Source organism: Planococcus beijingensis (assembly GCF_016820615.1).
Classification (GTDB): Bacteria; Bacillota; Bacilli; order Bacillales_A; family Planococcaceae; genus Planococcus; species Planococcus notacanthi.
Window position 1 is genome coordinate 975,905 of sequence record NZ_JADHDZ010000001.1, and the last position, 57,671, is coordinate 1,033,575.

60 protein-coding genes and 1 riboswitch (1 of these 61 cut by a window edge) are annotated in these 57,671 nt (G+C 44.7%); of the genes, 57 read left to right on the forward strand and 3 right to left on the reverse strand.

Features of this window, described 5'->3' with window-relative positions:
• Positions 1-300: 300 nt before the first annotated feature.
• The 11 genes from IRE19_RS04585 (at position 301) to IRE19_RS04635 (ending at position 13,261) form a co-directional block, all read left to right on the forward strand.
• Positions 301-3,975 carry a nitrate reductase subunit alpha gene (locus IRE19_RS04585; RefSeq protein WP_203339463.1) on the forward strand — a complete coding sequence of 1,225 codons (3,675 nt, stop codon included), beginning with the start codon at positions 301-303 and terminating at the stop codon, positions 3,973-3,975.
• Positions 3,965-5,551: a nitrate reductase subunit beta gene (gene narH / locus IRE19_RS04590; RefSeq protein ID WP_191714188.1), complete on the forward strand. Its 1,587-nt coding sequence runs from the start codon at positions 3,965-3,967 to the stop codon at positions 5,549-5,551. The genes IRE19_RS04585 and narH overlap by 11 nt, the downstream gene beginning before the upstream one ends.
• On the forward strand, positions 5,544-6,119 hold the full coding sequence (narJ, locus tag IRE19_RS04595; RefSeq protein ID WP_203339464.1) for a nitrate reductase molybdenum cofactor assembly chaperone: 576 nt from the start codon (positions 5,544-5,546) through the stop codon (positions 6,117-6,119). The genes narH and narJ overlap by 8 nt, the downstream gene beginning before the upstream one ends.
• On the forward strand, positions 6,106-6,795 hold the full coding sequence (gene narI, locus IRE19_RS04600; RefSeq protein ID WP_191714190.1) for a respiratory nitrate reductase subunit gamma: 690 nt from the start codon (positions 6,106-6,108) through the stop codon (positions 6,793-6,795). The genes narJ and narI overlap by 14 nt, the downstream gene beginning before the upstream one ends.
• A gap of 38 nt (positions 6,796-6,833) precedes the next feature.
• A complete protein-coding gene (locus IRE19_RS04605; protein ID WP_191714191.1) occupies positions 6,834-7,292 on the forward strand; it encodes a GAF domain-containing protein in 459 nt (152 codons plus the stop codon).
• A gap of 32 nt (positions 7,293-7,324) precedes the next feature.
• The gene (locus tag IRE19_RS04610) at positions 7,325-8,359 is read left to right on the forward strand and encodes a sensor histidine kinase (protein WP_191714508.1); all 1,035 of its coding nucleotides are present in this window, start codon (positions 7,325-7,327) and stop codon (positions 8,357-8,359) included.
• On the forward strand, positions 8,356-9,003 hold the full coding sequence (locus IRE19_RS04615; protein ID WP_191714192.1) for a response regulator transcription factor: 648 nt from the start codon (positions 8,356-8,358) through the stop codon (positions 9,001-9,003). Before IRE19_RS04610 ends, IRE19_RS04615 begins: the two co-directional genes overlap by 4 nt.
• Positions 9,004-9,028: 25 nt before the next feature.
• Positions 9,029-9,556, forward strand: a complete 528-nt coding sequence (locus IRE19_RS04620; protein ID WP_191714193.1) for a hemerythrin domain-containing protein — start codon at positions 9,029-9,031, stop codon at positions 9,554-9,556.
• 346 nt (positions 9,557-9,902) lie between these two features.
• Complete coding sequence (locus IRE19_RS04625; protein ID WP_203339465.1) at positions 9,903-11,432, forward strand: nitrate/nitrite transporter; 1,530 nt, start codon at positions 9,903-9,905, stop codon at positions 11,430-11,432.
• A 57-nt stretch (positions 11,433-11,489) separates the two neighbouring features.
• Positions 11,490-12,503 carry a GTP 3',8-cyclase MoaA gene (gene moaA, locus IRE19_RS04630; protein WP_203339466.1) on the forward strand — a complete coding sequence of 338 codons (1,014 nt, stop codon included), beginning with the start codon at positions 11,490-11,492 and terminating at the stop codon, positions 12,501-12,503.
• Between the two features lie 59 nt (positions 12,504-12,562).
• A complete protein-coding gene (locus IRE19_RS04635) occupies positions 12,563-13,261 on the forward strand; it encodes a Crp/Fnr family transcriptional regulator (RefSeq protein ID WP_203339467.1) in 699 nt (232 codons plus the stop codon).
• 64 nt (positions 13,262-13,325) lie between these two features.
• Here IRE19_RS04635 and IRE19_RS04640 read toward each other — a convergent pair whose 3' ends face one another.
• The gene (locus IRE19_RS04640; protein ID WP_203339468.1) at positions 13,326-14,228 is read right to left on the reverse strand and encodes an aldo/keto reductase; all 903 of its coding nucleotides are present in this window, start codon (positions 14,226-14,228) and stop codon (positions 13,326-13,328) included.
• 79 nt (positions 14,229-14,307) lie between these two features.
• On the opposite strand from IRE19_RS04640, the gene IRE19_RS04645 reads away from it, so the two are divergent.
• From IRE19_RS04645 to IRE19_RS04675, 7 genes are all read left to right on the forward strand, one after another.
• The gene (locus tag IRE19_RS04645; RefSeq protein WP_203339469.1) at positions 14,308-14,859 is read left to right on the forward strand and encodes an NUDIX domain-containing protein; all 552 of its coding nucleotides are present in this window, start codon (positions 14,308-14,310) and stop codon (positions 14,857-14,859) included.
• A gap of 104 nt (positions 14,860-14,963) precedes the next feature.
• Positions 14,964-15,425 carry a ferric iron uptake transcriptional regulator gene (gene fur / locus IRE19_RS04650; RefSeq protein ID WP_008430965.1) on the forward strand — a complete coding sequence of 154 codons (462 nt, stop codon included), beginning with the start codon at positions 14,964-14,966 and terminating at the stop codon, positions 15,423-15,425.
• A gap of 112 nt (positions 15,426-15,537) precedes the next feature.
• Positions 15,538-16,440 carry a site-specific tyrosine recombinase XerD gene (xerD, locus tag IRE19_RS04655; RefSeq protein WP_203339470.1) on the forward strand — a complete coding sequence of 301 codons (903 nt, stop codon included), beginning with the start codon at positions 15,538-15,540 and terminating at the stop codon, positions 16,438-16,440.
• A 67-nt stretch (positions 16,441-16,507) separates the two neighbouring features.
• Positions 16,508-17,695, forward strand: a complete 1,188-nt coding sequence (gene deoB, locus IRE19_RS04660) for a phosphopentomutase (RefSeq protein WP_203339471.1) — start codon at positions 16,508-16,510, stop codon at positions 17,693-17,695.
• Positions 17,696-17,751: 56 nt separating this feature from the next.
• Entirely contained in the window at positions 17,752-19,056 is a 1,305-nt protein-coding gene (locus IRE19_RS04665) for a pyrimidine-nucleoside phosphorylase (protein WP_191714201.1), read from the forward strand.
• Between the two features lie 68 nt (positions 19,057-19,124).
• On the forward strand, positions 19,125-20,447 hold the full coding sequence (gene lysA, locus IRE19_RS04670) for a diaminopimelate decarboxylase (protein WP_191714202.1): 1,323 nt from the start codon (positions 19,125-19,127) through the stop codon (positions 20,445-20,447).
• 180 nt (positions 20,448-20,627) lie between these two features.
• A complete protein-coding gene (locus IRE19_RS04675; RefSeq protein WP_191714203.1) occupies positions 20,628-20,987 on the forward strand; it encodes a GNAT family N-acetyltransferase in 360 nt (119 codons plus the stop codon).
• 1 nt (position 20,988) lies between these two features.
• Here the strand turns inward: IRE19_RS04675 and IRE19_RS04680 are convergent, their stop codons facing one another.
• Positions 20,989-21,489, reverse strand: coding sequence for a DUF309 domain-containing protein (locus IRE19_RS04680; RefSeq protein WP_203339472.1), 501 nt, complete (start codon positions 21,487-21,489; stop codon positions 20,989-20,991).
• Between the two features lie 83 nt (positions 21,490-21,572).
• Here IRE19_RS04680 and IRE19_RS04685 point away from each other — a divergent pair, with 83 nt between their 5' ends.
• The 11 genes from IRE19_RS04685 to IRE19_RS04735 all read left to right on the forward strand — a co-directional run bounded on the left by IRE19_RS04685 (position 21,573) and on the right by IRE19_RS04735 (position 32,754).
• On the forward strand, positions 21,573-22,346 hold the full coding sequence (locus IRE19_RS04685; protein ID WP_191714205.1) for a segregation/condensation protein A: 774 nt from the start codon (positions 21,573-21,575) through the stop codon (positions 22,344-22,346).
• Positions 22,324-22,914, forward strand: coding sequence for an SMC-Scp complex subunit ScpB (gene scpB, locus IRE19_RS04690; protein WP_191714206.1), 591 nt, complete (start codon positions 22,324-22,326; stop codon positions 22,912-22,914). Before IRE19_RS04685 ends, scpB begins: the two co-directional genes overlap by 23 nt.
• Before the next feature lie 262 nt (positions 22,915-23,176).
• Positions 23,177-23,908: a pseudouridine synthase gene (locus tag IRE19_RS04695; RefSeq protein ID WP_191714207.1), complete on the forward strand. Its 732-nt coding sequence runs from the start codon at positions 23,177-23,179 to the stop codon at positions 23,906-23,908.
• A gap of 91 nt (positions 23,909-23,999) precedes the next feature.
• Positions 24,000-24,560, forward strand: coding sequence for a thiol-disulfide oxidoreductase ResA (resA, locus tag IRE19_RS04700; RefSeq protein ID WP_191714208.1), 561 nt, complete (start codon positions 24,000-24,002; stop codon positions 24,558-24,560).
• A 13-nt stretch (positions 24,561-24,573) separates the two neighbouring features.
• Complete coding sequence (locus tag IRE19_RS04705; protein WP_203339473.1) at positions 24,574-26,232, forward strand: cytochrome c biogenesis ResB family protein; 1,659 nt, start codon at positions 24,574-24,576, stop codon at positions 26,230-26,232.
• Positions 26,229-27,413 (forward strand): c-type cytochrome biogenesis protein CcsB, encoded by a 1,185-nt coding sequence (gene ccsB / locus IRE19_RS04710; protein ID WP_203339474.1) that lies wholly within the window; start codon positions 26,229-26,231, stop codon positions 27,411-27,413. Before IRE19_RS04705 ends, ccsB begins: the two co-directional genes overlap by 4 nt.
• A gap of 160 nt (positions 27,414-27,573) precedes the next feature.
• Entirely contained in the window at positions 27,574-28,290 is a 717-nt protein-coding gene (locus IRE19_RS04715; protein WP_191714211.1) for a response regulator transcription factor, read from the forward strand.
• Positions 28,283-30,064, forward strand: coding sequence for an ATP-binding protein (locus IRE19_RS04720; protein ID WP_203339475.1), 1,782 nt, complete (start codon positions 28,283-28,285; stop codon positions 30,062-30,064). Before IRE19_RS04715 ends, IRE19_RS04720 begins: the two co-directional genes overlap by 8 nt.
• Positions 30,065-30,110: 46 nt before the next feature.
• Entirely contained in the window at positions 30,111-30,644 is a 534-nt protein-coding gene (gene sigX / locus IRE19_RS04725) for an RNA polymerase sigma factor SigX (RefSeq protein WP_191714213.1), read from the forward strand.
• Complete coding sequence (locus IRE19_RS04730; protein WP_203339476.1) at positions 30,634-31,818, forward strand: GerMN domain-containing protein; 1,185 nt, start codon at positions 30,634-30,636, stop codon at positions 31,816-31,818. Before sigX ends, IRE19_RS04730 begins: the two co-directional genes overlap by 11 nt.
• A gap of 76 nt (positions 31,819-31,894) precedes the next feature.
• Positions 31,895-32,027, forward strand: a riboswitch (FMN riboswitch).
• Between the two features lie 145 nt (positions 32,028-32,172).
• Positions 32,173-32,754, forward strand: coding sequence for an ECF transporter S component (locus tag IRE19_RS04735; RefSeq protein WP_191714215.1), 582 nt, complete (start codon positions 32,173-32,175; stop codon positions 32,752-32,754).
• A gap of 206 nt (positions 32,755-32,960) precedes the next feature.
• Here IRE19_RS04735 and IRE19_RS04740 read toward each other — a convergent pair whose 3' ends face one another.
• Entirely contained in the window at positions 32,961-33,212 is a 252-nt protein-coding gene (locus IRE19_RS04740) for a ferredoxin (protein ID WP_142826477.1), read from the reverse strand.
• Between the two features lie 106 nt (positions 33,213-33,318).
• Here IRE19_RS04740 and IRE19_RS04745 point away from each other — a divergent pair, with 106 nt between their 5' ends.
• From IRE19_RS04745 to aroA, 28 genes are all read left to right on the forward strand, one after another.
• Entirely contained in the window at positions 33,319-34,344 is a 1,026-nt protein-coding gene (locus tag IRE19_RS04745; RefSeq protein ID WP_191714216.1) for a YpbB family protein, read from the forward strand.
• On the forward strand, positions 34,341-35,768 hold the full coding sequence (locus tag IRE19_RS04750; protein WP_203339477.1) for a RecQ family ATP-dependent DNA helicase: 1,428 nt from the start codon (positions 34,341-34,343) through the stop codon (positions 35,766-35,768). The genes IRE19_RS04745 and IRE19_RS04750 overlap by 4 nt, the downstream gene beginning before the upstream one ends.
• Positions 35,769-35,847: 79 nt before the next feature.
• Positions 35,848-36,672: a LysM peptidoglycan-binding domain-containing protein gene (locus tag IRE19_RS04755; protein WP_203339478.1), complete on the forward strand. Its 825-nt coding sequence runs from the start codon at positions 35,848-35,850 to the stop codon at positions 36,670-36,672.
• Between the two features lie 72 nt (positions 36,673-36,744).
• On the forward strand, positions 36,745-37,374 hold the full coding sequence (locus IRE19_RS04760; RefSeq protein WP_191714219.1) for a CBS domain-containing protein: 630 nt from the start codon (positions 36,745-36,747) through the stop codon (positions 37,372-37,374).
• Between the two features lie 71 nt (positions 37,375-37,445).
• Positions 37,446-38,198, forward strand: a complete 753-nt coding sequence (locus IRE19_RS04765; protein ID WP_203339479.1) for a metallophosphoesterase — start codon at positions 37,446-37,448, stop codon at positions 38,196-38,198.
• A 66-nt stretch (positions 38,199-38,264) separates the two neighbouring features.
• On the forward strand, positions 38,265-39,242 hold the full coding sequence (locus IRE19_RS04770; RefSeq protein WP_203339480.1) for a YpdA family putative bacillithiol disulfide reductase: 978 nt from the start codon (positions 38,265-38,267) through the stop codon (positions 39,240-39,242).
• Between the two features lie 66 nt (positions 39,243-39,308).
• Positions 39,309-40,277, forward strand: coding sequence for an asparaginase (locus tag IRE19_RS04775; RefSeq protein ID WP_203339481.1), 969 nt, complete (start codon positions 39,309-39,311; stop codon positions 40,275-40,277).
• An 88-nt stretch (positions 40,278-40,365) separates the two neighbouring features.
• A complete protein-coding gene (gene prsW / locus IRE19_RS04780; protein WP_203339482.1) occupies positions 40,366-41,061 on the forward strand; it encodes a glutamic-type intramembrane protease PrsW in 696 nt (231 codons plus the stop codon).
• Between the two features lie 154 nt (positions 41,062-41,215).
• Positions 41,216-41,890 (forward strand): (d)CMP kinase, encoded by a 675-nt coding sequence (gene cmk, locus IRE19_RS04785; RefSeq protein WP_203339483.1) that lies wholly within the window; start codon positions 41,216-41,218, stop codon positions 41,888-41,890.
• Between the two features lies 1 nt (position 41,891).
• Positions 41,892-42,482, forward strand: a complete 591-nt coding sequence (locus IRE19_RS04790) for a lysophospholipid acyltransferase family protein (RefSeq protein ID WP_191714225.1) — start codon at positions 41,892-41,894, stop codon at positions 42,480-42,482.
• 68 nt (positions 42,483-42,550) lie between these two features.
• On the forward strand, positions 42,551-43,696 hold the full coding sequence (gene rpsA / locus IRE19_RS04795; RefSeq protein WP_203339484.1) for a 30S ribosomal protein S1: 1,146 nt from the start codon (positions 42,551-42,553) through the stop codon (positions 43,694-43,696).
• A 22-nt stretch (positions 43,697-43,718) separates the two neighbouring features.
• Positions 43,719-44,753 carry a type 2 isopentenyl-diphosphate Delta-isomerase gene (gene fni, locus IRE19_RS04800; RefSeq protein ID WP_284700302.1) on the forward strand — a complete coding sequence of 345 codons (1,035 nt, stop codon included), beginning with the start codon at positions 43,719-43,721 and terminating at the stop codon, positions 44,751-44,753.
• Positions 44,754-44,846: 93 nt separating this feature from the next.
• Positions 44,847-46,157 carry a ribosome biogenesis GTPase Der gene (gene der, locus IRE19_RS04805; RefSeq protein WP_191714228.1) on the forward strand — a complete coding sequence of 437 codons (1,311 nt, stop codon included), beginning with the start codon at positions 44,847-44,849 and terminating at the stop codon, positions 46,155-46,157.
• Positions 46,158-46,179: 22 nt separating this feature from the next.
• A complete protein-coding gene (locus IRE19_RS04810) occupies positions 46,180-47,199 on the forward strand; it encodes an NAD(P)H-dependent glycerol-3-phosphate dehydrogenase (RefSeq protein ID WP_203339486.1) in 1,020 nt (339 codons plus the stop codon).
• Between the two features lie 87 nt (positions 47,200-47,286).
• Positions 47,287-47,490, forward strand: a complete 204-nt coding sequence (locus IRE19_RS04815; protein WP_191714230.1) for a DUF2768 domain-containing protein — start codon at positions 47,287-47,289, stop codon at positions 47,488-47,490.
• 10 nt (positions 47,491-47,500) lie between these two features.
• Positions 47,501-48,211 carry a YphF family lipoprotein gene (locus IRE19_RS04820; RefSeq protein WP_203339487.1) on the forward strand — a complete coding sequence of 237 codons (711 nt, stop codon included), beginning with the start codon at positions 47,501-47,503 and terminating at the stop codon, positions 48,209-48,211.
• 173 nt (positions 48,212-48,384) lie between these two features.
• A complete protein-coding gene (locus IRE19_RS04825) occupies positions 48,385-48,657 on the forward strand; it encodes an HU family DNA-binding protein (RefSeq protein ID WP_006829858.1) in 273 nt (90 codons plus the stop codon).
• A gap of 568 nt (positions 48,658-49,225) precedes the next feature.
• Positions 49,226-49,810 (forward strand): GTP cyclohydrolase I FolE, encoded by a 585-nt coding sequence (folE, locus tag IRE19_RS04830; RefSeq protein WP_191714232.1) that lies wholly within the window; start codon positions 49,226-49,228, stop codon positions 49,808-49,810.
• Between the two features lie 21 nt (positions 49,811-49,831).
• Positions 49,832-50,053 (forward strand): trp RNA-binding attenuation protein MtrB, encoded by a 222-nt coding sequence (gene mtrB / locus IRE19_RS04835; protein WP_142826459.1) that lies wholly within the window; start codon positions 49,832-49,834, stop codon positions 50,051-50,053.
• Between the two features lie 77 nt (positions 50,054-50,130).
• Positions 50,131-50,907 carry a heptaprenyl diphosphate synthase component 1 gene (locus IRE19_RS04840; protein WP_203339488.1) on the forward strand — a complete coding sequence of 259 codons (777 nt, stop codon included), beginning with the start codon at positions 50,131-50,133 and terminating at the stop codon, positions 50,905-50,907.
• A gap of 5 nt (positions 50,908-50,912) precedes the next feature.
• Positions 50,913-51,611: a demethylmenaquinone methyltransferase gene (locus IRE19_RS04845; protein WP_191714234.1), complete on the forward strand. Its 699-nt coding sequence runs from the start codon at positions 50,913-50,915 to the stop codon at positions 51,609-51,611.
• A 21-nt stretch (positions 51,612-51,632) separates the two neighbouring features.
• The gene (gene hepT / locus IRE19_RS04850) at positions 51,633-52,607 is read left to right on the forward strand and encodes a heptaprenyl diphosphate synthase component II (protein WP_191714235.1); all 975 of its coding nucleotides are present in this window, start codon (positions 51,633-51,635) and stop codon (positions 52,605-52,607) included.
• An 85-nt stretch (positions 52,608-52,692) separates the two neighbouring features.
• Positions 52,693-53,139 (forward strand): nucleoside-diphosphate kinase, encoded by a 447-nt coding sequence (gene ndk / locus IRE19_RS04855; protein ID WP_191714236.1) that lies wholly within the window; start codon positions 52,693-52,695, stop codon positions 53,137-53,139.
• Between the two features lie 228 nt (positions 53,140-53,367).
• On the forward strand, positions 53,368-54,540 hold the full coding sequence (gene aroC / locus IRE19_RS04860; RefSeq protein WP_191714237.1) for a chorismate synthase: 1,173 nt from the start codon (positions 53,368-53,370) through the stop codon (positions 54,538-54,540).
• Between the two features lie 2 nt (positions 54,541-54,542).
• A complete protein-coding gene (gene aroB / locus IRE19_RS04865) occupies positions 54,543-55,616 on the forward strand; it encodes a 3-dehydroquinate synthase (RefSeq protein ID WP_203339489.1) in 1,074 nt (357 codons plus the stop codon).
• On the forward strand, positions 55,616-55,999 hold the full coding sequence (gene aroH / locus IRE19_RS04870) for a chorismate mutase (RefSeq protein ID WP_203339490.1): 384 nt from the start codon (positions 55,616-55,618) through the stop codon (positions 55,997-55,999). Before aroB ends, aroH begins: the two co-directional genes overlap by 1 nt.
• Positions 55,996-57,084: a prephenate dehydrogenase gene (locus tag IRE19_RS04875; RefSeq protein ID WP_203339491.1), complete on the forward strand. Its 1,089-nt coding sequence runs from the start codon at positions 55,996-55,998 to the stop codon at positions 57,082-57,084. The genes aroH and IRE19_RS04875 overlap by 4 nt, the downstream gene beginning before the upstream one ends.
• Before the next feature lie 16 nt (positions 57,085-57,100).
• Positions 57,101-57,671, forward strand: the start of a protein-coding gene (aroA, locus tag IRE19_RS04880) for a 3-phosphoshikimate 1-carboxyvinyltransferase (protein WP_203339492.1). Its footprint extends 713 nt past the window's final position; only the first 571 of its 1,284 coding nucleotides appear in the window; its start codon is at positions 57,101-57,103; its stop codon lies off the right edge, out of view.

Sequence of the window (57,671 nt, forward strand, 5' to 3'; positions counted from 1 at the left end):
TTTTTCATTGGAGAAAATAAGAATCTGCTGGAATTCACTGTCTTGAGGCATATCTCAATGAAAAACAACCTGATTTTATTGGACAGCTTATCGGAAACCCTCGATAAATAATGGAATATGGAAATTTTGGGCTAAACAGTATTTTTGCAGTTTTCAATGAACAAGGGAATTCCAGTGCTTCTGTAGGACATTCCCTAATGGGAACTTGTATGGGGGACTAACATAATAAAAGCATACGAATGAATTTGTAATTGATTCCCTTCAATAGTTTTCATTCATGAGAAGGAGTGGGTATACGCGATGAAGAAAAAATTTGGATTGAATTTCTTTAAACCAGTCGAAAGTTATTCGGGCAGTTGGTCCATCCTGGAGGAAAAAAGCCGGGATTGGGAAAATATGTACCGCCAAAGATGGTCGCACGATAAAGTAGTCCGCACCACACACGGAGTAAACTGTACAGGATCATGCAGTTGGAAAGTATTCGTGAAGAATGGAATCATCACGTGGGAAAATCAGCAGATCGATTATCCTTCCTGCGGACCTGATATGCCTGAATTTGAACCGCGCGGCTGTCCAAGGGGTGCTACATTTTCCTGGTATGAATACAGTCCGCTGCGAGTGAAATACCCTTATATGCGCGGTAAACTTTGGCGTCTTTGGAAAGTGGCGCGAGCCAGCCACCCGAACCCGGTGGATGCATGGGCAAGTATTGTAGAAGATCCTGAGAAAGCGATGTTCTATAAATCTGCCCGTGGAAAAGGCGGACACATCCGCGTCAATTGGGAAGATGCTTTGGAATTGATCGCAGCACAATTGATCTACACCATACAGAAATACGGACCAGACCGCGTGGCTGGCTTTACGCCAATTCCAGCGATGTCGATGGTCAGCTACGCTTCAGGAGCAAGATTTATTTCACTTCTTGGTGGTGAAATGCTTAGTTTTTATGATTGGTATGCGGATCTCCCACCTGCATCTCCACAAATATGGGGAGAACAGACAGATGTACCGGAGTCATCGGATTGGTATAACGCCGGGTATTTGATGATGTGGGGATCGAATGTTCCAATGACCAGAACACCGGATGCGCATTTCATGACAGAAGTCCGCTATAAAGGAACAAAAGTGGTATCGGTAGCTCCTGATTATGCAGAGAATGTTAAATTCGCCGATAATTGGCTGGCTCCTCACCCTGGAACGGATGCAGCACTAGCTCAAGCCATGACGCACGTTATTCTGGATGAATTCTATCAAAAGCGCCAAGAGCCGATGTTCATCAATTATGCGAAACAATATACGGATATGCCATTTATGATTTTATTGGATCCGCATGAAGATACATTAAAAGGTGGACGATTCTTGCGCGCCAGCGATTTGGGAGATACATCAGAGCATGCAGAATGGAAACCGGTCATTTTCGACGAAGCTGCGGATAAATTGATGGTGCCGAATGGCACGATGGGGCAGCGGTGGGAAGAAGAGAAAAAATGGAACCTGATTCTCGAAAATGAAGATGGCTCCAAAGTGGACCCGGCTATGAGTGTTGTTGGCCACCAGGAAGAATGGAAGGAAATCGTCTTCCCGTATTTCGATAATCAGGGAAATGGCGTCTTCAAGCGGGTTATTCCTGCAAGAAAAGTAATATTGGCAGATGGTACAGAACGCTACGCGGCAACTGTTTATGATCTGATGATGAGCCAATACGGAATTATTCGTACGGAAAGTGAATATAATGCAAAAGGCTACGACGATGAAACCTCATTTTATACTCCTGCATGGCAGGAAAAAGTGACATCCGTCAAAGCATCAATCGTTACGCAGATTGCACGTGAATTTGCACAAAACTCGATCGATACAGGCGGACGCTCGATGATCATCATGGGCGCTGGCATCAACCATTGGTTTAACAGCGACACGATTTACCGCGCAATTTTGAACCTGGTCATTCTGACAGCTTCCCAGGGCGTCAATGGTGGTGGATGGGCGCATTATGTCGGACAGGAAAAATGCCGTCCGATTGAAGGATGGTCGACTGTGGCTTTCGCGAAAGATTGGCAAGGCCCTGCAAGACTGCAGAATGCAACTTCCTTCTTCTATTTTGCAACAGAACAATGGAGATATGAGGAAAGTGGCGTAGATGTGTTGACGTCCCCTCTGGCAGAAGATGTCGCCTATCAGCACCCGGCTGACTATAATGTGCTGGCAGCACGATTAGGATGGCTTCCTTCATATCCACAATTCAATAAAAATAGCTTGCTGTTTGCAGAAGAAGCTGCTGAAAAAGGTGCAAAGACCAATAAAGAGATTATCGATTACGCAGTGGAAGAAGTTATTTCCCGTAAAACGAAATTTGCGGTGGAAGATCCAGGTGCACCGGAGAACTTTCCGAGAACACTGTTCATCTGGCGTTCCAACTTAATTTCGAGTTCTGCTAAAGGCCAGGAATACTTTATGAAGCATCTGTTAGGTGCCAAAGATGGCTTGTTGGCTGAACCGAACGTCGATGAAAAACCAGAAGAAATCGTTTGGAGGGAAGATGTTGAAGGCAAACTGGATCTTATGGTTGCACTTGATTTCCGGATGACTTCGACTCCTCTATACGCAGATATTGTCTTGCCTGCAGCGACTTGGTACGAAAAGACCGATCTGTCTTCAACTGATATGCATCCTTTTGTACATCCATTTAATCCGGCAGTCAACCCCCTGTGGGAATCCCGTTCTGATTGGGATATCTACGCTAAATTAGCTGAAAGATTCTCAGAGATGGCGAAAACACATTTGCCTGGCGTCTATAAAGATGTGGTCATCACCCCTCTTGCACATGATACAAAAAGTGAAATTTCACAGCCGATGGGTGTCGTTAAAGATTGGACTAAAGGGGAAATCGAAGCAATTCCTGGCAAAACAATGCCGAATTTCAGTATTGTAGAGCGGGATTACACCAAAATACATGACAAATACATTACCTTGGGACCTAATTTAGCTGTCGGCAAAACCGGTGCGCATGGTGTCAGCTTCTCTGTAGCGGATGAGTATGAGGAATTGAAGCACATCAACGGTACGTTCTTTGATGAAACCATCAAAAATGGTTTGCCAAAAATCCAAACGGCTCGACAAGTGGCGGATGCCATGCTGAACCTTTCATCGGCAACAAACGGACGTGTTTCACAAAAAGCATATATTGAAGCAGAAAAAGATACAGGCGTAGAGTTGAAGGATATTTCAGCAGACCGCGCAGCAGAAAAAATCACGTTCCAAAGTATCACTGTCCAACCGCGTGAAGTTATTCCGACGCCGGTGTTCAGTGGATCCAATAAAATGGGGCGACGGTATTCTCCATTCACAACAAATATTGAGCGTTTAGTGCCATTCCGGACATTGACAGGCCGACAGCATTTCTATATCGACCATGAAATTTTCCAGCAGTTCGGCGAAGCTTTGCCAATCTATAAACCGACATTACCGCCGATGGTATTCGGCAAGAATGATAAAAAGATAAGAGGCGGCGTTGATTCGCTGGTGCTGCGTTATTTGACGCCTCACGGCAAATGGAATATCCACTCCACCTATCAGGATAATCAGCATATGCTGACGCTATTCCGCGGCGGTCCGACTGTCTGGATCAACAACGAAGATGCAAAAGCACACGATATCGACGATAATGCATGGCTCGAAGTGTATAACCGAAACGGCGTTGTCACAGCGCGCGCTGTCGTCAGCCACCGGATGCCGAGGGGTACGATGTTCATGTACCACGCTCAAGACAAACACATTCAAGTGCCTGGTTCTGAAATTACGGATACCCGTGGCGGCAGCCATAACGCGCCGACCCGCATTCACCTCAAACCGACTCAAATGGTCGGCGGATATGCTCAGCTCAGTTACGGCTTCAATTACTACGGCCCTATCGGTAATCAGCGCGATGAATACGTGGCAGTTCGGAAAATGAAGGAGGTTGACTGGCTTGAAGATTAAAGCGCAAGTAGCGATGGTGATGAATTTGGATAAATGTATCGGTTGCCATACCTGCAGTGTCACGTGTAAGACCACGTGGACCAACCGTAAAGGTGCAGAGTATATGTGGTTCAACAACGTGGAAACAAAACCTGGCATCGGGTATCCGAAGCGCTGGGAAGATCAGGAACTTTATAAAGGCGGCTGGCAGCTCCGCAAAGGGAAACTGGAATTGAAGTCAGGGAATAAATTATCAAAAGTCGCGTTGGGGAAAATCTTTTACAACCCGGATATGCCGGAAATGAAGGATTATTATGAGCCTTGGACATATAATTATGAGCATTTGACCAACGCTGGAGAATTGGAACACTCACCGGTTGCACGTGCACATTCAGCCATCACTGGGAAGAAGATGGACCTTGAATGGGGTCCGAACTGGGAAGATGATCTGGCAGGAGCGCATATTACGGGACCGTTGGATCCGAATATCCAAAAAATCGAAGAAGAAATCAAATTCAATTTCGATAAAGCGTTTATGGTGTATTTACCAAGACTTTGTGAACACTGCCTGAATCCGAGCTGTGTAGCATCATGTCCCTCTGGCGCGATTTACAAACGCGAAGAAGATGGTATCGTCCTGGTCGACCAGGAAGCTTGCCGAGGCTGGCGCTATTGTATGACAGGCTGCCCTTACAAAAAAGTTTACTTTAACTGGCAAACCAATAAAGCCGAGAAATGCACATTCTGCTTTCCGCGGATCGAAGCGGGGCTGCCAACCGTTTGCTCAGAAACCTGTACGGGCCGCATCCGTTATTTAGGGGTGCTTTTGTATGATGCAGATCGCGTGCTGGAAGTGGCTTCCACACCAGACGAAAAAGATTTATACAAAGCGCAATGTGACTTATTTATTGACCCGTTTGATCCTGAAATGATTGCGATGGCCAGAAAAGATGGCATATCAGAAGACTGGATAGAAGCAGCGCAGAACTCGCCGGTTTACAAACTGGCGATTGAACATCAACTCGCTTTCCCGTTACATCCGGAGTACCGGACTTTGCCGATGGTTTGGTATGTGCCGCCGCTTAGTCCAATCATGAACTATTTTGAAGGCAAAGATTCTATTAAAAATCCGGATATGATTTTCCCGGCAATCGAAGAAATGCGGACCCCGATTCAGTATTTGGCGAATATGCTGACGGCCGGCGATACGGAAACAGTTAAGAAATCGCTGCAGCGCATGGCAATGATGCGCTCGTATATGCGTGCCAAGACAACTGGCAAGGAATTCGATGAAAGCCGCCTGGAACGGATCGGCATGACAGCCCATCAGACTGAGAAAATGTACCGCCTTCTGGCAATCGCCAAATATGAGGATCGTTTCGTCATTCCAAGTACGCATAGAGAAGGACGTGTCAATCCGTACCGTGCGCAGGGGATGGAAGGGTTTGATACAGAAGGCATGGGAGGATGGGGAACTGACTCCGGTGGATCCTGTGACAGTTGTGGCCCGGCAACGCCAAGCCCAACTGGAACAGCTACGAAAACCGGTAAAGAAATTTATGAAGAAAACTTCTACGGAGGTATATGGCGTGATTAATTTAGAGAAACTATATCGTTATAAATCGTCATTCGGTTTTTTTGCCCATCACTTGACCTATCCGCAGAAGCTTGATTTTCATCCATCGTTGATTGAGGAATCATTCGATGCGGATCATCCGGCGTATAAGTATGTTCAGCAATATTGGGAACTGATGCATGAATTGAGCTTGGATGAAATCCAGGAAATGTATACCGATATTTTTGATTTTGACAAAGACAGCACGCTGTTCATGACGTATTTCAAGTTTGAAGATGCCAAAGAACGGGGCCAGATGCTTGCTAAACTGAAAGTCTCGTATGAAATGTTCGGTCTTGAAATGCCGGATTCGGAATTATCCGATTTCCTGCCACTCATTTGCGAATTTCTTTATGCAGCTGAGTGGCTGGGGGATCCACGGGCGCCTCAGAGTTTCCAGATGCTGATTGCCGTTTTGGAGGATGGAACCTATCATCTGTTGAAATCACTTGAGAAAAAAGACAGCCCCTATTTCCATCTTGTCAAAGGATTGCGTGAAACGTTTAAAGTCTGTATCGAGCAGGAGGTGCCTGTCGATGGAAACGCTTGATAGATTAATTTGGGTGGTCTTTCCTTACCTCTGCATGGCCATCTTCGTTTTTGGGCACATCTATCGCTACCGAGTTGATAAATTTCATTGGACAGCCAAATCCAGTGAATTTATTGAAAAAAAACAATTAATGATTGGCAGCTTGATGTTTCACCTTGGCATTATTCCTGTCATTTTTGGCCATATCGGAGGGTTGGCAATTCCGATTGCCTGGATGAATGCTATTGGCGTCAATGATCATTTGTATCATATCGGTGCTATCTATATCGGTGGGATTTTTGGTTTCATGACGTTGATCGGCATGATTATTCTCACTTTTCGACGCTTTTCGCTGTCCAGTGTCCGCAAATTAAGTTCTTTTTCTGATCTTGCAGTAAACTCACTGCTTTTGTTCATTGTGTTCGTCGGAATGTATGCCACGTTGGTCACGAATGTAGTGCAGCCCGACTTCGATTATCGCATGACGATTTCAGTCTGGTTCAGGGATTTGTTCTTGTTTAGAGCAAATCCGGCTATCATGGCAGACGTGCCTTGGTCGTTTAAAATTCATGTTTTAACAGGCTTTGCCATATTTGCTTTTTGGCCGTTTACCCGTCTTGTGCATGTTTGGAGTGTACCGTTGAATTATGTAGGCAGAAGTTATATCCTGTACAGGAGACATAAACCAACAAATTAAAGAGATGTTCTCTTTTTAGTTTAATAGGAGACAAAAGCATGGATTATACAGAAGAATATCAATTGCAAATTGAAAAAATCCGGGAAGCTCTTGGTTGTGATATTATTGCGCTTGCTTTAGTCGAACCGGCGGAAAACTTGCATGTATTAAAATGGCAATACATTTCAGGCAACATAAGTGAACGCATAAAAAAAGTAGTGCTGCAATCAGGCAAAGGAATAGCGGGAGGCGTTTTTAAGAATGGCAAACCTATTCTGGTGGCTGATGTGGAAAAATTTGCAGCAAAGGAAGATTTATTCAACTATCCTATTTTAAAACTTGAAAACCTAAAGAGTATTGGCGCTGCTCCGTTATGGCATAGCGGAAGAGTGGTAGGGGTGCTGTTGGGCGGCTTTAGAGAACCCCATTTGATGACACCGGAAAGATTGCAGATGCTGATCAGCATGTCTAAATCCGACATAGGAACGCTGGACGGGAAGGAATTGATGTGGAATTGATTTCGGGGAAAAAAGATCAATTGATTGATCTCATGCTGAAGATGTACGAAAACAGCACAGAAGCAATTTTCTTTTTTACGAGCGAAGGCAGTACCATTTCAATGAACCCGGCAGCAGAAAATATAATGGATGACCATGTGCTGGAACAGCTGAAAAAAGGAGCCGAAAACGCCTTATGCAATGTCTGCAGAGGGTATACCAGCGAAAGCGATCTGACAACCTGCAAAGACTGTTATTTCACAAGTTCCAATCATGAGGACTTCACCTCTTTTCAGGTTTTTTTGGAAACAGTCGGAAAAGGCATTGTTCCGTACGCAGCAACCTTCCATGTTATCGATGCGGAAAAAGGCACGAGGGTCTTCATCTTAAGGGATTTGTCGATGCAATTTGAAACGCAAAACAAACTGCAGCAAAACAAAATGATGAAAAATGTCATTAAAGCCCAGGAAAATGAACGCAAGCGGATTTCAAGAGAGCTGCATGACAGCGTTGCGCAAGAACTTTTAAGTGCGGTCGTGGATTTGCGTGCACTTAAATACATGACAGATGACACAGAAGTCTTGAAGAAAACCAATGAAAGTACGTCAACATTAATCCGGTTGATGGACGATATCCGTAATCTGTCTGTAGAACTGCGTCCCTCAGCGCTTGATGACTTTGGGCTGGAGGCGGCTTTCCGTTCCCACTTTAAACGGGTGGAGGAAAGTTTCGGTTTAACCATTGATTTTAAGTCGACAGTCAAAAAGACCCGTTATGAAAATGAAGTCGAAACCGTATTGTATCGGATCTGCCAGGAAGCTGTTTTGAATGCGATAAAATATGCGCAAGTGGAGACTATCCAAGTTCATTTATTCGAAGAAGGGGATAGCTTGCAGTTGAGCGTAAAAGACAAAGGTGCAGGTTTTATCGTTGGAGACCATCCGATGGGCACAGGGCTTGGCCTTTATGGCATGAACGAACGAGCTGAATTGGTATCGGGAAATGTAACCATCGATTCTGAAGTCGGTAAAGGAACGACCGTGCATTTGCGTGTGCCTTTAGACGAAAAGCGGGAGGTGGCGAAATGAAGATAGTCATAGCGGATGACCACGCGATTGTGCGCAGTGGGTTTTCAATGATCCTCAATTTCCAAGAGGATATGGAAGTGATCGCCATGGCAGCTGATGGAATTGAAGCTTACCAGATGGTAGCCAAGCATCAGCCGGATGTGCTGCTGCTGGATTTGAGCATGCCGCCTGGCGAGAGCGGATTAGTGGCGACAGGGAAGATCAAGGAAGATTTTCCTGAAACCAAGATTCTTGTGCTGACGATGCATGATGATGAAGAGTATTTGTTTCATGTATTAAAAAATGGCGCTTCGGGTTATATGTTGAAAAGTGCGCCGGATGAAGAATTGCTTCAGGCCATTCGCGTCATCTACAATGGTGGAACCTACATCCATCCCAAAATGGCTACTTCATTGGTACGCGAATTAGTCAATAAAGACCACAAAGTAAAAGAATCGGATCCTTTTGAATTATTGTCCAAAAGGGAGATCGAAGTTCTGCCATTGGTTGCGAAGGGTTATGGCAATAAGGAAATTGCCCAAAAGCTCTTCATTTCTGTAAAAACGGTCGAAGCCCATAAAGCAAAAATTATGGAAAAGCTCCAGTTGAAGAGCAGGCCTGAATTAGTGGAATACGTATTAAAGAAAAAACTATTGAATTTTTGACGAAAAGCTGGGAGTTGGTCTTTTGATGACAGAAAAATCAGAGCTTCGTTTTAAGGAACCTGGTATGAGGCTATTGGAAAATGAACATGCTTATTTAACGTTCTTAATGAATGAATGGCATGCGCTGGTCCTGTCTTTTGAAGATGAAGGGCTTAGCCTGGAAGCTGGCCGTGAAAACATGAAGATTTTACGCCAAAAACTTTTTGAGTTTATTGAGCCTTTTAAAAATCATACGGACAAAGAAGAAGAATTCTTTTTTCCCGCATTAGGAAATTATATCGGATTCGAGCAGGGCCCGCTCGTCGGTATTCAAGACGAGCATCAGGAGATCGATGCGTATATCGGTCATTTCTTTCACCATACCCGTGACAATATCGACTTATTGACATTGGAACAGATGAAGACAGTCGCTCAGGATGCGGCAGAGGCATTTGAAGTCTTGACGGTCCATTTCATGAAAGAGGAAACCGTGCTGTTTCCGATGGCTGAAAAAGCCATGAAAGCAGCCGATCAGGATGAATTATACAAAAAACTGAATACCCTTATCACCTGAAAAGCTTGAGGGGCTGTCCCAAAATCATAAAAAATGATTTTGGGACAGCCTTTTTTTATTGGTCAAGAGATTAGGCGCTTGCGCTTTTCTTATTTTTTCAGACTCCAGCGCCCAGTCCCTCGAGTCGCTTCGGCAATACCGACAATGGCAAGAAACGCCATTACCGGCATTTCCTCCAGCGCTGGTCGGGACTAAACGGGCGCTTGCGCTTTTCTTAATTTAAGGGTTTCCCCTCCCAGTAGAAGGGCTCTCCCTTATTAAAATGCAGGTACTCTCGGGATACAATGAAGGCAGGGAATCAATATGAAAAAATCGTACAGAAAATTCAGTGGAAAAGGTGATTTTGATGATCAAGAAACTGCAATTGCCCCTTCAAACAATGAATCTCGTGGTCGGTTTTATGGTGTGGGTGATTATATCTTCCCTGATTCCATTTATCAGCGAAGATATAACCATAGCTCCAGAAAGACTGGCTATCGTAACGGCTGTGCCGGTTGTTCTGGGCTCAATTCTGCGGATTCCACTTGGCTATTACGCCAATGTCTTTGGAGCGCGAATTATTTTTCTAGTAAGTTTTATCCTGCTTTTGTTTCCGGTCTTTTACTTAAGTGAAGCCTCCAGTTTTACAGACCTCATCATCAGTGGATTATTCCTGGGAATCGGCGGAGCAGTCTTTTCAGTAGGGGTAACCTCGCTTCCGAAATACTATCCGAAGGAGAAACACGGACTCGTCAACGGAATTTATGGTGCCGGTAACATCGGTACAGCCGTCACTACATTTTCTGCTCCACTGATTGCCACACAGATTGGCTGGTCAAACACTGTCAAGATCTACCTGATCCTGTTGCTGATTTTTGCAGCATTGAATTTCTTCTTTGGTGACCGCCATGAACCGAAAGTGAAAACCCCTATTATTGAGCAGATTAAGGGTGTTTATAAAAATGAAAAAATTTGGTTCTTTTCCTTGTTCTATTTCATCACATTCGGCTCTTTTGTAGCATTTACGATTTATCTGCCCAACTTCCTTGTCAGCAATTTCGGACTGGAAAAAGTGGACGCGGGCATGCGGACTGCCGGCTTTATCGCACTTGCGACTTTTCTTCGGCCGGTAGGCGGATGGCTTGCCGATAAACTGCAGCCTTTGCTGCTGTTGATGGGGACGTTCTTCATCTATACCATCGCTGCGATCGTGTTGGCTTTTTCTCCAACAATCGGAATTTACACAGTCGGTACGCTGGCTATTGCAGTAAGTGCGGGTATTGGCAACGGCGTAATCTTTAAACTAGTGCCGTTTTACTTCAATAAGCAGGCCGGTATTGCAAACGGAATCGTATCCATGATGGGTGGCCTCGGTGGATTTTTCCCACCGATTATGCTGTCGATTATCTTTTCAGTTACGGGCCAATATTCAATCGGATTCATGCTCCTCTCCCAAGTAGCATTGGCGAGTCTCGTGCTGGTTGTCTGGATGTACTACCAGGACCGTCTGCAGCTGGCGGCCGAAGTTTTCAAGTCAACCGGACAAGGCATTTTGGTGACAGACATTTCCGGAAAAATAAAAACGGTGAATCCGGCTTTCACTAAATTGACCGGCTTTGAAGAATCGGATGTCATCGGCCAAAACCCAAACATCATGAAATCCGACAGACAGCCAAAAGACTTCTATAAAGAAATGTGGCAGGAAATTGAGCAGAAGGGAATGTGGCAAGGCGAAATTTGGAACCGCCGCAAAAATGGCGAGGAGTACCTTCAATGGTTGAATATCAGTGCAGTAAAGGATGATACGGGTGAAGTCGTCCGATATGTCGGTACATTCACTGATATCACTTCTGAATACAAGAAAAAAACCGGCACCATTCCAGTGATGACTACATGAACAAGAGACCAAAAAATCTCTTTTATACGAATGAAGTGTTTAAGAAAGGTGGATAAGATGATGGAACCATTGACCGATCAACTGGGGCGTCCAATGAGGGATTTGCGCATTTCTGTTACAGACCGCTGCAACTTCCGGTGTTCTTACTGCATGCCAAAAGAGGTGTTCGGTGACGACTATGCATTTTTGCCTAAACAGGAATTGCTGACTTTTGAGGAAATCCAAAGGCTTACCAGATTATTTGTGTCGATGGGGGTTAAAAAAATCCGATTAACGGGCGGAGAACCTTTATTGCGCAGGGGGTTGCCGGAATTGATCAAAATGATCTTTTCAGTTGAAGGAGTAGAAGATGTCGGATTGACCACTAATGGCTTGCTGCTTAAACGGCATGGCCAGGCTTTGTACGATGCGGGACTCAGAAGGCTGAACATCAGCCTCGACGCACTGGATCCGGAATTATTCGGAAGCTTGAACGGTCGAGGGGTCAGCTCAGAAAATATTTTGGAACAAATAGACTACGCAAAAGCTCTTGGATTTGAAATCAAAGTGAATATGGTGGTCCAAAAAAATGTCAATGATTCTGAAATCCTTCCTATGGCGGCATATTTCAAGGAACGGGAAATCACATTGCGTTTTATTGAGTTTATGGATGTCGGAAATGACAATAATTGGAGCTTTGAAAAAGTCGTAACCAAACAGGAAATCCTCCGGAAGCTCGAATCGGTTTATACATTAACGGCTGTCGACGAAGATTATTTTGGGGAAGTGGCTAAACGGTACCGTTATGAAGGCAGCGAAGCCCAAGTTGGTTTTATTACTTCCGTTTCAGAATCGTTCTGTTCTTCGTGTACAAGGTCCAGATTATCGTCAGATGGTAAATTCTACACGTGCCTTTTCGCTACGGAAGGATTCGATATCCGCAAACTTCTACGGGATGATTGGGATGATCTACAGCTACTTGATGCAATCGGTGCAGTTTGGAGCGGGAGAAGAGATCGTTATTCCGATGAACGGACTGAAGAAAGTGCCAAAAGCCGGAAGAAAATCGGCATGTCTTATATAGGCGGTTGATCTTTCGGGTATAGTTAAAGGAGAGATTTAAATATATGGATCAATACAGGAGGGAAAGTATGGAGAGCAATGGGTTAAAGCAACCATCTTCGCCACATGAGCATCTATGTGTATCCATCGTTCCAATTTTTAACCATCTTGAACAAGCCGAACTGAAAGAAGTCGCTGCTACGACCAAAGGGCGAAAGTTGCCAAAAGGCGAAATTCTCTACAGGGCTGGCGAAAAATCCAATTCCTTGTACATTATCCATAAAGGAAAATTGAAAGTATACCGTTTGACTGAAAGTGGCAAAGAACAGGTGATCCGGATTTTGCAGCCGGGTGATTTCACAGGAGAACTAGCTCTTTTTACAGACAATGTCCACGATTCTTATGCAGAAGCGATGGAAGCTACAGAATTGTGTATGATCAGCAGTGGAGACATAAACGACTTGTTTTTGAAATATCCGCAAATATCTTTGAAAATCATCAAGGAATTTTCATTGAGACTGGATCAGGCAGAACATCAAGTGATCAGTTTTACAACAGAAGATACGGAGACGAGAGTTGCGTTGTATTTGATCCAGCAAGCTGAATCCAGCCAAAGCAAAGAGATCCGATTGCCGATGTCGCGAAAAGATCTTGCTTCTTATCTCGGAACTACGCCGGAAACGATCAGCCGGAAATTGGCCAAGTTTGAAGATGAAGGATGGATCCAGCAATTCGACCAACGGGCCATCCGGATCGTGGATATGGAAAACTTGTCGCTTTATAAATAGAAAACCAGCAGCAATCCCGTCGGTTAACAACGGATTGCTGCTGGTTTTTTTTGTTAGGTTTAGCTTATTCTCGATGATCCTGATAGAGATCTTGGCGAGTCAGTGTTTTAGCCTCTGTGATTTGCTCGGTGGAAACCGGTGTTTTGTATGCTTGGATAGTCGTTTTGAGCTGATCGGCTGAACTGGCTCCAGCGACGACAGAACTGACCGTGTCGTGCTGCAATACGCTCTGTAATGCCAAGGCATGCAGGTTGTCATGGACTGCCGATAATTTCTGAAGAGTGGTTTTCAATTCCTCTGCCGCATACCCCATATAGCTGCCCATTTTTTCTGCACGCTGAAGTCCTTCACCAGTCAATAGACCTTTCGCAAGCGACCCGCGTGTAACGACTGATTTTCCAGCTTGTCCAATGCTGTCGAGAAGTTCTTCCGGCCGGCGGTCCAGTAGGCTGTATTGCATCATGATTGAAGAAATATTACTTTTTTCGAGAAAGCGTTTGATGACGTTAGGCCGGATGGAGGAAATGCCATACGCACGAATGAGCCCTTCTTCTTTTAATTCTTCAAAAGCCTCAATGGTTTCTTCGGAATCATCCGTGATCATGCCGCCATGCAATTGATACAAGTCGATGTAATCTGTCTGCAGGCGTTTTAAACTCGCGTGAATCTGTTCTTTGATATACGCTTTTGTCGGATTCCACTTGACCTCATCAGAATGCGTATTCCATTGGTTGCCCACTTTAGTGGCTAGGACAATATCTTTTCGGTGGCGCTTTAAAGATTGCCCAACTACCTCCTCATTGATGCCTTTGTTATACAAATCCGCCGTGTCGAAATAATTGATGCCATGGGCAATTGCGGCATCTACAATGATGCCTGCTTCTTTTTTTTCTGTTGGCAGGGACATGCAGCCCAAGCCGATTTCACTTACCTCAATTCCGCTATTTCCCAAAAAACGTTTCTTCATTTCTGCACCTCATTTAGTCTGTCGTATCTTATATGGTATACTTTTCCTCAGAGAAACAACAAATGAAAAGAGGATTCCAATGAAAAAGTTTGAAGAAAAGACGATCTCTTCCAATCGTATATATGAAGGGAAAATTATTAACTTGAAAGTTGACGATGTGTCTCTTCCGAATGGCCATACGTCAAAACGTGAATTGATTGAGCATCCTGGAGCGGTCGCAATCATCGTTATTACGCCCGAAAACAAAATTGTTTTAGTGGAACAATACCGTAAAGCGCTTGAACGGTCCTTGGTGGAAATTCCTGCAGGAAAGCTGGAGCCGGGAGAGGCACCTGAATATACGGCAATGCGTGAATTGGAAGAAGAAACAGGGTACACAGCAGAGAAATTGGTTAAAATACAAACTTTTGCCACATCTCCCGGATTTGCGGACGAAGTGGTTCATTTGTTTGCGGCAGAAGGTTTAAGCAAAGCAACAAACGGCGCTGTGTTGGACGAAGATGAATTTGTGGAATTAATGGAAGTAACGATTGAAGAAGCAGAACAAATGGTTTTGGACGAACGAATTTATGATGCCAAAACAGCATTTGCGGTCCTGTGGGCAAAGCAACGATTATCAATTGAGAATTGAAACAATTATCACTTTGTAACGATTCTAATTAAACTACAGATAGTATGGTTGTAATTGAGAACTCCCTTTTGATATAATAGAGGCAGTTTAAGGGAGGGCGTCGCATGGAAACCAGAATCGATCGGATTAAAAAGCAATTACACGCTGCGAGTTACAAATTGACGCCACAGCGTGAAGCGACAGTTCGAGTTTTGCTAGACCATGAAGAAGACCATCTGAGTGCTGAAGACGTCTATCTTTTAGTGAAAGACATTGCACCGGAGATTGGATTGGCAACTGTTTACCGAACGTTGGAGCTTTTAACGGAATTAAAAATTGTCGACAAAATAAATTTTGGTGACGGCGTGTCGCGTTATGATTTGCGTCAGGAAGGCGCAGCACATTTTCATCATCACCTTGTCTGCTTGGAATGTGGAGCAGTCGATGAAATACAGGAAGATCTATTGGAAGATGTCGAGAATATAGTAGAGAAACGCTGGAATTTTCAAATTAAAGACCACCGTCTTACTTTTCATGGCATCTGCTGGCGCTGCAATGACAGCAATTCTCAAAATCCATCAGAATAACTGATGCCAAAAGGACGGCCCATACTGGCCGTCCTTTTTGAATGGGAAAACTGTGAGATGTCTACGAAGACTAGGATTTACCTACCGGGCAATAGATAAAGGAGGCAGACAGATGAACTTTGGCAAAGATGCACTCGACGATTATGTGCATTTTCTCCGTGTTGAAAGACAGCTTGCCGACAACACATTATCGTCTTACGAACGCGATTTAAAAGCTTATTTACAGTATTTAAAAGAAGTGGAGCAGCTGGAATCCTTGAGCAAGGTCGAACGGGTACATATCTTAAATCATTTGCTCCATTTGAAAGAATCGACCAAAACTCCGCGGACAGTCGCACGCCATATATCGTCCATTCGGTCATTCCATCAATTTCTGATTCGGGAACGGATCGTTGAAACGGATCCGACCGTCCATCTTGAGATGCCTCAAATGGACAAAAAGCTGCCGAACATCCTGTCAATTGAAGAAGTGGACGCTTTAATTCTGGCGCCCGCCACCAACAAAGCAAATGGGTTGCGGGATCAGGCAATGCTGGAATTATTATATGCCAGTGGAATGCGTGTCAGTGAATGCATCAATTTGGATATAGAAGACATCCATCTAACAATGGGATTTGTCCGATGTACTGGTAAAGGCGGAAAAGAACGAATCATTCCCTTAGGCAAATCCGCATTGAAATCATGCCAGACATATTTAGAGGTGGGACGCATGGAGTTGCTTAAGAGTGGAGAAAAAACAGACGCCATGTTCATCAATCAACGCGGCAAACGGCTGACGCGCCAAGGCTTCTGGAAACTGCTGAAGCAGCATGCCCAAAAAGCGGGAATCCAAAAAGAATTGACGCCGCATACGCTGCGTCATTCTTTTGCGACGCATTTATTGGAAAACGGAGCAGACATTCGTGCCGTCCAAGAAATGCTTGGACATGCAGATATCTCGACTACACAAATTTATACACACGTCAGCAAAACCCGTTTAAAGGATGTCTATTCTCAATTTCATCCTCGTGCTTAAAAGAGGTCTGACTTCCGACGAGAGACGGATGTGTGGTAAAATTAAATGAAAATAAGGAGGAACATATATGACAATCAAACCATTTAAACGCGTTCATTTAGTAGTGCTGGATTCAGTGGGCATCGGCGAAGCGCCAGACGCTGAAGCTTTTGGAGATACAGGTTCAGATACATTAGGCCATATTGCGGAAGCGGTAGGCGGACTTAATATGCCGAACATGGAGAAGCTGGGTCTTGCAAACATCGTTCCCGTGAAAGGGCTTGCATCTTCGGACTCACCGGCAGCTTATTATGGTAAATTGCAGGAAGCTTCTGTCGGCAAAGATACCATGACTGGCCACTGGGAAATCATGGGTTTGAACATTGATACACCTTTTAAAGTATATCCGGATGGTTTTCCTGAAGAATTGATCCAACAACTGGAAGAAAAAACAGGCCGGAAAGTTCTCGGCAACAAGCCGGCGAGCGGAACCGAAATACTGGACGAGCTTGGCCAACAGCATATGGAAACAGGCGCAATCATTGTTTATACATCTGCTGATCCGGTCTTGCAGATTGCAGCTCATGAAGAAATCATTCCACTCGAAGAGCTTTATCGCATCTGTGAAATTGCACGCGAACTGACGTTGGAACCTGAATACCTGGTTGGCCGCGTCATTGCACGCCCATTCTTGGGACAGCCTGGAGCTTTCAAACGGACATCGAATCGTCATGACTATGCGTTGGCGCCTTTTGAACGCAGTGTAATGAACGAATTGAAAGATGGCGGCAAAGACGTGATCGCTATCGGAAAAATAGATGATATTTATAACGGAGCAGGCGTCACGAAAGCTTTGCGTACGAAAGACAATATGGACGGCATGGATAAACTTGTGCAAGTCGTAGGTGAAGAATTTAATGGATTGAGCTTCCTGAACTTAGTAGATTTCGATGCGCTTTACGGCCATCGCAGAGATCCGCAAGGTTATGGCGATGCGCTTGAGGCATTTGATGCCCGCTTACCGGAAGTGCTGGAAAAAATGCAGCAGGACGACTTATTGATTATTACAGCCGACCACGGCAACGATCCAACCTTCCCAGGGACAGATCATACGCGTGAATATGTTCCGTTATTGGCTTATTCTCCGCGCTTCACAGGCGGCGAACAGCTGGAAACCGGCAAAACATTTTCGGATATCGGCGCGACGATCGCTGAAAACTTTTCAGTGGCAATGCCGAAATTTGGCAAAAGCTTTTTGGCCCGGTTAAACGGATAGTCCAATAAACGTTGATTCACCTGATTTAAAACAAAACCAAGAAGGTGGTAAAATTCATGAGAATGGTAGATTTGATTGAAAAGAAAAGAGACGGCCACGAGCTGTCGACTGAAGAAATTAAGTTCGTTATCACGGGCTATACAAGTGGCGACATCGCAGATTATCAAATGAGTGCTTTTCTGATGGCTGTTTATTTCCAAAACATGACTGAGCGCGAACGGGCTGACCTGACATTGGCGATGGCTGAATCAGGCGACCAGATCGATCTTTCTGCAATTGACGGAATCAAAGTCGACAAGCATTCCACGGGCGGTGTCGGCGATACAACGACTCTTGTTCTGGGTCCATTAGTGGCAGCTTGCGGCGTTCCTGTTGCAAAAATGAGCGGACGCGGCCTTGGCCATACCGGCGGTACAATCGATAAATTAGAGGCGATTGATGGATTCCACGTTGAATTGTCAACAGAGGATTTCATCAAACAAGTGAACGACCATAAATTGGCGGTTATCGGACAAAGCGGCAACTTGACTCCTGCCGATAAAAAAATGTATGCATTGCGTGATGTAACTGGAACTGTCAACAGCATCCCGTTGATTGCGAGCTCCATCATGAGCAAAAAAATCGCTGCAGGAGCCGACGCCATTGTCTTGGACGTGAAAACAGGTGAAGGAGCGTTTATGAAGACGCCTGAAGATGCTAAGGAATTGGCTCATGCCATGGTCGGAATCGGCAACGCGACCGGCAGAAAAACAATGGCCATCATTTCTGATATGAGCCAACCGCTTGGCTTTGCAATCGGCAACGCTTTGGAAGTCAAAGAAGCAATTGAAACCCTGCAAGGAAAAGGTCCGGAAGATTTGACGGAATTATGCATGGTCCTCGGCAGTCAGATGGTTGTAGTCGGCGGAAAAGCGGAAACTTTGGAGGAAGCCCGCACCATGTTGGAACAAGTGATTGAAAATGGACAAGCGTTGGAAGTTTTCAAGCAGTTTATAAAAGACCAAGGCGGAAATCCAGCAGTAGTGGATGATGTCACATTATTGCCACAAGCTGAATTCGTTACAGAAGTTCATTCTAAAGAAGAAGGTTACATTTCCTTCATGGAAGCGGATGAAATCGGTACAGCAGCTATGGTGCTGGGTGCAGGCAGAGCAACAAAAGAATCAGAAATCGATTTGGCTGTCGGCATCGTCCTCCACAAGAAAGTGGGAGACTTCGTTAAGGCCGGAGAATCGATTGCAACTATTTATTCCAATGCAAAAGAAGTCGCAGAATGTTCTAAAATGATATATAATAGTATCGAATATACAAGTGAACCGGTTGATAAAATCAAGCTGATCTCAGCTTTGATCACCGATTGACAAAAATCTTGCTGGGTAGTTGCTCAGCAAGATTTTTCGCATATAGACATAATCAGGAGGGGCTTTTATTGCATTTATACGGCACACAAACGATTAATGAGCAGGGCCATTTGACGATTGGCGGAACCGATTCAGTTGAATTGGCGAACACCTACGGCACACCACTTTACGTCTACGACATCCAATTGTTCCGGGACCGGGCAAGAGCATTCCAGCAAACTTTCGAAGAGGCAGGAATCGGCTATCAGGTTGCATATGCCAGTAAGGCATTTTCAACGATCGCCATTTATCAAGTGGCTGCAGAAGAGAGCCTATCGTTGGACGTGGTTTCTGCAGGTGAATTGTACACCGCCATCAAAGCCGGATACCCGGTTGAAAAAATTCACTTCCATGGCAACAACAAAAGTCTGGAAGAACTCCAAATGGCTTTCGAGGCAGGGATTGGCTGCATCGTTGTGGATAATTTTCACGAAATCGATTTATTGAAGAAACTTTCAGAACAATTGAAACGACCAATGAATATTCTATTGCGTGTAACACCGGGAATTGAAGCCCATACACACGATTACATCACGACAGGACAAGAAGATTCGAAATTCGGTTTTGACTTGAAAAATGGACAGGCTGACAAAGCATTCCAGCAAACCTATGATCATGGCTATCTAAAACTGATGGGCCTTCACTGCCATATCGGATCGCAAATTTTCGATACAGCGGCATTCCAGCTGGCTTCAGAAAAACTGCTCCAGAAAATGGCTGCGTGGAAAGAAGAGACGGGCTATACGTGTCCGGTCTTAAACCTTGGCGGAGGATTCGGCATTCGTTATACAGAAGAAGACCAGCCGTTGGAACCGGCTGTCTATGTAAAACAAATGATTGAAACCGTCAAACAGACTTCCGAAGCATCGGGTTATCCAATTCCGGAAATTTGGATTGAGCCGGGCCGTTCTTTGATCGGTGATGCGGGGACGACACTGTACACCATCGGCTCGATGAAGGAAGTACCGGGCACCCGCAAGTATGCGGCAGTAGACGGCGGCATGTCGGACAATATCCGTCCGGCACTGTATGGAGCGAAATACAGTTCTCTATTGGCCAATAAAGCAAATGCTGTATTGGACGAAACCTATACCATTGCAGGGAAATGCTGCGAGTCGGGGGATAAGCTGATTGAAGAGGCTAAATTGCCGGCAGCCGAACCTGGTGATATTTTAAGTGTTTTCTGTACGGGAGCTTATGGCTATTCGATGGCCAGCAATTACAACCGTATTGCAAGACCGGCAGTTGTTTTCGCAGAAAACGGCAATCATCAGCTGGTAGTAAAACGCGAAACGAATGAGGACCTGATTAAACAAGATCTCTCGTATTCGCAGCAGGCATTGAAGAAATGAGAAAAGGAAACGTAGTTTTATTGCTTTTCATCTTGGCAATGGCAGTGGCTTGGGGAATTGTTTATTGGATCTTTTTTGCAGAAAATGTCATAACCGGCTAAGCGATGCTCTCTTGAGTTATCGGAAGATCTATAGTAGTATGGTAAAAGCCGCTTATAGACGAAAATGAGGGATTTGACTATGCTGTACAGATATAAGAAATCATTCGAGAAAATCGCTATGGGCCTGTTGTCGTTTATGCCGAAAGAGCGAGAGTTGAAAAAACTTCAGCAAACCATGCACATCTATGAAGAGAATCCCGATTGGCAATTATTCCTTTGGAAAAAAGGGGATGATTTTGTCGGGTTATTAGGAGTGGAAGTCGGCGAAGAAACTTATACGATTCACCATTTATCGGTAAATCCATCGCATCGCGGATATGGAATCGGCCATGAAATGGTGGACAAGATCCAAGATATCATGCAGAATCGTAGAATGCTTGCAACAGAAGAAACCGAAGCATTTCTAAAAAAATGCCCAGTAAAAAAAGGCGGCCTTTAAGTTAAAGGTTCCGTCTTTTTTTTTGTTCCCGCAAACTTATGATGGACGTGCGGTCACGAAGTCTGTGTTTGTGCATCAGAAAGTAGGGATCCTGCTGTGCAAGCGGATGTTCTGAATGATAGGCATCCACTGCTTTTTTCAGCTCTTCTGAAACAATCGGGATTTCCTGCACAAAAAATGGGCGGCGGTCAGTGACAGCTTCAATCGAATCGGTTAAAATGCTGATCAGCTTTTCGTGGTCGAAACCCTCGACCCAAACGCCTCCTGCAGCCAATTTTACTTTGGCGCGGATGAACGAGCGCAAAGCACCCGGGTAATTGCTTCTTCTCCAATGATACATGCCGACCGCCAGTTGGATCCAGCCGGTAAGCGGGTGCATTTTGTCTTTAGGGGCCACGGCTTTCCAGTATTCTTCGCCAACTTCGTGGCATTCGAAAAAGTCTTTCTCTTCATTGAAATTGATGATGTATTGAATAAACAGCGGATGTTGAAGTGGATGCATTTTGATCCCCTTTCTACTATAATAAAGGTTAACTGCCCATTAATTGGGATGGATGAGTATTTTAACAGTCAGGTGGTAAAGTCATGTCGTACGAAGTAAAAGTGGAGGCTTTTGAAGGCCCTCTAGATTTATTATTGCATTTAATCCACCGTTTGGAAATTGATATTTACGATATTCCTGTTTCACAGATTACTTCACAGTATATGGAACACATACGGGCGATGCAAGTCCTGGAATTGAACGAGGCAAGTGAATACCTTGTGATGGCCGCTACTTTATTGGCAATCAAAAGCAAAACGCTGCTGCCGGTCCATGAAGGAGAACTGGATGAAATTGAATTTGAATTCGATGAACAGGACCCCCGGGAAGAGTTGGTATCACGGCTGGTCGAATATCGGAAATTCAAGGAAGCTTCTGAAAATCTAAAGGACTTGGAAAGCCAGCGCTCCTTTATATACACGAAAGCACCGATGGATCTATCGGAAATACAAGCAGCCATTCCTCACGATCAAGTTGATCTTGAAGTGAACGCATACGATATGCTAGGCGCGTTTCAGAAAATGCTTCGGCGCAAACAGTTAAAAGCGCCATTATCGGCGCGTGTTGCCAGACAGGAAATTTCCATCAAGCATCAGATGACTGCCATCGTTGACCAATTAAAGATATCGAAAGGACGCACGACTTTCAGCAGTTTGTTCCCTTCAGATGATAAATCCGTACTGGTTGTGTCTTTCCTTTCGATTTTGGAATTGATGAAACGCCAAGTGGTTGCGGTAGAGCAGGAAATGAATTTCACCGATCTGATGGTGGAACTCAGAAAGGAAACGTGGGAATATGAAGACGAATCTTACGAGTAAAATAGAAGCTTTGCTTTTCGTTGCCGGAGATGATGGATTGACGCTCAAGCAGCTTCAATTTTTAACGGAAGCAGATAAAGAAGAAGTGCTGGAAGCTTTGAAAGAGCTGGAGACACGTTATCTAAACACAACCAGTGGCATTTGTTTAAAAGAATTGGCAGGCGTTTTTCAGCTTGTGACCAAACAAGAAGTGGCTGAGACGATTCAGAAACTGGTGGAAAACCCTACTGTTCAAGCACTTTCGCAGGCATCTCTGGAAGTATTGGCGATTATTGCATACAAACAGCCGATCACGCGTGTGGAAGTTGAGGATTTGCGCGGAGTAAAAAGTGAAAAAGCGCTGCATACATTAGCTGCAAAAGGCTTGGTTCAGGAAGCGGGCCGTGTTGAAGGGACAGGAAGAGCCATTTTATATGGAACGACCAAAGAATTTTTGAATTATTTTGGCTTGAAGAATTTGGATGAGCTTCCGCCATTGCCTGAAGAAGCGGCAAATGACCTTGACGAGGATGCCGATTTGTTCATGACCAATTTTCAAGAAACCTTTAAAGAAGAAGTGAAAGTATAAACGTGTTTCCGGAAGACTGAGCAATTGACAGTCTTCTTTTCTTTTGAGCTAAGCACTTTCGCTTTTCGGGGAAATGTGACATAATTCCGAGAGGAACGAACGGCATATCGAGTTATTGTAAAAAATTTGCAGTACTTGGCTAGGCAAGGCCGAAAGTGGGTTCTTGCACTTTTCGGCTTGTCTGGCTTCAGCCTCCTTCATTCTTTTGAATGGGAAGGTGCGTACGCTTTTCGAAAAAAATACTAATGAGGTGAACTTATTTATGGAAAGATTACAGAAAGTACTTGCACATGCAGGCGTGGCATCACGACGTAAGTCGGAACAATTGATTTTGGACGGCAAAGTGAGGGTCAACGGAAAAACGGTGAAAGAATTAGGGGTGAAAGTTTCCAGTTCAGATAAGATTGAAGTGGAAGGCGTTCAGCTTGAAAAAGAGCAGAAAGTCTATTATTTATTGTATAAACCACGGGGCGTTATTTCTGCGGTTTCTGATGACAAAAACCGCAAAGTCGTTACCGATTTCTTTGGCGATATTGAAAAACGGATTTATCCGGTCGGACGATTGGATTATGATACATCTGGCTTGCTGATAATGACCAATGATGGGGAATTTGCCAACATGCTGACTCATCCGAAGTTTGAAATCGAGAAAACCTATGTAGCCCGTTTAAAAGGGATTCCCGAAAGAGAAGACCTGAAGAAATTGGAGCGCGGCATCAAGCTGGAAGACGGCATGACGGCCCCTGCTAAAGTGAAGTTTCTGTCAGGCGATAAAAAGACGGGCAAAGCCATTGTCCAGATCACCATACACGAAGGAAGAAACCGTCAGGTCAGAAGAATGTTTGAAGCGATCGGCTATCCTGTCCAGAAATTGAGCCGGGAACAATTTGCATTCCTGACATTGCACGGACTGAATGCAGGCGAATCACGCGAGCTGTCTGCCCATGAGGTGAAGTTGCTGCGTGTTATGGCTGAAACAGGCAAGCGCATCTAACGTTCACAAACCCTTCAAAAGTCGTGATTTTTGACAGTTTAAACTTTGCTATAATTGAGTTTGCATAATATCCCTCGAAGGAGGATCATGTATGGGCGAACAAGTAAAACAGAAGAAGAAGAACAAGAAACAAAAAAGAGCTGTGATGAGAACGGTCATCCTGGCGGTTTTAGTAGCCGCTATCGGTTACACCATCTACAATAGCGCTACAGCTAAAGATGTCACGCTGCTGGAAGTCGGAGATAAAGCACCCGACTTTGCCTTAGTGGATCTTGAAGGCAATGACCATAAATTATCGGATTATGAAGGCCAAGGAGTCTTTTTGAATTTCTGGGGTACATGGTGCAAGCCGTGTGCAAAAGAGATGCCAGCTATGGACCGGCAATACGAAGCTTTCTCTAATGACGGCGTTCAAGTGCTTGCAGTAAACATTGCTCAATCAGATTTTGAAGTCCAATCTTTCGCTGATCAATATGGTTTGTCTTTTCCAGTAGTGATTGACAAAACGAAAAGTGTGATGACGGCCTACAACATCAGGCCATTACCAACTACCGTGCTTGTGAATCCGGAAGGGAACATCGAGCGCATCATTACGGGTGAAATGACGGAACAGGATATTGCAGGGTTTATGGAAGAAATCAAACCTGAATAAGGAGATTTTTTGGATGGAAAATTTACAATGTCAATGTGGTCATACGAATCCGCCTGGTACGAAGCTTTGTGAGTCGTGCGGGCGGTCTTTGACTGAAAAAGAGCAAAACAGCAAACTTGTCGATATGCGTTACGAAGGAACGGCCAGAAGGTCACAAACTTACAATAAATCCATCATCGACAAAATTTGGAATTTCTTTTCAAGCGTAAAAGTAGGCGTCAGCATTATCGTTATCTTGCTTGTAGCTGCAGCAATCGGTACGATTCTTCCTCAACAGGCCTTTGTGCCAGCTAGCACAGAAGCGACAATCAAGGATTACTATGCCGACACATATGGCAGTGTAGGGCGTGTCTACCATTTCCTCGGATTTCATGACTTATACAGTTCTTACTGGTTTATCGCGTTGGTCGGGATGCTTGCTATCTCGCTCGTCATTGCCAGTCTAGACCGTTTTGTGCCTCTTTATAAATCATTGAAAAACCAACGTGTTCTACGCCATCCGAGCTTTATGGACAAGCAGCGGATTTACGCTGAAGGTCCGGGAGCGGAAGATACGCTGTTAAAAGCGGAAGCTAAATTAAAGGAATTGAAATACAATGTCCGCACAGACAAGAATGGATTGCTGGCTGAAAAAGGCCGCTTTTCCAGATGGGGCCCGTATGTGAATCATATCGGCTTGATCATCTTCCTTTTCGGCGTGATGTTGCGTATGGTTCCTGGTTTCTATATTGATGAAAGCCTATGGCTGCGTGAAGGCGAAACAAGAGCGATTCCTGAAGTGCCAGGCTATTATCTGGAAAGCAAAAACTTTGAGCTTGAGAACTACACGGGTGAAGGCGGAGAAGAAGTGTTCGGCGAAGCTCTTGATCGTGTTGGTACTGTAGCGAAAAACTACCAGACAGACGTCGTGCTGTATCAGAAAGCAGAAGATGCACTGCCTGGGGCCGCTGACAGCCAGGAAGTCGTTAAAGAATATCCGATCCGCGTCAATCAGCCATTGAAGTTTGATGGCTATGCCGTCTACCAGATGGATTACCGATTGGACGAGCTGAAAGCGATGAAATTTGCTTTCACCAACAAAGAAACGGAAGAATCCTTGGGCGAATTGACCATCGATTTGATCGACCCGGAAAAAACGTATGAACTTGAAAGTGGTGCAAAAGTTGAATTGCTTGGGTATTATCCGGACTTTTCAGGATTTGAAGGCGGAGAACCCCAAACGGCAACACCGCTGCCAAATAATCCGGGCTTTCTTGTAAAACTGACTACTCCTGAAACGCCTGAAGGAGAGACCAGTTTTATCACCATTCAAAATACGGTTGAGCCTTTAGGGGAAAATGATTACAAATTAACTTTCCAAAGCGTAGAAACACGTGATGTTTCGGGGCTAACCGTACGGAAAGACAGCACTTTGCCGATTCTTGGACTTGGCGGTTTAATCTTCATGATCGGTGTAGCGCAAGGCATGTACTTCAACCATCGCCGTTTCTGGATTCAACAGAAGGCTGATGGTACGATCTTACTGGCTGGCCATACCAATAAAAACTGGTTTGGCTTGAAGAAAGACCTTGATCAAGTTGTTGACTATGCATCATTGCCTGCTTACACAGACCAGCAAGATGAAATCGACAAAAAAGAGAAAGCGGAAAAGGAAGGTGAAGCATTGTCATGACGTTAGCTGAAATGAGTTCAAATCTATTATACGTTGCCTTTATTGCTTACCTTATTGCGACATTCGTCTTTGGCGGAGCAGTAAAAGGAAATAAACAAGGTACGTTCAAGTCTGAAAAACGATGGGGCATTGCCGCAATTACCATCACTTTGATCGGTTTTGCAGCCAATCTTGGTTACTTCTTCACACGTTGGGGCGCGACTGGACATGCTCCTCTCAGCAATATGTTCGAATTTACTACAGCATTCGGTATGACCTTGGTCGGTGGATTCATTATTTTGTATTTCCTATACAAAACACCGGTTCTTGGAATGATTGTATTGCCTGTCGCTTTATTGATTATCGCATTTGCAAGTATGTTTCCAAGTGAAGTCAGCCCGCTTATTCCGGCTCTTCAAACAAACTGGTTGGCGATCCACGTCAGTACAGTAGTGATTGCAGAAGGAATCCTGGCCATCAGTGCGGCTGCGGGTCTGATTTATCTATTGAAAGTTGTGGATCTTACAAAGAAATCAAAACAGCGTTTTTGGCTTGAAGCCATCATGTATTCATTGGTATTGGTAGTTGGCTTTGTAGTAGCCAGTTCGTTCTTCTCGTTGACCGGTTATGAAGCTGAATTCAACTATGTGGATAAGGAAGACAATGAAGCGGCTATTACCTATGCTATGCCTCCTGTCTTTGGTATGAACGAATACGTGGCGTTGACAGATGACGCCATGACGCCATTAGTTGAAACACCGGCAATGGTTCATGCCGGAAAATTGACGACAGTGTTCTGGTCAGTGCTGTTCGGTACCGTTATTTATTGGCTGATCCGCTTGATTTTCAGAAAGCGCATTGCCGGCATATTGAAACCGTTCGTCAAGAACGTCAATCTGCAATTGATGGATGAAATCAATTACCGCGCCATTATTATCGGCTTCCCGATCTTTACTTTGGGTGCTTTGATCTTTGCTATGATTTGGGCGCAAATCGCTTGGTCACGCTTCTGGGGCTGGGACCCGAAAGAAGTATGGGCATTGATCACTTGGTTGTTCTATGCCGCTTACTTGCATTTACGATTGGGCAAAGGCTGGCAGGGCGAGAAATCCGCCTGGTTGGCTGTGATCGGTTTTGCCATCATCATGTTCAATCTGGTCGCAGTAAACTTAATAATCGCGGGATTGCATTCCTACGCATAAAGCTGGATGAACAAATGGGCCTTTTCCGGAAACGGAAAAGGCCTTTTATTGATTGTTCGGGCTTAGACGTTGAGATATGGCGTGGGTTAGCGCTTTTCTTTATTTTTGACAGGGTTATCGTTACAATAGAAATTAACAGAAGAAAGTTGGAGGGGTTAGCATGTCTGAAGAGATAACGGTATTGGTAGTAGACGATGAAGAACGGATTCGGCGCTTGCTGAAAATGTATCTGGAGCGTGAAGGATATTTAGTGGAAGAAGCCGAAAATGGCTTACAGGCATTGGATATGGCAATGGAAAAAGATTATCATTGCATCCTTCTCGATCTGATGATGCCTGAAAAAGATGGCGTCGAAGTGGCAACTGAACTTCGCGAAACGAAAATGACCCCGATAATTATGCTTACCGCTAAAGGGGAAGAAGCTAACCGTGTAGAAGGCTTTGAATCTGGAGCGGATGATTATATCGTCAAGCCGTTCAGCCCGAGAGAAGTCGTGTTGCGTGTTAAAGCAATCTTGCGCAGATCATCGGCCTATTCTCCGGTTTCCAATTCCACCGTTTCAAAAGATTTGGTCGTCTTTCCACATCTGACCATCGATCACGATGCACATCGCGTAACAGCTGATGGTGTGGAAGTAAATTTGACGCCAAAAGAATACGAACTCTTATACTTTTTGGCGAAGGCGCCGGATAAAGTATTCGACCGGGAACATTTGCTGAAAGAAGTTTGGCATTACGACTTTTTCGGTGATTTGCGGACTGTCGATACGCATGTTAAGCGCTTGCGCGAAAAATTGAATCGTGTGTCTGAATCTGCAGCGAAAATGATTGTCACTGTATGGGGCGTCGGTTATAAATTCGAGGTTGGCAATGAATAGAATATGGAATAGTGTCGTCGGGAAGCTTTGGATTACGATCCTGCTTCTCGTTTCCTTTGTCCTTTTTATTGTGACAGTCCTGCTTTTGGAGTTTCTTGGGAACTATCACAGTGAAACAGTGGAAGAAGCACTGAACAGTGAAGCGAACATGATTGCCAACATTTTTAACGAACATGACGAAGTGGAAACTTCACTCGAGGTCATTAAAGATGTATTAGGTCCGGAGACCAATGCGGTTATCGCTGAGGAGCCTTATGAAAGCAGCTATTACATTCATGATGGGTTGAATGGCGATGACACGAGAGAAAAAATATTAAATGAACCGTCCTTCCAAAAAGTTTTTGAAACCAGTGAAACGGTCATGAAGGAAATGCTGTTGCCTTCATTGACAGAAGAAAATCGCCTTGAGTCCTATATTGTTCTGGCAAACCCTCTAAAGACCAGTGAAGAGCAGCATGGCGTAGTATTTATCTATCAATCCCTTGAAGTGATGGACCGAACAGCAGAGCGGACTACAAATATCGTCTTTCTGTCCGCATTTATCGCTCTAGTATTAACGACCTTTTTTGCGTTCTTTTTGTCGTCGCGGATTACGTCGCCGCTCCGTAAAATCCGGGAAGGCGCATTCGAATTGGCGAAAGGGAACTTCGATACTAAGGTCACAGCCTCTTCAAGTGATGAAATCGGCCAATTGGCTACTGCTTTTAATCAGATGGGCCGCCAGTTGAAGCATCATGTCGAAGTGATCAATCAGGAGAAGGAGCAATTATCCAGTATTTTGACATCCATGGCCGACATCGTCATCACTTTTAATCAGGATCGAACTATTCTTTTAAGCAATCCGCCAGCAGAAAAATTACTGCAGCAATGGATTTTTAAGAACGGGTCTTCTGAAGCGCAACCATTGCCTTCCGAAATGCTCCATATGCTTGACCATGTGTTGGATTTTGAAGAAGAAATCGAGGAAGAGCTTGAAATCGAAGGGGCTTATTATGCCATCAATTTCAGTCCTTTATACAGCGGCGCGTCTATTCGGGGAGCGGTTGCTGTCCTGCACAATATGACGGAACAGCATCGCTTGGAGAAGCTTAGAGAAGACTTTATCGCTAATGTATCGCATGAATTGCGGACACCGATTGCCATGCTCCAAGGCTATAGCGAAGCGATTCTCGATGATGTTGGTGCAACGGAAGAAGAACGTCGTGAAATGACGAAGATCATCTATGAAGAATCACAGCGGATGGGCCGTCTGGTTACCGATTTATTGAATTTGGCACGGATGGAATCGGGCCATATGCGCCTTTACAAAGAAATCGTTCAGCTGAATACTGCCATTGAAAGAATGACGCTTAAATTCTCCCAAATCGCTAAAGAAAATGACATTCAGTTGTTGTTTGAAACCGAGATTGATGATTGGGCGGCTTGTGATATGGATGAAGACCGGATTGAACAGGTCATGACCAATTTGATCGATAATGCAATTCGCCATACGCCTAAAGGAGGGCAAGTGGTGGTCCGTGTCGAAAATCAAGAAGAGTACGCCAAAATCTCGATCAACGATAATGGTGTAGGAATTTCAGAAAAAGATCTGGAATTCGTTTTTGAGCGATTCTATAAAGCGGATAAAGCCCGTACGCTCGGCAAGGGCGGTACAGGTCTGGGTCTTGCAATCGCCAGCAATATCATCCAGGCGCATGAAGGGAAAATCTATGCAGAAAGCAGAATGGGGCAAGGAACTTCATTTGTCTTTTTGCTGCCTTTGAAGAAAATGTAACTTTCTTTTAGGCTGGACGACTAATCCTAAGAACGGGGGGAGTAGAGTGAATGACTCCGTTTTTCATCGGTTATATGAAGAATACCATCAGGATGTTTTTCAGTTCCTGATTTATCTTGTGAAAAACAGGCACTTATCAGAAGACTTGATGCATGAAGTTTATATTCGTGTATTTCGTGCATATGACCGGTTTGAAGGGAAGAGTTCTGAGAAAACATGGCTTTTTTCGATTGCAAAAAATGTAGCAATCGATCATTTTCGGAAAACAGCTGTGCGAAAAAAACATTCCATGGAGTTTTTTGATTGGGAAACCCAGCAATTGGTGTCGACCGAAAGGATTCCTGAAGAAGTCTCCATGTTGAACGAAGATAAGATTTTACTCTATAAAACATTGGATACCTGCACAGGCGATCAGAAAATGGTGATCATCATGCGTTTTTTTCAGGATTTGTCGATAGCCGAAACGGCCGATATTTTAGGCTGGACGGAAGGCAAAGTAAAAACCACTCAACATCGTGCAATCAAAGCCTTGCGTGAAAAATTAATAGCCAAGGAAGGGGGAGATGAAAATGCCGAATAACAAATGGACCGATGATTCCATCGAAGATTTGTTGAAGGATTTCCCCGCAATAAAAGACCATCGGCCAAAAGAAGAAGTTTACAATCGGTTGGTTCAGAAAGAGAAAAGTCCAAAACGGCCGAAAAAATGGTTGCCTTTGCTGGCAGCTGCATTGGCGTTTATTACTATCGGCATTTTGGTTGCTGCAATCATCAATCACAATGGTATTGATTCTGCCCAAAACCCCAAAAATCCGGTCGAAGAACCTCAAGAACCTTCTGCTACCCAAGATGGTGCAGCAGAGGAAACAGGCGAGGTTCCTGAAGCGGAAGGAGCAGGAGGGTTTACCACAGCGCAGGTGGACGAGCCGTCACGGACTGCTGCCTATGAAGAACTGATCGGTGACCAAACACTGATGACGATCGGCCTCACTGAAAATGCATTTGTCGTGCCGGTATCGTTTTTGGTTCCTGAAGAACAGATAAATGCGGTTTTTGGAAATGCCGCTCCGTCTTCACTTGAGCTTTATCAGGAATTTGCAGATGACATCGATGAGACACTTCTCGGCTTTGACGAATACCATCCGTACGCTGGAAGCTTTGAAGAAACATCCATGGGTATTCGGCACCTATTGCCGCCTGACCATGCATACGACTTGGCTTCTGCAAGCATCGGTGTCTACTTCAATACCTTGGCAGCGACATTCCCGGATGCAAATGAAATTGAAATTGCCAATGAAGATGGATCGCCAGCAGAATTCGGTGAAATCGGTCCAGTAGAACCAATGAAACCTAAAGTGGAAAACCTCGCTTATTATTCTTATTCTGCTGCTAACGGTGAAGTTTACCTCGTTCCTGGATACGATATGCCGTTTGATACAGCAAATGACGCAATTGAGGCGTTGGCGAAAAATCCAAATGATTTTTATCAGGCAACCATACCAGTTGATACGGACTTTGAAATTACGGAAGCGGAAGGCATAATGCAAGTTGAATTTAAAGAGACAGTTGATTTGGACTCGCTAGATCAGCGGGAAGCGGTTCGGATGATTGAAAGTCTGGCCTTGACCGCTGCGGCTTTTGATAAAGAACTGGCTATAACGGGCGTTCAGCCGGAAAAGTGGAACAGCTTCGACTTTAGCCGACCTTTGCCGGTTCCGTTAGCGCCGAACTTGATGGACTGGCCGATACCTTAATAAAAGGAGCGTTGTAAAACAAATATGTTTACAACGCTTCTTTTTTATACTAAGATTAGGCCATAACAAAATATCGATTCATCTTCGGGGCAGGGTGCAATTCCCTACCGGCGGTAATTGAACTCTGTTCATAAGCCCGCGAGCCGTAAAACGCAGGATTTGGTGAGACTCCAAAGCCGACAGTATAGTCTGGATGGGAGAAGGTGAAGGTGCGGACGTTTGTCGTTTACATGTAGACGGAACGCTTATTAAGTGTGCCTTTTCTCCCTTAAGTGTTTGTTGCTTAAGGGTTTTTATATGTAAATGCAGTGTCCAAGCCTTTCTTCTGGTGAATCACGACAAGGAGAGAGGAATATGAAGAACAAGAAGTTGCAAACGATGATCGTAATTGGGATGTTGAGTAGTATTTCATTTATTTTAATGCTTTTCAACTTTCCGCTGCCAGCTTTACCTGCATTTTTGAAAGTTGATTTCAGTGACGTTCCTGCTTTGATCGCAGCCGTTACGATGGGGCCAGTTGCCGGAATATTAGTGGCATTTTTCAAAAATGTATTGGATTGGCTATTTGCTGGAAGCCCGACAGGCGTTCCCGTCGGCCATATGGCCAATTTTGTGACAAGCCTGCTATTCATCTTGCCGGTTTATGCCATCTACCACAAAGTAGCGACAAAGAAAGGCATGGCATTCGGATTGGCGATCGGTACATTATCGATGGCGATCGGGATGAGTGTATTGAATTACTTGGTCTTTCTGCCAATGTACACTTACTTCCTTAATATGCCAGCAGAAACAGGCAATGCCCTATTTGGCACCATCGTTTTAGGGATCCTACCATTCAATTTAATCAAAGGCGTACTTTTGACTGCGGTCGTTCTGTTGATGTTCAGCAGTATGCACACGTGGATCGAAAAGCAGCGTTCCTATTATTTATCATAGATAGAAAAGCGCAAGCAGCCGTTAAGCTCCGACAAGCGCTGAAAGCTTTACCGGGAAAGGTGTTCTTTGCCATACAGCTGGGTTGACTTATGACCCTAGGACCTGGGCCGCTGGAATGTGGCCATAAAAGAAAAGTGAAGCTGACATAACGCAATAAAAAGAAGGCGTTCGGGAGTATTTACTCCCGAACGCCTTTTCAATTTAAATCAGTCTTCGTATTTTAAAGGGTCGCCTTCGAATGATGAATCTGCAACTTTAATGGAGTCTGTTGGACATCCTTCAAATGCATCTTCCATGTCTTCCTCGAGTTCGTCTGGAACTTGTTCTGTCCCCATGTTATTATCTAAAATAACAAATGCGATTCCTTCGTCGTCATAATCATAAATATCAGGTGCCGCTGCACCACAAGCACCACAAGCGATACAAGTATCCTTGTCGACAATGGTATACTTAGCCATATTGTTTTCCTCTCCTTTATCTCCGAACAAGTTCAGTTATACTATCGTTTTTATTCTAAAGGTGTTTGAGTAGTTTTTCAACCCAAAACCGCTAGGGGGCGCAAGCTTGTTATTCACCGAACTGATTATGGCCATTATGAAAGCCGTCGACAGGCAGCGGACGCTCACTTCCCCATTCCATTTGATTAAAGGAAAGAAGTCCGGCCAGACCATCCAGGATATCGGTTATTTCAACCTATATCCCTATTTCGGCGTGTTACCTAAACTGGATAAGAAAGCCTATGACCAAGCGGTTCAGCGCTTGTTTATGGAGGGGTACTTACTGGAAAATGAACAGGTTATTGAACTGACTCCGAAAGCGCTGGATGCTGAGGTCGCTCCATCCCCGTTAAATGGCTGGAAATACCGTGGAAATGAGATTATTTTCTTTCAACGGTTGTCACTAATTGTTCAAACTTTGTCTAATACCAGCCAAGGCATTAAAATATTTGATCCCATTGTCAATAAGGAAGAAGTACAGGCATGGGTCAAAATGTATTTGAAGCGAATCGGATTTCGGGATTTAACAGTCGTACAAACGTTTAAAGAGCAACTATTGGCTACCTTAACCAATACGGAAATATCAGAAATACATAAAATGATCCTGATGGAGCGTTTATCAGGACATGAATTGAGTGGGTTAACATGGCAGCAGATCGCCGATTCCAAGGAGTTGGCGATTCTGGATGCCCAATTGATGTTCGTGGAAGCACTGCATGGATGGATGGCTGCCATTGAACACGCAAAACCATCCCTGCTCATTGGATTAATGGAAGGAATCATTCAGCAGTCTTCTTTGACAGAAACCGCTAAACGCACAGAAAAATTATTTGAAAGAGGATTTTCATTGGAACAAATAGCTTCCCTGCGGCAATTGAAAACCAGCACAATAGAAGATCACTTCGTGGAATTGGCGATGAACGATCCCTATTTCAATTTTACGCCGTTTGTAGATCCGCAGTTGTATGAAGCCATCATTGCTGAAAGCCGGCAACGAAAAACGAAAAGATTGCGTGATATCAAAGAGCATTTGCCTCAAGCCAGTTATTTTCAAATCCGTTTGGCTTTAGCCATTAGGGAGGAACAAGGATGAATCTAGAGAAATTATTGTATTCTGCCTACGGTTTTTCTTCATTCCGTCCAGGTCAACGGGAGATCATCGAGCAGGTATTGGCTGGAAAAGATGTCATTGCACTGCTGCCGACAGGAATGGGGAAATCCATCTGTTACCAGCTTCCAGCAAAGATTCTGCCTAACAGTGTATTGATTATTTCCCCATTATTGTCTTTAATGCAAGATCAAGTGGCGCAGTTGAAGAAGATGGGGGAAAAATCAGTAGTTGCCATCAATTCTTTTCTGAAGCCTGAGGACAAAGAAAAGGTATGGAGCAATCTCGGCTCCTATAAATTCATTTTTGTTTCACCGGAAATGCTGGTTCAGCCATATGTGAAACAAAAGCTTCAGCAAATACGAATTTCTTTACTGGTTGCTGATGAAGCCCATTGCATTTCTCAATGGGGATTTGATTTCCGGCCGGATTATTTGCGGATTTCAGAAATCCTGCCCGCTTTAAACTTTCCGCAAGTACTGGCATTGACGGCGACTGCTACAGATAAAGTAACGGAGGAAATAAGGGAATACTTATCCTTGAAAGAACCCTATATCTATAGGCATCCAATGGACAGGGAAAATATTGTCTATGATATCAAGAAATTCGATGACCAACGTGACAAGCTTGAATTTCTGAAGGGGTTTATTCGTAAGTTCAGCGGTCCGGGAATCATTTACGCAGGAACTAGAAAAAAGTCCCAAGAACTTTCTTCTCTTTTGGCAGAACAGGGAGTTTCTTCGGCATTTTACCATGGCGGTATGGAACATCAGGATCGTGTCTTTGTCCAACAGCAATTTCAAAACGGAGAGCTGCAGTGGATCTGCTCAACAAATGCTTTTGGCATGGGTGTCCATATACCGAATATCCGGCACGTCATCCACTTTCAATTGCCGACTTCGATAGAAGGTTATGTTCAAGAAGTGGGAAGGGCCGGACGGGACGGACAGCCGGCATTGGCTACCCTGCTTTATGCGCAAGGAGATGAAGCCTTGCTGGAAAGTTTGGTGATGGACGACTTGCCGACACAGCATGAAATCGAAGCTGTTTATCGAAACGGCACGGCTGCAACTCATTTAATCGACCAAGGAATCGTCCGGGAGACGGCTTTTCGGGTTGCTTCTTATTGGATCACCAAATTGCCATTGGAAGGCGTAAACAAGCAAATGGAGCTTCTGAGAAGAGGGAAATGGGAGCAGGCGGCAAAAATCCGTGAATTGCTGTCATTGGAAAGTTGTTTGCGGAGCTATATCATCAGCTGTTTTGATCAACAGCTTGCCGATAAGCCTTCGAATTGCTGTATCAACGATGGAATCGATTATGAAGTGTTTGCGGAATTTTTGCCTTCGGCAGAAAAGCAGCAACCGCTTGATTGGCAAGATCGATTGCGTGTAATATTACCTATATAAGATTCTCGTTAACTGTCATTTACAAATGAGTCTTTTTTCGTCATAATAGATATATTAGTACAGATAGGGGTCGTCATGAATGGGAAATAACAGTTATTATGAGTCGGTTGAAAAAAACCGGCAGGAAATATCGATAGACAAAAATTCTGCTTTGTCGAGAGCAGCTCAGCGGCAGGCACAAAAGCCTAGGCCAAACCCTAAAAAGAACAAAAGCCTATTGATGCCTGCGTTATTCTTTATTTTTATCTTAATACCCGTTACTTTACTGATTTATGTAGCTTTCTTATATGAACCCGATGATTCATTGACAGCTAAACCTGCAGAAAATGAAGTGAGTTTTGAGATGAATTCCCAACCATCCAATTCTGCTGTAGTGGCGGCCGAGGAAGAAGAAAAAGAAAAAGAAAAAGAAAAAGAAAAAGCGAAAAAAGCAGCTGAAGAAAAAGAGAAAGCTGCTGCAGAAAAAAAACAAGCTGAGAAAAAAGCTGCTGCAGAAGCCGATGCCGCTGAGAAAGCTGAAGCTGAAGCAAAGGCGAATGCTGAAGCTAAAGCAATAGCCGATGCACAGGCGAAGGAAAAAGCTGAAGCAGAGGCCAAAGCGAAGGCGGATGCAGAAGCGAAAGCCGTTGCTGAAGCTCAAGCGAAAAAAGAGGCAGAAGCGAAAGCCGCTGCTGAAGCCCAGACGAAAAAAGAAGCGGAAGCAAAAGCTGAAGCGGATAAAAAAGAAGAAGTGCCAAGCGCAAACGGCAAAACCTACGTGGTCCAGTCCAGTGAAACGCTTTACCGCATCGCCGTCAATAATTACGGTGCAGCAGGAGCCGCTGCGGCAGTCGAAAAGATCAAACAGGCTAATGGCTTGAGTTCAAACAGCATCAGCCCTGGCCAGACATTGATTCTGCCATAAGCAAATTCGGCTGATTAATAAACTTCCGAAAAGGGAATAGATGTTTATAGATTATAGAAGTGAGGCGAGCAGATGTTTGTAAAAAGCGTAATGGTCAAAAGAGAAAAATGCCATACTGTGCAGTTGGATGATTCCGTACAAGTAGGTTTTGAGTTGCTGGAAAAATACACAATTGATGCGTTGCCTGTAGTGGAGGGAACCGAGTACAAAGGGATTTTCACTTGGTATTATGCCTATCGCGCATTTTTCCATTCCGGAAAAACAAAAGAAGAGTTTGCCAAAACCACTAAGGTCCGTGACGTTATTGTAAATGAAGATGTGTATTTGAATATCAATGATGTTTATGAAAAAGCGTTGGTGGAATTGAATGATTTTCCGATCATCGCAGTTGTTGAAGACCATCAATTTTTGGGGATTGTAACCAGGTTTGATGTTGTCAATCAATTGCAAAGTGCTTTTGGCATGGACAGACCGGGCTATCGCATCACATTTACATCCGTAGAATCAGAAGGCCGTATCGGCCGCCTTGGTGAGATCATCGAAAAGTTCAAGGAATCGGTTGTTTCCCTTGTGACATTTGATGAGACCAATAAAATGGTTCGCCGCATTGTCCTGAAAATTGAAAAGAAAGACAACATTGACCGTTTTGTAAAAGAACTGGAGAAATCCGGCTTCCGCGTCTTGGATATCGCAGAAGATTAATTTTAAACTAAAGTGAAAAAGCATAAGCCTCGCTTATGTTTTTTTCGTTTTTTGGAAGGACGCATCCCCTGATGAAATATTTTATCCGATTAGCTCTAGCAGCTTTTGCGCTGCTTCTTTTTATGGTGCGAAGCGCATTTGCGGAAAAGCTGAATAAGCAAACTATCCATCTGGCTTCAGAAAAGCCATTTGATCCATTTCAACTTTTTTTCATAGCAGATATCCATAGACGAACCATTAAAGCTGATCTTATTGATTTTCCGGTCGATCTTATTGTCATCGGAGGCGATCTAGTGGAAAAGGGAGTGCCTTTGAAGCGAGTCGCTGAAAATATCAAAAACCTGACAGCTATCGCACCTGTTTATTTTGTATGGGGAAACAATGATCGGGAAGTGGATGAAACTTCACTCAGAAAAATTTTCGCGCATTACGGTGTGACTGTGTTGGATGACGAATCGGTGTCGCTATTCGGCAATAGCCGGTTGAAACTGGTTGGGCTGGATCATTTCGCTTACAAACCTGATGGCTTTGACAATGCGTTTAAAGCTGTTGAAGTCGGTGATACCGTATTGTTTATATCCCATACCCCTTTTGATTTTTGGAAAATCAAAGGGCCTTATTCAGCCGACTTGCTGCTGGCTGGCCATACTCACGGCGGCCAGATACGCATTGGCCCTTTCGGACTGTTTAAAAAAGGCTCACTGAAAGTGAAAGAGGACCGGGTGGAGTTAATCAGCAATGGATTTGGTACCACAACACTCCACTTGCGGCTGGGAGCTCCAGCCGAATTTCATGTGTTGACCATAAAGCCAAAATTGAAATAAAATTTGTCACAAAGTGGATCCATCCATTATGCTTAAACAAGAATCAAGTACAGGAGATGTTTTGGAATGGAATATGTAGATGCTCTTATTATTGGAGGCGGCCCATGCGGATTGTCGGCCGCCATTGAATTGAAAGAAATCGGACTGCAGCCGGTTGTGATTGAAAAAGGCAATATCGTTAATGCGATTTTCAACTACCCGACGCATCAAACCTTTTTCAGCACAAGTGAAAAGCTGTCTATAGGCGATGTCCCGTTCATCATTGAAGGACGCAAGCCGAAGCGCAATCAGGCACTGGTCTATTATCGTGAAGTGGTAAAACGGAGCGGCATAAAAGTGCAGCCGTTTGAGACTGTGGAGCACGTGGAACGGAACGAGCAGGACGGTTCGTTCAGCGTCAAGACTTCAAAAGGCTATTATCAAGCAAAATATGTCATAGCGGCAACGGGCTATTACGATCAGCCCAATGCCTTGAATGTAGAAGGTGCAAAACTGCCGAAAGTGATGCATTATTTCAAAGAAGGCCATCCTTATTTTGATCAGGATGTGTTAATCATAGGGGGCAAGAACTCTGCTGTCGATGCTGCTCTGGAATTACATAAAGCAGGCAGCCGCGTCACGGTCTCCTATCATGGAACGAGCTACTCAAAAAGTATAAAACCATGGATTCTTCCGGAGTTTGACGGCTTGGTGAGAAAAGGTGAAATTACCATGCTGTTTGATTCGATGGTCGACAAAATAACGGATACCAGTGTGGAGCTGACTGTCAACGATCAAAAAGAAACGATTCCCAACCACTTCGTCTTTGCCATGATCGGCTATCATCCAGACCATGCTTTCTTAAAGTCGATGGGAATTTCCATTGATCCGGCTTCCGGTCGCCCGACTTTCAATGAGCAAACAATGGAAACCGAAGTGGAGAACCTTTATATCGCCGGCGTGATTGCGGCAGGCAATAATGCCAATGAAATCTTTATTGAAAATGGGCGCTTTCATGGACAGCAAATTGCGGAAGCTATTGCAAAAAAAGAAAGCACAGTTTAAATGTGCTTTCTTTTTTTGTTTTGATTTGAACGGATAGAAACCGTGAACAAGAAAGGGTGTTTATTTATGAAAAAGAAAGTTTCACTAATTACAACGGGCGGAACAATTGCCAGCAGACAAGTATCCAACGGACTTTTAAAATCCGGAGCGATTTCAGGAAAGGAATTGGCAGAACTTTGCCAACTTCCTGAAGAAATAGAAGTCAAAGTGATTGACGTATTTCAATTGCCGAGCATGCATATCGGATTCGATCAAATGCTGGAAATCAGAGAAGCCATCCTCCAGGAACTTCAGGATCCGGAAGTGGAAGGGGTTGTCGTTACACATGGCACAGATACATTGGAAGAAACCGCTTATTTTCTCGACCTGACGATTGGCGATGATCGGACAGTTGTCATTACGGGGTCTCAACGTTCACCTGAAGAAGTTGGAACCGATGTTTATTCAAACCTGCGCAATTCCATTTATGTGGCTGTAGATCATAATTTAAGAGGCATAGGGGCTGTGGCAGTCTTCAACGAACGGATTTACAGCGGCAAATACGTAAAAAAAGTCCATTCCAGCAATCTGCAGGGATTTGATTCGTTTGGGCATGGTTATTTAGGCATCATTGACAATGACACGGTACGTGTATACCAGAAACCTGTAATGCACGAAGTCCATTTGATTCAAAGTCCATTGCCAAGAGTGGATATCATAAAATGCCATTCCGGACAGGATGGTTACTTGATTGATATGTTGGTGGCGGGGCCAACTAAAGGGATTATTTTAGAAGCGGCAGGAAGAGGCCAGGTATCACCGCATATGGTGGAAGCGATTGACCATGCAATCAGACAAGGGATTCCTGTAGTAGTGACAACCAGTGCGGAGGAAGGAAATGCTTATCCGGCTTATAGCTATCCGGGAAGCGCGCATGATTTGCTGACTCGGGGTGTCATTCTTGGAAGTGACTATGACAGCAAAAAAGCGCGCATCAAACTTGCGGTCTTATTATCTGCCGATGGGGACATTCCAGCGAATGCTTTTGAAAGATAGGAAATCTTAAAAGACAGCTCAGGAAATCTGAAAATCATGGCATTAAACGTGATACAATTAAGGTAATACAAACAAAGGGGTATAGCGTATGATTATTTTATTAACTGTAGCAATAGCCCCGAGTTTAGCCCTGTTCAGTTACTTGTATTTGCGTGATCAATTTGCCAGTGAACCTTCGAAACTGCTGTTTCAAAGTTTTTTATACGGAGCTATTTTGACTTTTCCAATCCTATTTGTCCAATATGTATTCGATGCTGAAGGCGTTTTTACCAGCGGCTTTGCCCAAAATGTCATTTTTTCCAGTATAATCGAAGAATTTTTCAAATGGTTGGTTTTATTGATAGCTGTATACCGCCATGTCGATTTTGAAGATCCTTATGACGGAATTCTTTATGGAGCCAGTGTTTCTCTGGGATTTGCGACGGTGGAAAACATTTTATATTTACTGGAATTTGGATTGCAGACCGCATTTCTGCGGGCATTTTTGCCGGTATCCAGCCATGCTTTGTTCGGGGTTGTCATGGGTTATTATTTCGGGAAAGCAAAATTCTCGAAAAGCAGCCAGCGCAGGCGTTGGCTTGGCTGGGCATTCCTCAGCTCAGTGATTCTGCACATGGCTTATAATACCAGTCTATATGTCTACGATAATATCATGTATGGAGCGATTCCATTTATGCTGTTTCTCTGGTGGTTTGGCCTTAAAAAAGTCAAGCAGGCGCATTTGCTTTCTTTATCGCATTACCATGACCGCAATTCATCGATGCAATCCAGCGAACTGAAATAAATACCCGAAGAAAAGCCTCGATCTTAAAGGCTTTTTTTTGTTGGATAAATTTTGCTTTCAGCCGATCATTTTATGTTTGGAGTTAAGTTCAGCCCGGGCGCTGGTGCATTTCTTATGGTAAAATATGATGAATACATATGATGAGGTGACTATTTTGACGAAACCGATACAAATAGCAATTGATGGACCGGCAGCTGCGGGCAAAAGCACGATTGCAAAAATCGTGGCCGAAAAGCTGGGTTATGTTTACATCGATACGGGTGCAATGTACCGAGCTATCACATTAAAAGCATTAAATGAAGGCATTAATATGGCCAGCAATACAGAGGCCGGCAAATTATTGGCAGAAACGGAAATTGATCTGCAACCGTCAGAAGATGGCCAATTGGTTTTTTTGGATAAAGAAGATGTAACAGAAGCAATCCGTTCTCAGCATGTGACAAAGGCTGTTTCAGAGATGGCTGCACATGAATTGGTCCGGTTGCGTATGGTGGAGCTCCAACAGCAATTGGCTGAAGCGCGCGGAGTGGTTATGGATGGCCGGGATATCGGAACACATGTCCTTCCACACGCTGCGCTGAAAGTGTTTATGTCGGCATCTGTAGAAGAACGTGCGAGAAGAAGATTTGAAGAAAATAAGAAAAGAGATATCCTGACTCCGCTAGAAGAGCTTCAGGCTGAAATCGCCAAACGGGATAAAATGGACAGCGAACGTGAAGTTGCTCCGCTTCGTCAGGCGGATGACGCCATTTATCTCGATACAACCGCTTTGACGATTGATCAGGCGGCACAGAAAATATTGAAACTGGCTGAAGAGAGGTTGGTGTAAAGTGAATTTATATGCAGTTGGCAAAGGTTTGGTCAAAACCGTATTAAGCCCTTTATATCGTTTCGAAGTCATCGGAGCTGAAAATTTTCCGAAAGAAGGTGGCATTCTTCTATGTTCCAATCATATTCACGCGCTCGATCCGCCTGTTGTCGGAATGACAGCACCAAGAACCGTGCATTTTATGGCAAAAGAGGAACTATTCAAAGCGCCAATCCTCGGACCGATCCTTCCGAAAGTTAATGCCTTTCCTGTAAAACGTGGGATGAGTGACCGCGAAGCGCTCCGGACTGCTTTAAAGATCCTAAAAAGTGGCGAAGTTGTCGGACTGTTTCCTGAAGGAACCCGTTCAACTGACGGCGTCCTAAAAAAAGGGCTGAGCGGTGCAGGTTTTTTTGCGCTGCGAGGCAATGCGGATGTAATGCCTTGTGCAATCATCGGACCTTATAAAGCGTTTCGCAAAGTAAGAGTGGTGTACGGTGAGCCGATTCTAATGCAGCCGTTCCGTGAACGAAAAGCATCGGTAGATGAGGTAACCGAAGCCATAATGGCAAGCATCCAGAAGATTCTGGACAACTATGCTGAGAATAAGTGATAATTTTTGTTTTTATTAGAGAATTCGAATAAAATAGAAGGTGGATAGTTTGTGAAGGAGGGCTACTTATGTCAGAGGAAACGAACATGATGGAAAACCGTGACTTCCAAACAGGAGATCGCGTGAAGGGGATAGTGGCAAAAATTGAAGAAAAGGCAGTAACCGTAACAATTGAAGGGGCACCTTTTGATGGCATTATACCCATTAGTGAGTTATCGAGCCTGCATATTGAAAAAGCGTCGGATTCTGTACAAGTCGGTGATGAACTGAATCTGATCATCACAAAAGTGGAAGATGAAAATTTTGTTTTATCCAAACGCAAAGTCGATGCCGAACAGGCATGGGACGAATTGGAGAAAAAGTTTGAATCTGGTGAGATTATCGAAGCTGAAGTGAAAGACGTTGTGAAAGGCGGTTTGGTAGTCGATTTGGGCGTACGCGGATTCGTACCGGCTTCTTTAGTGGAAGACTATTTTGTTGAGTCTTTCGAGGACTACAAAGGCAAAGTGCTGACTTTCAAGATTGTAGAAATGGAAAAAGAAAACAATCGCCTGATTCTTTCTCACCGAGCGGTGGTCGAGAAGGAAAAAGAATCCCAGAAAGAGCAGGTAATGGAACACATTCACGCTGGAGACGAGCTGAAAGGGAAAGTTCAACGGATTGCTTCTTTCGGTGCTTTTGTCGATATCGGAGGAGTGGACGGTTTGGTCCATATCTCGCAGCTGTCGCATGAGCATGTAGAAAAGGTATCTGATGTTGTTACGGAAGGGCAGGAAGTGACTGTCAAAGTGCTGTCTGTCGACCGTGATTCAGAACGCATTTCCTTGTCCATTAAAGATACCTTGCCAGGTCCATGGGATTCCATCGATGAAAAAGCGCCGAAAGGTTCTGTTCATGCCGGAACAGTTAAGCGCTTGGTCAGCTATGGTGCATTTGTGGAAGTATTGCCCGGAGTTGAAGGGCTGGTCCATATTTCTCAAATCGCCCACAAGCATATCGCGACACCGAATGAGGTGCTGACAGAAGGCCAAGAAGTTCAGGTCAAAGTGTTGGAAGTCAACAAAGCAGACAAACGCTTGTCCCTCAGCATCAAAGAATTGCTGGAAAAAGAAAGCGGCCAGGATTTTTCTGAGTACGAGATGCCTGAAGAATCGACCGGATTCTCGATCAGTGATGTAATCGGTGATAAACTGAAAGGCTTTAAATCCGAATAATATGTCGAGAGCTCAGCGTAAAATGGATCATATACAATATGCTTTATCCACAGGACAAAGCAAAAAAAACATGTTCAATGATATTCGTTTCGTGCATCAGGCTTTACCGGATAGCGCGGTATCAAGTATCAGCATAAAACCGAAAACAGGTGATTTGAACTTGAAATCACCTGTTTTTATTAATGCCATGACAGGTGGCGGAGGCAGAGATACTGAACAGTTGAATGGCCTGCTTGCGCGAGTTGCCAAAGAGACGGGAGCAGCCATGGCGGTCGGATCACAAATGTCGGCACTTAAAGACCGTAATGAGCGGCAATCTTATGCTATCGTGCGAAAAGAAAATCCGCATGGCATCCTATTTGCCAATCTGGGAAGCGAAGCTACGGTCCAGCAGGCACAGGAAGCAGTCGAAATGATCGAAGCCAATGCTCTGCAAATCCACTTGAATGTGGTGCAGGAATTGACGATGCCCGAAGGGGATCGTGATTTCCGTGGGGCATTCGACCGCATACAGGCAATCGCTGAACAGCTCCAAGTCCCGGTGATTGTTAAGGAAACAGGTTTTGGAATGTCACGGGAAGCGGCTGGAAAATTAGCTGGAACTGAAGTCGCAGCTATTGATGTCAGTGGCTTTGGCGGCACGAATTTCGCCTCGATTGAAAACGAACGCCGCAGAAGAAAGCTGGCCTATTTTGAAGATTGGGGAATTCCGACAGCCGCAGCAATTGTGGAAGTGAAGAGCGTCTTTAAAAAGATGGTTCTCGCATCTGGTGGCATACAGGGTGCCCAGGACATGATCAAAGCCTTTTTATTGGGTGCGGATGCTGTCGGCTTGGCAGGCTCTTTTTTGAAGACAGCCATGCAAGAAGGCGAAAAGCAGCTGATTGAAGAGATAGAAGCGCTGCATGAAGACTTAGCGATGATGATGACGGCTCTCGGAGCTGAAAACCTGACGGATCTGCAGAAACGTCCTGCGGTCATTTCGGGAGAATTGGCGCAGTATCTCAGTGCCAGAGGCTTTAGTCCGGCTTCATATGCAAACCCGAAGAAAAACTGAATATTACACATTTAAAGGGGATGGACATTTAACTGATGCCATCGCCTTTTTCGTGTATAATAGGCATATCAGAAGTGGAAGGATGAATTTTATATGTCAAAACCGGTAGTAGCAATAGTTGGCCGGCCGAACGTTGGTAAGTCCACGATTTTTAATCGCGTGGTAGGAGAACGGGTTTCCATAGTGGAAGATATTCCAGGAGTAACGCGTGACCGTATTTACAGCTCGGCAGATTGGCTGACACATGAATTTAATATTATAGATACGGGAGGCATCGATCTTCGTGACGAGCCATTCCTTGAACAAATCCGTCAACAGGCAGAAATTGCCATGGACGAAGCGGATGTCATCATTTTCCTTGTCAACGGGCGTGATGGTGTCACAACGCAAGATGAACAAGTAGCCAAAATTCTTTATCGTACAAAAAAACCGGTCATTCTGGCCGTCAATAAAATCGACAATCCCGATATGCGCCACCTGATCTATGATTTTTACACATTGGGAATGGGCGAGCCTTTTCCTCTTTCAGGATCTCACGGATTGGGTCTAGGGGATCTTTTGGACGAAGTGGCCAAAAACTTTCCGACCGAAGACGATGAGGAGTATCCGGATGATGTCATCAAATTCTCATTGATCGGCCGTCCAAACGTCGGCAAATCTTCTCTTGTAAACTCATTTTTAGGGGAAGAACGCGTTATTGTGAGCGAAGTCGCGGGAACGACACGCGACGCTATCGATACGCAATATGAATACAATGATCAGCCGTATGTCATTATCGACACGGCAGGAATGCGCAAAAAAGGGAAAGTTTATGAAACAACTGAGAAGTACAGTGTATTGCGCGCTTTGCGTGCCATCGAACGCTCAGACGTTGTTTTAGTGGTCTTGAACGCAGAAGAGGGCATTCAGGAGCAGGACAAAAAAATTGCCGGTTATGCACATGAAGCTGGCAAAGCAGTCATTATCATTGTCAACAAATGGGATGCTGTTGAAAAAGATGAAAAAACCATGAATGTCATGACACGCAAAATCCGTGAGCATTTCCTGTTCTTGGATTATGCACCGATTATGTTTGTGTCGGCAATCAGCGGCAAGCGCGTCCACAATATTTTGGAAATTGTCAATAAAGTCAATGACAACCATTCAAGACGAATCCAATCGAGTATTTTGAACGAAGTGATCGAAGACGCAGTAGCCATGAACCCGGCACCATCAGACAAAGGCCGTCGTCTGCGTGTTTATTATGCAACCCAAGTGGCCATCAAGCCTCCGACATTCGTTGTCTTTGTCAACGAGCCGGAGATGATGCACTTCAGTTATGAACGCTTCTTGCAAAACCGGATTCGTGAGAGTTTCGATTTTGAAGGAACTCCGCTTCGTCTTATCACGAGAGCGCGTACTTAAGGTAAAAAGGTGGTTTAATCTTATGGAAAAAGTTTCTGTTTTTGGAGCAGGAAGCTGGGGAACTGCGTTGAGTTATGTACTTGCTCAAAACAACCACGATCTATTGCTTTGGACACATCGTCAGGAGCAAGCAGACGAAATTAACCAGCATACCAATAAACGCTATTTGAAAGATACACAGCTGCCGGAAAATCTGAAAGCAACCAGCGATTTATCAGAAGCTGTTGAGCATGGAGATATCTATGTAATGGCTGTTCCGACCAAAGCCATCCGTGAAGTCTGCCAGGACATTAAAAAAAGTCTGAATCGGAAAATTTTGTTCGTCCATGTTTCTAAAGGAATCGAACCGGATTCACTAAAGCGGATCAGCGAAATGATCCGTGAAGAAATTCCGGAGCAATGGATTGAAGATGTTGTCGTCCTGTCCGGACCAAGCCATGCGGAAGAAGTGGTGCAAGAGCATCCAACGACTGTTACGGCTGCCTGTGAGAACACAGCAGCAGCCAACCGCATTCAGGATCTGTTCATGAACCATTATTTCCGTGTGTATACGAATACCGATGTAATCGGTGTGGAAATCGGCGGAGCCTTGAAGAACATCATTGCTCTGGCTGTTGGAATCACAGACGGCTTGGGCTACGGCGACAACGCCAAAGCTGCTATCATGACGCGGGGGCTGGCTGAAATTGCACGCCTCGGTGTAAAGATGGGTGCAACTCCGTTAACTTTCTCCGGTTTGACCGGTGTGGGTGATTTGATCGTGACTTGCACCAGTGTGCATTCACGTAACTGGCGGGCAGGAAACATGCTTGGCAAAGGAAAATCATTGGACGAAGTGCTGGAAGAAATGGGCATGGTTGTCGAAGGGATACGGACGACGAAAGCAGCGTATCAATTATCAAAAGCTTATGACGTTCCGATGCCGATTACGTCTGCACTTTATGCCGTTCTATTCGATAATGTGTCGACCGATGACGCTGTTGAAAAGCTGATGGGCCGCATGAAGAAGAACGAAATGGAAGATTTGATCAACTTGCTTTAATTGTCACAAAAGAAGAGGGTGCAAGCTGCAGCCTCTTCTTTTTTTATGCTATACTATTGACTGAAACAGTATGAAAGGCGGGCATTTATGAGTGCGTTAGATAAAATGTGGGTATCGTTTGCCGGAATTGCTTTTTTGATGATTTCGATGGGTTTTATCTACTTGAGCAGATACAAGTTAAAAAATGGCATCCTTAAATTTATTTTTGCGCTAGTTGCTTACATTTTGCTGATTCTTGGATTCTTTATCATGATATTCATAGTATTCAGCGGCCCTACAGGCGGCGCTTGAGGTGAGGAAAATGAAAAAACCGACAATGTTTATTCTGCTTTTGCTCATTACCGTCTTTTTGACGGCCTGCGGATATCCGCAAAGTGAGAGAGCGGAGAACCAGATTCCTTATGAGAATCAATTGATTACCGTACAAAATGCAGTAAATCAATACAGAGGTGCATCAGGCGGCTTGTTGCCGATCAAAACCCGGGACATGGAAGTGGACCAATATATCAAGTACCCGATCGATTTTTCGAAAATCGTACCGGATTATACAGCAGAGGTCCCGACTAACGCATTTGAAACGGGCGGCATTTTTCAATATGTCCTGATGGATGTAGAAGAGAACCCAACCGTAAAACTTGTGGACTTGCAGGCGGCAGAAGCAATCAGATCCGTGAATGTGCGGAAAAGTGCAAACGGCGGAAAAGCGCCGATTTCTGAAATCCTTGCAGACAATGTATATAAGTTCAATCACGATGCGATGGGGTTCTCGGAAGAACCGACAGTAGTCAGCCCATACAGTGGCCGTAATTTGCCGATGGTCATTACAGGCAGTGGAGATGTCTATATTGATTACTCGATGGATCTCTATTCAGCTCTTCAGGAATATGAAGGAGAGCTGGAAGCCGGTCAAGACATTCGCTTTATTCTGTACGAAGACCATGCAGTGGTGCCTGCTTATTCACTTCCCTACACTATAAATGAAGACAACGAACCGGTATTCTTAACCGAGTAAAAAACATTGATATGACGCGTTTTTAATAGAAATGACCCCTTTTTAGAAAATTTTGTTAGTATTTGGGGGTTTTATTGAAAAAGCAAGCTGTTTGTTGTTGCTATGCGATTTTCGATGTGATACTCTTTTTACAGGATTGATGGTTGCATCCCCTTTGAGAGGAGGTGAATAGCATGAACAAAACAGAATTAGTGAACTCTGTTGCTGAAGCAGCTGAACTTTCTCGTAAAGACGCTGCCAAAGCAGTTGACGCTGCATTTGAGACGATTCAAGACGCTCTTACTAAGGGTGAAAAAGTACAGTTGATCGGATTCGGTAACTTTGAAGTACGCGAACGCGCGGCCCGCAAAGGACGTAACCCACAAACTGGTGCTGAAATTGAGATCGCTGCAAGCAAAGTTCCTGCATTTAAGCCAGGTAAAGCGCTTAAAGACGCAGTGAAGTAAGCTTTAGCCTCTGTACATAGGATGACTTTTGCGAGACACAATCTTGCAAAAGTCATTCTTTTTTTGAGTCAACAATTTTGCGAAACACCTGTGCGTATGCTACGATTCATGTGAGAAAAGCGGAAGGAGCCGTTAAGACCCGACAGGCATAAGGCAGACCGGCAGAGTGGCGTTTTTTGCCGCACAGCTGGGCTGACTTATGACCCCGAGGGTCTGGCTCCTGACGCTAGACAGTGAGAAAAGCGGAGGCGATCGAGCAAAACCCGACGGGCATAAGACGGGCCGCCGAAGTGGCGCACTTTGCCACACAGGCGGAACGGCTTATGACCCGAGGGGCAGGCCGCCGGAGCTAGACAATGAGAAAAGCGGAGGCGGCTAAGGAAGGTAACCTAAAACCGCGGCTTCCTGCCGCAACGGTTACCTGACCCACATCCTGTGGGCCGCCGAAGCTGTACAATGAGAAATATGCACATACAAGTGGAGATCGCTGACATACAAAGAAAATCCACCGGTTAGCCATCCTGCTGCCAAAAAAATAACCGATTCGTCTTCAACAGGAGGAAACAGAATGATAGATGTGAAAGCACAAACAGTAGACCTAGATAAAATTGAAAAAGCTGTCTCGATGATTTTGGAAGCAGTTGGGGAAGACGTAAGCCGAGAAGGATTACAGGATACGCCTAAAAGGGTAGCTAAGATGTACGCCGAAGTATTTTCTGGATTAAAAGAAGATCCAAGAGAATATTTTAAAACAGTTTTTCATGAAGGCCACGAAGAACTCGTGCTCGTTAAAGATATTCCTTTCTACTCGATGTGCGAACATCATCTTGTTCCGTTTTTCGGAAAGGCACATATCGCCTATATTCCTCGCGACGGAATCGTGACAGGATTAAGCAAACTGGCTCGTGCTGTGGAGACGGTCGCTAAACGCCCGCAGCTGCAGGAGCGCATTACTTCGACGATTGCAGACTCTCTGATGGAAACCTTAAACCCGCATGGCGTATACGTCATGATTGAAGCAGAACATATGTGCATGACTATGAGAGGCATTAAGAAGCCGGGATCCAAGACGGTAACCGCTGTTGCACGCGGCATTTTAGAAACGGACGACATAAAGCGTTCAGAAGTAATCACATACATTAATATGAATTAAATTGGAAAAGCAGGTGCAGACATGGCTCAAACGGAATACATTGTAATTCGCGCCCAAGAAGATGGCGTGAACGTAATCGGACTGACACGCGGTAATGACACAAAATTTCACCATACTGAAAAATTGGATAAAGGCGAAGTGATGATTGCTCAATTTACGGAGCATACTTCAGCTATGAAAATCCGCGGCAAAGCGGAAATTCATTCTGCCCATGGTATCGTTGAAAGTGACGCTAAAAAATAAACGATATTGGATGAAGGCAAGGCTTTGCCTGTGATATACTATTGTAGTATGGCTAAATCATGAATGGAGCAAGCAGTATGAATGGACACCAAATACAATCGAAAATTATTTCCATGGGGATTGAAGTCTTGGACGCTGTGCGCCAGCGGACACTCGATCAATATACAGAAGGTCCATCGGTAAAAGAATCGCGTTTGTTTTTTTTGCTACTGCCTTTTTTTGACGGGAAAGAGTGGTCGCCTGAAATTGAAGCCTCAGCAAAGACAGTTTCCATCGTTTATGCCGCTTTGCATGCCCATGATCAAGTAAGGGAAGATGCTCCAATTATCAAAGAGCAGCAGCTAACGGTGTTGGCTGGAGATTTATACAGCGGCATTTATTACCAGATGCTGGTCAATACGAAAAATATTGCGATGGTCCAGCGATTGGCTTCAGCTATCATCCAAGTGAGCGAAAAGAAAACATCCTTTTTTGAAGGAGTTGTTCGTCCGCTGGAGGAAGTGGAAGATGCCATCAGCATTATTGAAACAGAACTTTTAATGTCATTTTATCGATTTTATGGTTTTACCGAATACGAAACGCTTGCTAAGCAAGCAATGCTTTATATCCGCTACGCTGATGAATTGCAGCGGCTGCAGTCTAAAAACTATTCGCATGCATTGCGCGAATTGAATACCAGTTTTGTTGACGAAATCTATACAGAGCATTGGCTGCTGGAAAAACTGGACAGTCTCCATGGGAAAATTTTGACGTCCATTGCTGACTGTTCGTTGGATTATGAACTGGAAAAATATTTGCTCCATCAAATAACCCCGCACCAGCATAGAGCTGAGCAGCTGACCCGAGAAGGATGACTGATATGCCTAAAACGAAAGAACAAAGAGTCCACGAAGTATTTGAAAAAATATCCGAGAACTATGACCAAATGAATTCGGTCATCAGCTTTCAACAACACAACAAATGGCGTGAAGATACCATGTACAAAATGCAGGTTCCTAAAGGTGCCGCTGCCATTGACGTATGTTGCGGAACGGCTGATTGGACTATTGCACTTGGTAAAGCAGTCGGTGAAACAGGACAAGTGGTAGGGCTGGATTTCAGCCAGAATATGCTGAATGTCGGACATGAGAAGACCAAGGATATGCCTCAGATCAAGTTGATCCAAGGAAATGCGATGTCTTTGCCATATCCTGATAATTCATTTGATTTTGCGACAATCGGCTTTGGTTTGCGGAATGTTCCGGATTACCGACAAGTCCTTTCCGAAATGCACCGTGTGCTGAAACCGGGTGGGATGATTGCATGCCTAGAAACATCGCAACCGCAAAACATCGTGTTCAAACCGTTTTTCAGAATTTATTTCCGGTTCATCATGCCGGTTTTCGGTAAGCTTTTTGCTAAAAGTTACAAAGAGTATTCATGGTTGCAGGAATCGGCAAAAACATTCCCAGGCATGAAACAATTGGCGAAGTTGTTTACAGAAGTCGGGTTTGAAAAAGTGAAATACAAGCCTTACACCGGAGGCGCCGCAGCCCTCCACCTAGGTATAAAAAAGTAAATTAGCGGGAGAAGGATTTTAGTGGAAAAGATGAAGTTGAAATTGCTCTATTCCGACCTTGGACCGGAACTGGAAATGATCGAAAAGGAATTGGAACAGGCAGTGGATTCCGAGTCTCTCCTATTAAATGATGCATCTCTTCATTTATTGCAGGCCGGAGGGAAAAGAATCCGACCTGTTTTTGTTTTGCTTGCAGGAAAATTTGGCGATTACAATATAGACGTCATGAAACGCGTAGCTGTGCCGCTCGAGCTGATTCACATGGCTTCTTTGGTCCATGATGACGTTATAGACGAATCGGAGATCCGAAGAGGGCGCCCGACCGTCAAGGCACAGTGGAACAACAGTGTTGCGATGTATACAGGTGATTTCATACTGGCACGTGCATTGGAACGAATTACGGAAATTGAATCGCCTCGCATCCATGAAATTCTTTCTAAAACGCTCATTGAAGTTTGCCGGGGTGAGATTATTCAGATCAAGGATAAGTACAAGCTTGATCAAAACTTGCGGGATTATTTTCGGCGTATCAAACGGAAGACGGCCCTACTCATTTCATCAAGCTGTGAATTAGGGGCATTGGTGTCAGGTACGGATGAAAAGACCGCAGCGCATTTGCGCCGCTTTGGTTACTTTATTGGCATGTCGTTCCAGATTATCGATGATATCCTTGATTTCACTTCAACGGATGAAGAGTTGGGGAAACCGGCTGGCAGTGACTTTATACAAGGCAATATCACCTTGCCGATTTTATGCGCACGAAAAGATACGGAAATCTATGCCATGCTGAAAGCTAACCTCAATAAGGAGCTCAGCAATGAAGATCGGCTGATGATTGTCGATACGATTCGCAGCAGCTCTGCCATTGAAGAAGCGAAGGCCATGAGTGACCGTTATTTGGAGAAAGCCTTGCGGGAACTTTCCTTTTTGCCTAAAGGGAAAGCGGTGAAGACCATGCGCAAAATCGCGTATTTCATCGGCAAGCGCAATTTTTAAGTTGCTGGTTGACAAATGAGCCGACAATGATAGTATTTTTTAAGGTGGGCAAAAAGCCCGAGCTTTTAATAGAGGAGTGTTTACATTGGAAAAAACATTTTTAATGGTTAAACCGGATGGCGTTCAACGCAACGTAATCGGAGAAATCGTCGCACGTTTCGAGAAAAAAGGATATCATTTGGCTGGTGCTAAATTGATGCAGATCCCTACTGAATTGGCTGAAGAGCATTACGGCGAACACAAAGAACGTCCATTCTTCGGAGAATTGGTTGAATTCATCACTTCAGGTCCTGTATTCGCAATGGTTTGGGAAGGCGAAAACGTGATTTTGACTGCACGTCAGATGATGGGCGCTACAAACCCTAAAGATGCGGCTCCAGGAACAATCCGCGGAGACTTCGCAGTCACTGTCGGCAAAAACATGATTCACGGTTCAGATTCTGCTGAAAGCGCAGAACGTGAAATCGGCTTGTTCTTCAAAGAAGAAGAATTGGTTTCATACGAAAAAACAATCAACAGCTGGGTTAACTAATCCAACCTGTTAAAAGCAGCCTAGCTGCTTTTTTTTATTTGATGATAGAGCCGTCCTGGTTTGGGGTTGGCTCTATTTTTTTAATTGGTTGAAATGAACAATTCATGAAGGTAAAAATTCTCAATTGATTGAAGTTTCACTTTATCTGAATTTCATATAGAATTGAAGAAATGCCTTATGGTATAGTGATACATAAATACTTTAGCACGTTGAAGGGAGAAAGCGTAAATGCGTTATTTAACAGCAGGAGAATCACACGGTCCGCAATTGACTGCCATCATAGAGGGGTTGCCGGCGCAATTGCCTTTGACGGCGGAGATGGTCAATAAAGAATTGAAAAGACGCCAAGGCGGACATGGCCGCGGAAGACGGATGCAGATCGAGAAGGATACGGTGGAGATCGTTTCCGGCGTTCGACACGGCAAGACATTGGGCTCTCCTGTCGCTTTAGTCGTCAAAAATGACGATTGGAAACATTGGACTTCCATCATGGGGATTGAACCAATTGAAGATACAGAAGAAGTAAAGCGCCAAATCACGCGCCCACGTCCCGGCCACGCTGATTTAAACGGTGGTATGAAGTATGGCCATCGGGATCTCCGGAACGTCCTGGAGCGGTCGTCAGCGCGCGAAACGACTGTCCGTGTGGCAGTTGGTGCAGTAGCGAAGCAATTGCTTGCTGAACTGGGCATTAAAATCGTCTCGCACGTAACAGAAATTGGCGGAATCAAAGTGAATCCGGAAAGCTATCTTGGAAAGTCTGCAGATGAAATCCGTGACATCGTTGAAAATGATGCGGTGTATTGTGCGGATCCTTCCGTTACAAAACAGATGACGGATTTGATTGACCAAACCAAAAAGAATGGCGATTCCATCGGCGGGACAGTAGAAGTGATTGTAGAAGGCATGCCGGCCGGAATCGGCAGCTATGTGCATTACGACCGCAAGCTGGATGCGAAGCTGGCCGCGGCCATCATGAGCATCAATGCTTTTAAAGGGGTGGAATTCGGCTTAGGCTTTGAAATGGCCAGAAAACCCGGCAGCGAAGTGCATGACGAAATCCTGTGGGATGAAGAAAATGGCTATACGCGTAAAACCAATAACTTGGGTGGATTCGAAGGCGGTATGACGACCGGGATGCCGATTATCGTCAGAGGCGTCATGAAACCGATCCCGACTTTATACAAACCATTGAATAGTGTCGATATCGAAACAAAAGAACCGTTCCAGGCAAGCATTGAACGCTCGGACAGCTGTGCCGTTCCGGCAGCTTCCATCGTTGCTGAACACGTTGTAGCGTGGGAAGTGGCGAACGCTTTACTGGATCAATTTGATGCAGACCAAATGCCGCGCCTGATCGATAACTTGAAAAATTACATGAATTACACGAAGGAGTTTTAAGCATGAAGCAATTGCGGGTCGAAGCTGACCATCCTTATACAGTCCATATCGGAGCAGGAGCATTCGGGTTGTTTGCCGATGAATACCGCTCTTTGCTGGATGCAGCAGACCGCATTGTGGTCATAGCGGATGAACAGGTGGCGGAACTGCATTTGCAGTATCTATTGGATTTTTTGGAAGAGTGGGATGTCCGTGTGTTGACGGTGCCGTCCGGTGAAGCCGCAAAATCCGTCGAAACCTTCATGGCTTGCCATAGTTTCCTCTTATCCGAAAATTGTTCGAGAAATTCATTGCTCTTGGCATTTGGAGGAGGCGCAACAGGCGACGTGGCCGGGTTTGTCGCTTCGACGTTCATGCGGGGTATTCCATTCATCCAACTCCCCACCACCATTTTGGCCCATGACAGTGCGGTAGGCGGAAAAACAGCCATCAACCATGAACTCGGCAAAAACATGATCGGGACGTTCTACCAGCCGAAAGCTGTTTTATACGACAGCAAGCTGCTCGAAACCTTGCCTCCCGGTGAAGTGCGGTCCGGCATGGCTGAAGTGATCAAACATGCTTTTATTTCCAATGCCACATGGTTGGAGGAGCTTTTGGCTATCCGTGACTTCAAAGATATGGCTCAGGAAGAATTGAACCAACACCTGGAAAAAGGCATTGCTGTGAAAGCGGCTATTGTCGAAGAAGATGAATTTGAAGGCGGCGTCCGGAAATACCTCAACTTCGGCCATACGCTGGCACATGCTCTAGAAGGCCATTTGGGTTATGGCAATATCACCCACGGAGAAGCTGTGGTTCTTGGCATGTCCTATGCCTTGTTATTGTCCGAGCACGAAAAATTGGATGACTACATCCGATGGGCACATGAAAACGGCTATCCGCTTCACATAGTAAAGGACATCCGATTTGATGCGTTATTGCCTTACATGAAAAAAGACAAAAAGTCTTCACAGGGAATATTGAATTTTGTTCTCCTCAAACAGACGGGAATGCCGTTTGTGGAAAAAGTGGAGGAGCAGTGGGCAAGATCCGCCTATGAAGAATTAATCCTACAGATAGAAGAGGTGATTTGATGATACGTGGAGTAAGAGGAGCAATCACAGTTTCGGCAGACCAGCCGGAGGAAGTTCTGCAAGAAACCAGACGCCTGGTGCTGGAAATGGCGCGGGAAAACAAAATCGAACCTGACCACGTTGCTTCTGTGATCATTTCGACTACGACAGATATTTCATCTGCTTTTCCTGCTAAAGCTGTACGCACCATTGATGAGTGGAATTTTGTGCCGGTCATGTGCACACATGAAATGGATGTTCCAGGCAGCATGCCTTTATGCATCCGAGTCATGATGCATGTCAATACAGAGTTAAGCCAAAAGGAAATCCATCATGTTTATTTAAATGAAGCAACAAAATTGCGTCCGGATTTGACGGCTAAAAGCCAGGTGAGTTCCACGTGACAACACATATTTTGATCATCGGCCTGGGCTTGATTGGCGGATCGTTGGCTAAAGCACTGCAGCGCAACAGCGATGTCCATGTGGCAGGATACGATGCCGACGCTTTAACGGCTAGAAAAGCTTTTAAAATGGGCATTATACATAGTTCTCCGCCATCTCTTGAACAGGCTGCTTCTGAAGCGGACGTTATTGTTTTTGCTACGCCGGTCGGTGCCACAATCAAGTTGATGGAACAAAGCAAATACTGGGATTTGAAAAAAGACGTTATTTTGACAGATACTGGCAGCACGAAAATCCAAATCATGGAATCAGCTAAAAATCTGGATCATGTCTTTATTGGCGGCCATCCAATGGCGGGTTCGCATAAAAGCGGTGTAGAATCAGCCAAGGATGTCTTATTTGAAAATGCCTTCTACATCCTGACGCCCGGGGATAAAGCTGATGGCAAGAGCCTCCAGCTATTGAAAGGCCTATTGGTTGCCACAAAAGCAAAAATCGAAGTGCTGTCAGCAGAAGAACACGACCACATGACAGCCATTGTCAGCCACTTCCCCCATTTGATTGCTGCTTCTTTAGTGCATCAATTGGATCAAGAGGAGAAATTTCCTTTTGCACGGCAATTGGCTGCCGGTGGGTTCCGTGATACAACACGGATTGCTTCATCGAACCCGGAAATGTGGCGCGATATCACCACACAAAACAACACCATGATCGTCCAGCAATTGAACAATTGGATGGAACAGATGGATCAACTAAAGGATATGCTCGTGAAAAACGATCCTGAACCGATTCAACAATTCTTTTCGCATGCCAAAACGGTTCGTGATGAATTGCCGATAGCGGGGCATGGTGCCATGTTTTCTGTATTTGATTTGTATATTGATATCCCCGATGTTCCGGGAAGCATTTCAGAATTGACGGGTTACCTGGCTGAAGAACAGATCAGCATCGTCAATCTGCGGATTTTGGAAACACGCGAAGACGTATTCGGTATTCTCGTCATCAGTTTCCAGACAGCGGAAGACCGTGCCCGTGCACAAAAATGCATTTCGGCACGGACAGTTTACGATTCGTATATTTCCTGAAAGGACGGATACGCCCATGGCATTATCGTTAGCATATAAAAAACCTTCCCTGACAGGCAGCATTCAAGTGCCCGGGGACAAATCCATCTCCCACCGCGCCATCATGTTCGGTTCTATGGCTTCGGGTACCACCACAGTGAAAGGCTTCCTGATGGGAGATGATTGTTTAAGCACCATATCCTGCTTTCAAAAGCTGGGAGTGAAAATTGACATTTCGGATGAAGTCGTGACAATCCAGAGTGAAGGAGAAGATTCGTGGAAAGAGCCTTCTGAAGTGCTGGATACCGGGAACTCTGGAACTACGACGCGCTTGATGCTTGGACTGTTGGCTGGAACTTCATTTCATTCTGTGCTCGCCGGTGATGAGTCGATCGCCAAACGCCCGATGAAACGCATTATTAATCCACTGCGTGAAATGGGTGCAGACATTCGCGGTCGTATGGATGGCCAGTATACGCCTCTAGCGGTACAAGGAACGGCTCTTAAAGCGATTGACTACACGTTGCCAGTTGCCAGTGCGCAAGTGAAATCCGCTATCTTGCTGGCTGCATTGAAGGCAGAAGGAAAAACGGTCATTCACGAGCCGA

Excerpts from the sequence above, each read along its gene's own strand:
- IRE19_RS04585 (WP_203339463.1), top strand. The coding sequence starts at position 301 with ATGAAGAAAAAATTTGGATTGAATTTCTTTAAACCAGTCGAAAGTTAT.
- IRE19_RS04625 (WP_203339465.1), top strand. The coding sequence starts at position 9,903 with ATGATCAAGAAACTGCAATTGCCCCTTCAAACAATGAATCTCGTGGTC.
- IRE19_RS04675 (WP_191714203.1), top strand. The coding sequence starts at position 20,628 with ATGCTGTACAGATATAAGAAATCATTCGAGAAAATCGCTATGGGCCTG.
- IRE19_RS04740 (WP_142826477.1), bottom strand. The coding sequence starts at position 33,212 with ATGGCTAAGTATACCATTGTCGACAAGGATACTTGTATCGCTTGTGGT.
- IRE19_RS04845 (WP_191714234.1), top strand. The coding sequence starts at position 50,913 with ATGCCTAAAACGAAAGAACAAAGAGTCCACGAAGTATTTGAAAAAATA.
- deoB (WP_203339471.1), top strand. The coding sequence starts at position 16,508 with ATGACAATCAAACCATTTAAACGCGTTCATTTAGTAGTGCTGGATTCA.
- IRE19_RS04815 (WP_191714230.1), top strand. The coding sequence starts at position 47,287 with ATGAGTGCGTTAGATAAAATGTGGGTATCGTTTGCCGGAATTGCTTTT.
- IRE19_RS04715 (WP_191714211.1), top strand. The coding sequence starts at position 27,574 with ATGTCTGAAGAGATAACGGTATTGGTAGTAGACGATGAAGAACGGATT.
- IRE19_RS04820 (WP_203339487.1), top strand. The coding sequence starts at position 47,501 with ATGAAAAAACCGACAATGTTTATTCTGCTTTTGCTCATTACCGTCTTT.
- aroH (WP_203339490.1), top strand. The coding sequence starts at position 55,616 with ATGATACGTGGAGTAAGAGGAGCAATCACAGTTTCGGCAGACCAGCCG.
- IRE19_RS04695 (WP_191714207.1), top strand. The coding sequence starts at position 23,177 with ATGGAAAGATTACAGAAAGTACTTGCACATGCAGGCGTGGCATCACGA.
- xerD (WP_203339470.1), top strand. The coding sequence starts at position 15,538 with ATGAACTTTGGCAAAGATGCACTCGACGATTATGTGCATTTTCTCCGT.
- mtrB (WP_142826459.1), top strand. The coding sequence starts at position 49,832 with ATGGCTCAAACGGAATACATTGTAATTCGCGCCCAAGAAGATGGCGTG.
- IRE19_RS04705 (WP_203339473.1), top strand. The coding sequence starts at position 24,574 with ATGGAAAATTTACAATGTCAATGTGGTCATACGAATCCGCCTGGTACG.
- IRE19_RS04730 (WP_203339476.1), top strand. The coding sequence starts at position 30,634 with ATGCCGAATAACAAATGGACCGATGATTCCATCGAAGATTTGTTGAAG.
- IRE19_RS04770 (WP_203339480.1), top strand. The coding sequence starts at position 38,265 with ATGGAATATGTAGATGCTCTTATTATTGGAGGCGGCCCATGCGGATTG.
- IRE19_RS04735 (WP_191714215.1), top strand. The coding sequence starts at position 32,173 with ATGAAGAACAAGAAGTTGCAAACGATGATCGTAATTGGGATGTTGAGT.
- IRE19_RS04755 (WP_203339478.1), top strand. The coding sequence starts at position 35,848 with ATGGGAAATAACAGTTATTATGAGTCGGTTGAAAAAAACCGGCAGGAA.
- ccsB (WP_203339474.1), top strand. The coding sequence starts at position 26,229 with ATGACGTTAGCTGAAATGAGTTCAAATCTATTATACGTTGCCTTTATT.
- fni (WP_284700302.1), top strand. The coding sequence starts at position 43,719 with ATGGATCATATACAATATGCTTTATCCACAGGACAAAGCAAAAAAAAC.
- IRE19_RS04775 (WP_203339481.1), top strand. The coding sequence starts at position 39,309 with ATGAAAAAGAAAGTTTCACTAATTACAACGGGCGGAACAATTGCCAGC.
- IRE19_RS04810 (WP_203339486.1), top strand. The coding sequence starts at position 46,180 with ATGGAAAAAGTTTCTGTTTTTGGAGCAGGAAGCTGGGGAACTGCGTTG.
- scpB (WP_191714206.1), top strand. The coding sequence starts at position 22,324 with ATGAAGACGAATCTTACGAGTAAAATAGAAGCTTTGCTTTTCGTTGCC.
- IRE19_RS04665 (WP_191714201.1), top strand. The coding sequence starts at position 17,752 with ATGAGAATGGTAGATTTGATTGAAAAGAAAAGAGACGGCCACGAGCTG.
- narI (WP_191714190.1), top strand. The coding sequence starts at position 6,106 with ATGGAAACGCTTGATAGATTAATTTGGGTGGTCTTTCCTTACCTCTGC.
- IRE19_RS04825 (WP_006829858.1), top strand. The coding sequence starts at position 48,385 with ATGAACAAAACAGAATTAGTGAACTCTGTTGCTGAAGCAGCTGAACTT.
- IRE19_RS04760 (WP_191714219.1), top strand. The coding sequence starts at position 36,745 with ATGTTTGTAAAAAGCGTAATGGTCAAAAGAGAAAAATGCCATACTGTG.
- IRE19_RS04685 (WP_191714205.1), top strand. The coding sequence starts at position 21,573 with ATGTCGTACGAAGTAAAAGTGGAGGCTTTTGAAGGCCCTCTAGATTTA.
- moaA (WP_203339466.1), top strand. The coding sequence starts at position 11,490 with ATGATGGAACCATTGACCGATCAACTGGGGCGTCCAATGAGGGATTTG.
- aroB (WP_203339489.1), top strand. The coding sequence starts at position 54,543 with ATGAAGCAATTGCGGGTCGAAGCTGACCATCCTTATACAGTCCATATC.
- IRE19_RS04750 (WP_203339477.1), top strand. The coding sequence starts at position 34,341 with ATGAATCTAGAGAAATTATTGTATTCTGCCTACGGTTTTTCTTCATTC.
- IRE19_RS04615 (WP_191714192.1), top strand. The coding sequence starts at position 8,356 with ATGAAGATAGTCATAGCGGATGACCACGCGATTGTGCGCAGTGGGTTT.
- resA (WP_191714208.1), top strand. The coding sequence starts at position 24,000 with ATGGGCGAACAAGTAAAACAGAAGAAGAAGAACAAGAAACAAAAAAGA.
- rpsA (WP_203339484.1), top strand. The coding sequence starts at position 42,551 with ATGTCAGAGGAAACGAACATGATGGAAAACCGTGACTTCCAAACAGGA.
- IRE19_RS04720 (WP_203339475.1), top strand. The coding sequence starts at position 28,283 with ATGAATAGAATATGGAATAGTGTCGTCGGGAAGCTTTGGATTACGATC.
- IRE19_RS04620 (WP_191714193.1), top strand. The coding sequence starts at position 9,029 with ATGACAGAAAAATCAGAGCTTCGTTTTAAGGAACCTGGTATGAGGCTA.
- prsW (WP_203339482.1), top strand. The coding sequence starts at position 40,366 with ATGATTATTTTATTAACTGTAGCAATAGCCCCGAGTTTAGCCCTGTTC.
- IRE19_RS04610 (WP_191714508.1), top strand. The coding sequence starts at position 7,325 with ATGCTGAAGATGTACGAAAACAGCACAGAAGCAATTTTCTTTTTTACG.
- IRE19_RS04765 (WP_203339479.1), top strand. The coding sequence starts at position 37,446 with ATGAAATATTTTATCCGATTAGCTCTAGCAGCTTTTGCGCTGCTTCTT.
- IRE19_RS04640 (WP_203339468.1), bottom strand. The coding sequence starts at position 14,228 with ATGAAGAAACGTTTTTTGGGAAATAGCGGAATTGAGGTAAGTGAAATC.
- fur (WP_008430965.1), top strand. The coding sequence starts at position 14,964 with ATGGAAACCAGAATCGATCGGATTAAAAAGCAATTACACGCTGCGAGT.
- IRE19_RS04635 (WP_203339467.1), top strand. The coding sequence starts at position 12,563 with ATGGAGAGCAATGGGTTAAAGCAACCATCTTCGCCACATGAGCATCTA.
- IRE19_RS04840 (WP_203339488.1), top strand. The coding sequence starts at position 50,131 with ATGAATGGACACCAAATACAATCGAAAATTATTTCCATGGGGATTGAA.
- folE (WP_191714232.1), top strand. The coding sequence starts at position 49,226 with ATGATAGATGTGAAAGCACAAACAGTAGACCTAGATAAAATTGAAAAA.
- IRE19_RS04605 (WP_191714191.1), top strand. The coding sequence starts at position 6,834 with ATGGATTATACAGAAGAATATCAATTGCAAATTGAAAAAATCCGGGAA.
- IRE19_RS04645 (WP_203339469.1), top strand. The coding sequence starts at position 14,308 with ATGAAAAAGTTTGAAGAAAAGACGATCTCTTCCAATCGTATATATGAA.
- der (WP_191714228.1), top strand. The coding sequence starts at position 44,847 with ATGTCAAAACCGGTAGTAGCAATAGTTGGCCGGCCGAACGTTGGTAAG.
- IRE19_RS04680 (WP_203339472.1), bottom strand. The coding sequence starts at position 21,489 with ATGCATCCACTTCAACATCCGCTGTTTATTCAATACATCATCAATTTC.
- aroC (WP_191714237.1), top strand. The coding sequence starts at position 53,368 with ATGCGTTATTTAACAGCAGGAGAATCACACGGTCCGCAATTGACTGCC.